At 46.0% G+C, this 45718-nt stretch carries 52 protein-coding genes and 2 pseudogenes; 14 read left to right on the forward strand and 40 right to left on the reverse strand.

Going from position 1 to position 45718, the window contains the following annotated elements; genetic code table 11:
* Positions 1 to 105: 105 nt before the first annotated feature.
* The 15 genes from IT393_00105 to sugE all read right to left on the reverse strand — a co-directional run bounded on the left by IT393_00105 (position 106) and on the right by sugE (position 13580).
* The gene (locus IT393_00105) at positions 106 to 432 is read right to left on the reverse strand and encodes a hypothetical protein (protein MCC7201060.1); all 327 of its coding nucleotides are present in this window, start codon (positions 430 to 432) and stop codon (positions 106 to 108) included.
* A 254-nt stretch (positions 433 to 686) separates the two neighbouring features.
* Entirely contained in the window at positions 687 to 995 is a 309-nt protein-coding gene (locus IT393_00110; GenBank protein MCC7201061.1) for a hypothetical protein, read from the reverse strand.
* A gap of 214 nt (positions 996 to 1209) precedes the next feature.
* Positions 1210 to 2733, reverse strand: a complete 1524-nt coding sequence (locus tag IT393_00115) for an IS1182 family transposase (protein ID MCC7201062.1) — start codon at positions 2731 to 2733, stop codon at positions 1210 to 1212.
* Positions 2734 to 2847: 114 nt separating this feature from the next.
* Complete coding sequence (locus IT393_00120) at positions 2848 to 3372, reverse strand: hypothetical protein (GenBank protein MCC7201063.1); 525 nt, start codon at positions 3370 to 3372, stop codon at positions 2848 to 2850.
* Positions 3369 to 3959 carry a DUF2778 domain-containing protein gene (locus IT393_00125; GenBank protein ID MCC7201064.1) on the reverse strand — a complete coding sequence of 197 codons (591 nt, stop codon included), beginning with the start codon at positions 3957 to 3959 and terminating at the stop codon, positions 3369 to 3371. Before IT393_00125 ends, IT393_00120 begins: the two co-directional genes overlap by 4 nt.
* Before the next feature lie 329 nt (positions 3960 to 4288).
* Complete coding sequence (locus IT393_00130) at positions 4289 to 4660, reverse strand: fumarate reductase subunit D (GenBank protein ID MCC7201065.1); 372 nt, start codon at positions 4658 to 4660, stop codon at positions 4289 to 4291.
* Positions 4661 to 4672: 12 nt separating this feature from the next.
* Complete coding sequence (locus IT393_00135) at positions 4673 to 5077, reverse strand: fumarate reductase subunit C (protein MCC7201066.1); 405 nt, start codon at positions 5075 to 5077, stop codon at positions 4673 to 4675.
* A gap of 124 nt (positions 5078 to 5201) precedes the next feature.
* Positions 5202 to 5945 carry a succinate dehydrogenase/fumarate reductase iron-sulfur subunit gene (locus IT393_00140; protein ID MCC7201067.1) on the reverse strand — a complete coding sequence of 248 codons (744 nt, stop codon included), beginning with the start codon at positions 5943 to 5945 and terminating at the stop codon, positions 5202 to 5204.
* Between the two features lie 117 nt (positions 5946 to 6062).
* Positions 6063 to 7772: an FAD-binding protein gene (locus IT393_00145; protein ID MCC7201068.1), complete on the reverse strand. Its 1710-nt coding sequence runs from the start codon at positions 7770 to 7772 to the stop codon at positions 6063 to 6065.
* A complete protein-coding gene (locus IT393_00150; protein MCC7201069.1) occupies positions 7772 to 8170 on the reverse strand; it encodes a YjbQ family protein in 399 nt (132 codons plus the stop codon). Before IT393_00150 ends, IT393_00145 begins: the two co-directional genes overlap by 1 nt.
* A 124-nt stretch (positions 8171 to 8294) precedes the next feature.
* A complete protein-coding gene (gene gcvPB / locus IT393_00155; protein ID MCC7201070.1) occupies positions 8295 to 9746 on the reverse strand; it encodes an aminomethyl-transferring glycine dehydrogenase subunit GcvPB in 1452 nt (483 codons plus the stop codon).
* 105 nt (positions 9747 to 9851) lie between these two features.
* Complete coding sequence (gcvPA, locus tag IT393_00160) at positions 9852 to 11186, reverse strand: aminomethyl-transferring glycine dehydrogenase subunit GcvPA (GenBank protein ID MCC7201071.1); 1335 nt, start codon at positions 11184 to 11186, stop codon at positions 9852 to 9854.
* 46 nt (positions 11187 to 11232) lie between these two features.
* Positions 11233 to 12330 (reverse strand): glycine cleavage system aminomethyltransferase GcvT, encoded by a 1098-nt coding sequence (gene gcvT, locus IT393_00165; protein ID MCC7201072.1) that lies wholly within the window; start codon positions 12328 to 12330, stop codon positions 11233 to 11235.
* Positions 12331 to 12424: 94 nt separating this feature from the next.
* Entirely contained in the window at positions 12425 to 13186 is a 762-nt protein-coding gene (locus IT393_00170; GenBank protein ID MCC7201073.1) for a hypothetical protein, read from the reverse strand.
* Positions 13187 to 13253: 67 nt separating this feature from the next.
* Complete coding sequence (gene sugE, locus IT393_00175) at positions 13254 to 13580, reverse strand: quaternary ammonium compound efflux SMR transporter SugE (protein ID MCC7201074.1); 327 nt, start codon at positions 13578 to 13580, stop codon at positions 13254 to 13256.
* A 429-nt stretch (positions 13581 to 14009) separates the two neighbouring features.
* Here sugE and prmA point away from each other — a divergent pair, with 429 nt between their 5' ends.
* Entirely contained in the window at positions 14010 to 14864 is an 855-nt protein-coding gene (gene prmA, locus IT393_00180; protein MCC7201075.1) for a 50S ribosomal protein L11 methyltransferase, read from the forward strand.
* Positions 14854 to 15378, forward strand: coding sequence for a class I SAM-dependent methyltransferase (locus IT393_00185; GenBank protein MCC7201076.1), 525 nt, complete (start codon positions 14854 to 14856; stop codon positions 15376 to 15378). Before prmA ends, IT393_00185 begins: the two co-directional genes overlap by 11 nt.
* Here IT393_00185 and IT393_00190 read toward each other — a convergent pair.
* From IT393_00190 to IT393_00240, 11 genes and pseudogenes are all read right to left on the reverse strand, one after another.
* A pseudogene (locus IT393_00190) lies at positions 15375 to 15781 on the reverse strand (type II toxin-antitoxin system VapC family toxin). The gene IT393_00185 and the pseudogene IT393_00190 sit on opposite strands and share 4 nt — an antisense overlap.
* Positions 15778 to 16011, reverse strand: a complete 234-nt coding sequence (locus IT393_00195; GenBank protein ID MCC7201077.1) for a type II toxin-antitoxin system Phd/YefM family antitoxin — start codon at positions 16009 to 16011, stop codon at positions 15778 to 15780. The pseudogene IT393_00190 and the gene IT393_00195 overlap by 4 nt, the downstream one beginning before the upstream one ends.
* Positions 16012 to 16043: 32 nt before the next feature.
* On the reverse strand, positions 16044 to 16844 hold the full coding sequence (gene lsrF, locus IT393_00200; GenBank protein MCC7201078.1) for a 3-hydroxy-5-phosphonooxypentane-2,4-dione thiolase: 801 nt from the start codon (positions 16842 to 16844) through the stop codon (positions 16044 to 16046).
* Positions 16845 to 16859: 15 nt separating this feature from the next.
* Positions 16860 to 17888 (reverse strand): zinc-dependent dehydrogenase, encoded by a 1029-nt coding sequence (locus IT393_00205; protein ID MCC7201079.1) that lies wholly within the window; start codon positions 17886 to 17888, stop codon positions 16860 to 16862.
* Positions 17889 to 18115: 227 nt separating this feature from the next.
* Positions 18116 to 18552, reverse strand: a pseudogene (locus IT393_00210) (DUF488 domain-containing protein).
* Positions 18552 to 18983, reverse strand: coding sequence for a DUF488 family protein (locus IT393_00215; GenBank protein MCC7201080.1), 432 nt, complete (start codon positions 18981 to 18983; stop codon positions 18552 to 18554). The pseudogene IT393_00210 and the gene IT393_00215 overlap by 1 nt, the downstream one beginning before the upstream one ends.
* A 12-nt stretch (positions 18984 to 18995) precedes the next feature.
* Complete coding sequence (locus IT393_00220; GenBank protein ID MCC7201081.1) at positions 18996 to 19136, reverse strand: Txe/YoeB family addiction module toxin; 141 nt, start codon at positions 19134 to 19136, stop codon at positions 18996 to 18998.
* A gap of 27 nt (positions 19137 to 19163) precedes the next feature.
* Positions 19164 to 21299, reverse strand: coding sequence for a glycogen debranching protein GlgX (gene glgX / locus IT393_00225; GenBank protein MCC7201082.1), 2136 nt, complete (start codon positions 21297 to 21299; stop codon positions 19164 to 19166).
* A 49-nt stretch (positions 21300 to 21348) separates the two neighbouring features.
* On the reverse strand, positions 21349 to 21777 hold the full coding sequence (locus IT393_00230) for an OsmC family protein (protein ID MCC7201083.1): 429 nt from the start codon (positions 21775 to 21777) through the stop codon (positions 21349 to 21351).
* A 534-nt stretch (positions 21778 to 22311) separates the two neighbouring features.
* The gene (locus tag IT393_00235; protein ID MCC7201084.1) at positions 22312 to 22686 is read right to left on the reverse strand and encodes a DUF5615 family PIN-like protein; all 375 of its coding nucleotides are present in this window, start codon (positions 22684 to 22686) and stop codon (positions 22312 to 22314) included.
* Positions 22683 to 22931, reverse strand: a complete 249-nt coding sequence (locus tag IT393_00240) for a DUF433 domain-containing protein (GenBank protein MCC7201085.1) — start codon at positions 22929 to 22931, stop codon at positions 22683 to 22685. The genes IT393_00235 and IT393_00240 overlap by 4 nt, the downstream gene beginning before the upstream one ends.
* 296 nt (positions 22932 to 23227) lie before the next feature.
* Between IT393_00240 and IT393_00245 the strand changes: the two genes are divergently transcribed.
* The 8 genes from IT393_00245 to IT393_00280 all read left to right on the forward strand — a co-directional run bounded on the left by IT393_00245 (position 23228) and on the right by IT393_00280 (position 29809).
* On the forward strand, positions 23228 to 23404 hold the full coding sequence (locus IT393_00245) for a hypothetical protein (GenBank protein MCC7201086.1): 177 nt from the start codon (positions 23228 to 23230) through the stop codon (positions 23402 to 23404).
* A gap of 136 nt (positions 23405 to 23540) precedes the next feature.
* Positions 23541 to 24161: an NUDIX hydrolase gene (locus tag IT393_00250; GenBank protein ID MCC7201087.1), complete on the forward strand. Its 621-nt coding sequence runs from the start codon at positions 23541 to 23543 to the stop codon at positions 24159 to 24161.
* Between the two features lie 99 nt (positions 24162 to 24260).
* The gene (locus tag IT393_00255) at positions 24261 to 24590 is read left to right on the forward strand and encodes a transcriptional regulator (GenBank protein ID MCC7201088.1); all 330 of its coding nucleotides are present in this window, start codon (positions 24261 to 24263) and stop codon (positions 24588 to 24590) included.
* Positions 24591 to 24645: 55 nt separating this feature from the next.
* Positions 24646 to 27447 (forward strand): isoleucine--tRNA ligase, encoded by a 2802-nt coding sequence (ileS, locus tag IT393_00260; protein ID MCC7201089.1) that lies wholly within the window; start codon positions 24646 to 24648, stop codon positions 27445 to 27447.
* A complete protein-coding gene (lspA, locus tag IT393_00265) occupies positions 27444 to 27935 on the forward strand; it encodes a signal peptidase II (GenBank protein ID MCC7201090.1) in 492 nt (163 codons plus the stop codon). The genes ileS and lspA overlap by 4 nt, the downstream gene beginning before the upstream one ends.
* A 14-nt stretch (positions 27936 to 27949) precedes the next feature.
* Positions 27950 to 28540 (forward strand): tetratricopeptide repeat protein, encoded by a 591-nt coding sequence (locus tag IT393_00270; GenBank protein MCC7201091.1) that lies wholly within the window; start codon positions 27950 to 27952, stop codon positions 28538 to 28540.
* Between the two features lie 5 nt (positions 28541 to 28545).
* A complete protein-coding gene (locus IT393_00275) occupies positions 28546 to 29484 on the forward strand; it encodes an RluA family pseudouridine synthase (protein MCC7201092.1) in 939 nt (312 codons plus the stop codon).
* 76 nt (positions 29485 to 29560) lie between these two features.
* Positions 29561 to 29809, forward strand: a complete 249-nt coding sequence (locus IT393_00280) for a YfhL family 4Fe-4S dicluster ferredoxin (protein MCC7201093.1) — start codon at positions 29561 to 29563, stop codon at positions 29807 to 29809.
* Positions 29810 to 29852: 43 nt separating this feature from the next.
* On the opposite strand, the gene IT393_00285 is transcribed toward IT393_00280, so the two are convergent.
* Both IT393_00285 and IT393_00290 read right to left on the reverse strand, forming a co-directional pair.
* Positions 29853 to 31112: an HD-GYP domain-containing protein gene (locus IT393_00285; GenBank protein ID MCC7201094.1), complete on the reverse strand. Its 1260-nt coding sequence runs from the start codon at positions 31110 to 31112 to the stop codon at positions 29853 to 29855.
* Between the two features lie 81 nt (positions 31113 to 31193).
* Positions 31194 to 31814 carry a hypothetical protein gene (locus IT393_00290; GenBank protein MCC7201095.1) on the reverse strand — a complete coding sequence of 207 codons (621 nt, stop codon included), beginning with the start codon at positions 31812 to 31814 and terminating at the stop codon, positions 31194 to 31196.
* 85 nt (positions 31815 to 31899) lie between these two features.
* Here IT393_00290 and hemL point away from each other — a divergent pair, with 85 nt between their 5' ends.
* A complete protein-coding gene (hemL, locus tag IT393_00295) occupies positions 31900 to 33183 on the forward strand; it encodes a glutamate-1-semialdehyde 2,1-aminomutase (GenBank protein ID MCC7201096.1) in 1284 nt (427 codons plus the stop codon).
* A gap of 405 nt (positions 33184 to 33588) precedes the next feature.
* Here hemL and IT393_00300 read toward each other — a convergent pair whose 3' ends face one another.
* The 12 genes from IT393_00300 to IT393_00355 form a co-directional block, all read right to left on the reverse strand.
* The gene (locus tag IT393_00300; protein ID MCC7201097.1) at positions 33589 to 34086 is read right to left on the reverse strand and encodes a YajQ family cyclic di-GMP-binding protein; all 498 of its coding nucleotides are present in this window, start codon (positions 34084 to 34086) and stop codon (positions 33589 to 33591) included.
* A gap of 15 nt (positions 34087 to 34101) precedes the next feature.
* Entirely contained in the window at positions 34102 to 34764 is a 663-nt protein-coding gene (locus IT393_00305; GenBank protein ID MCC7201098.1) for an outer membrane lipoprotein carrier protein LolA, read from the reverse strand.
* Positions 34765 to 34789: 25 nt separating this feature from the next.
* Positions 34790 to 37000 (reverse strand): DNA translocase FtsK, encoded by a 2211-nt coding sequence (locus IT393_00310; GenBank protein ID MCC7201099.1) that lies wholly within the window; start codon positions 36998 to 37000, stop codon positions 34790 to 34792.
* Positions 37001 to 37005: 5 nt separating this feature from the next.
* Positions 37006 to 38667, reverse strand: a complete 1662-nt coding sequence (locus IT393_00315; GenBank protein MCC7201100.1) for a ribonuclease J — start codon at positions 38665 to 38667, stop codon at positions 37006 to 37008.
* 153 nt (positions 38668 to 38820) lie between these two features.
* The gene (locus IT393_00320; protein MCC7201101.1) at positions 38821 to 39363 is read right to left on the reverse strand and encodes a hypothetical protein; all 543 of its coding nucleotides are present in this window, start codon (positions 39361 to 39363) and stop codon (positions 38821 to 38823) included.
* A 19-nt stretch (positions 39364 to 39382) separates the two neighbouring features.
* The gene (locus IT393_00325) at positions 39383 to 39997 is read right to left on the reverse strand and encodes a methyl-accepting chemotaxis protein (GenBank protein ID MCC7201102.1); all 615 of its coding nucleotides are present in this window, start codon (positions 39995 to 39997) and stop codon (positions 39383 to 39385) included.
* Positions 39994 to 40560: a SurA N-terminal domain-containing protein gene (locus IT393_00330; GenBank protein MCC7201103.1), complete on the reverse strand. Its 567-nt coding sequence runs from the start codon at positions 40558 to 40560 to the stop codon at positions 39994 to 39996. The genes IT393_00325 and IT393_00330 overlap by 4 nt, the downstream gene beginning before the upstream one ends.
* Positions 40561 to 40573: 13 nt before the next feature.
* Positions 40574 to 41107 carry an OmpH family outer membrane protein gene (locus IT393_00335; protein MCC7201104.1) on the reverse strand — a complete coding sequence of 178 codons (534 nt, stop codon included), beginning with the start codon at positions 41105 to 41107 and terminating at the stop codon, positions 40574 to 40576.
* A gap of 40 nt (positions 41108 to 41147) precedes the next feature.
* Positions 41148 to 42014 carry a ribosomal RNA small subunit methyltransferase A gene (rsmA, locus tag IT393_00340; GenBank protein ID MCC7201105.1) on the reverse strand — a complete coding sequence of 289 codons (867 nt, stop codon included), beginning with the start codon at positions 42012 to 42014 and terminating at the stop codon, positions 41148 to 41150.
* A complete protein-coding gene (gene pdxA, locus IT393_00345; protein MCC7201106.1) occupies positions 42007 to 43014 on the reverse strand; it encodes a 4-hydroxythreonine-4-phosphate dehydrogenase PdxA in 1008 nt (335 codons plus the stop codon). Before pdxA ends, rsmA begins: the two co-directional genes overlap by 8 nt.
* A 230-nt stretch (positions 43015 to 43244) precedes the next feature.
* Positions 43245 to 44129: a cation transporter gene (locus IT393_00350; protein ID MCC7201107.1), complete on the reverse strand. Its 885-nt coding sequence runs from the start codon at positions 44127 to 44129 to the stop codon at positions 43245 to 43247.
* Between the two features lie 130 nt (positions 44130 to 44259).
* Positions 44260 to 44634 (reverse strand): hypothetical protein, encoded by a 375-nt coding sequence (locus IT393_00355; protein ID MCC7201108.1) that lies wholly within the window; start codon positions 44632 to 44634, stop codon positions 44260 to 44262.
* 141 nt (positions 44635 to 44775) lie between these two features.
* Between IT393_00355 and IT393_00360 the strand changes: the two genes are divergently transcribed.
* From IT393_00360 to IT393_00370, 3 genes are read left to right on the forward strand one after another with little or no spacing between them, the layout of a single operon-like run.
* Complete coding sequence (locus IT393_00360) at positions 44776 to 45006, forward strand: DUF433 domain-containing protein (GenBank protein MCC7201109.1); 231 nt, start codon at positions 44776 to 44778, stop codon at positions 45004 to 45006.
* Positions 45003 to 45383, forward strand: coding sequence for a DUF5615 family PIN-like protein (locus IT393_00365; GenBank protein MCC7201110.1), 381 nt, complete (start codon positions 45003 to 45005; stop codon positions 45381 to 45383). The genes IT393_00360 and IT393_00365 overlap by 4 nt, the downstream gene beginning before the upstream one ends.
* A 54-nt stretch (positions 45384 to 45437) precedes the next feature.
* Positions 45438 to 45623 carry an addiction module protein gene (locus IT393_00370; GenBank protein MCC7201111.1) on the forward strand — a complete coding sequence of 62 codons (186 nt, stop codon included), beginning with the start codon at positions 45438 to 45440 and terminating at the stop codon, positions 45621 to 45623.
* The last annotated feature ends 95 nt before the right edge of the window (positions 45624 to 45718 follow it).

The raw sequence follows: 45718 nt of genomic DNA on the forward strand, positions 1-45718 counted from the left end.
ATATATTTGCAGAGACAAACAGTCTTAAAGGCATCACAGCGAAACTTCTTTCTATTACCATCAGATAATAGTGAGCACGATCAAAGATAATAGTTTGAAAAGTCGTTACTCAGACAGGCTCCTAGTATTAAAACCTGGTCGAACATTAAAATCAATATTAAAATACTCCCAAATGGTATCTGTATGTCCTACATTAAAACCTTTGTACTTATCATGGTATATGCCATAATCGTAGATAGCATAATCGAAATCTGGTCCCCACACTATCTCCTCAGGCAGATAAGTAACAGAAGTTGCATCTACCTTTACGGCTATTAATAAGAGTAGTGTAACTGAGAAGATTAATAGGCTCAAAGTCTTTTTATGCATTGTAATCCCCCGGTTGTTAGGTTCCGTTATAAACATCATAAGCAGCAAAAATGGTGCCAGCACTGAATTCGATTTATAACTATTTGATATTACAAGATATTTGATAGCTGTTTGTCAGGCTGGCACCAACGCTGTTAAATTTATTGTCACTTTTTTAAGTGTTTTAAGGTAGAGCGCTGGCTAATTGACGTGTAATAAAAGAATTACCCCTAAAATATCAGAGAGTTACGTGAACAAAGTGACTGTCAAATATTTTGACATATCAAAGTAATACAGGTATTCTTCCCCTTATGTATGAAATAAGGGACAGCGACTATTTATTTCCCTACACAAGGCCTACCTCTGGGATTTGCTTTTAATGTCCGCCCCAGTAAGCCTTCGAGCTTTGTCACAAAGGCTTCATTTCCGCAAGGTCTGCCGGCTTTGGTACTCTCCCTAATTTTATCTATCAATTTCTTATCATCGTTACCCATAAGATAAGTTGCCCAGTCCATTATTTCCCGGTCCAAAAAACAATCATTTGATAAAACCGGATCGTGTCCTTTGTAAACACGCTTTTTTGCACTTGACCATTTATACTCATGAGATGCTTTTACTATACCCGCCCTCACTGGATTATTTTCCACGTGATACCGTCTGAAAACCCTGCTTTTTAAAAAAGTCCTGTTCTGTCAAAGAGCAAAAACTGAAAAATTCTTTTAGACGCCCTTTTTCCACGGTGATTCAAGACTTGCTTTTCTTTTTTATCCCTATTCTGCCCTTTTTACGCTCATCATGCCGGCGTCAGTGCAGGTTTCGGCTTTATCTTCTCAAACATGATCTTGATCCACCTCTTGATGTTCACCGCCGCTGCCGTGAAGTAGCATTGCAGGCCCATTTTTTCAAGCCTCTGTATAGTGCCCTTCGTAATCCGTGATATCGTATCAGTTCCGAGAGCTTTCCTTCTATCGGCGGCCTTAATCTCATATCTTCTTTGAACTGCCGGGTTTGGTTATATACCTCAGCCTCACGCAATTCTGTGTTCACTTTGCTGATACTGACCGTTCGCCTGCCTTCAGCGGCATTCGTGCATTTGCTTTGCACAGGACACTTGTTGCACTTGCTCATTGGGAAATGGAATATCGTTAGTTCCTTTTTGTATTCACGGGAGCTTTCCCTTGTCGTTACTCCCTGAGGACAGGTGACAGTCTGTCTTTTTTCATCATATTTGAACATGCTCTTCGGATAGACAGCCCGCGCCCACGGACTGCGTATCACGCAGAGCGGAGCGACCATCTCGCTACCGTGCTCTTTTATCTGCTTTCGGATCAACCCCTCCCCGTATGCCGTATCTCCGATTACTTTTATCGGAATAAGACCAGACTTCTTCTGCTCTGTGACAGCCTCAACCGCAGTCCTCCCGTCATGCCGATTGCCTGGCATGGCAACTATATTTGTAATGAAACGGCTCTCCACGGTTTCGGTGACATTTGCCTTATAGCCGATGAACTTCTTTGTCGCGGACTTGCGGCCGCACCTTGCGTCGAGATCGATTGGAGAGACCATCATGTCTTTGGGCTTTTCTTTATGAGGCTTCTCCTTCGGATCGCCATCCTCCCCTTTTTCGATGTTCTCCTGGAGGATGCGCCGGAGCATCTTCTTCTTTCTTCTTATATCCATGTCCCCGATGGCCCTCGTGTGCCGGAGGACGGTACGGGCATCACCTACGACCTCGACCAGTTTCCGCCTCTTCTTCTCAGGGTCCGGCCGACCCGGGCCTTCGCTGTTGACCGATTCCCTCGTGTATTCCTGCACGTCGATCTCGGTAGCGATCCTCTGATAAGCCTCCTTGTATCTGCCTTTTAAAGGCTTCAATATCTCGAAGATGCTCTTCTTTACAAGCTGCACCATCGTCGGCACAGCGATATTCGCAATAACGTGAGTGGCATCTATCCTCTGGATTTCGTTTTTCTCTATGAGCCTCTGCGCTACAAGATGAGATAGCAGCCGGTCGAATATCTCTTTCTCCCTTCCGTTCTCAAGGAGCCGCTTCCTGAAATCTCCCAGAGAGGAGTGATCAAACGGCCTCTCGTCAAGCCTTAAGCCGAGGGCGTATTTAATCTCGATATCGTACATGCAGGCCCGCTCCATCTCCCGGTCTGAGAGGTTCTTGTGGAACTGGAGGATGGTGGCCATTGCAAGCAGAGACGGGGATATCGGAGGCCGGCCGTTATCATTGCAGTACATTTCCTTGAAGTGATCATCTTTTATGAGAGGCCGAACAATCTCGCGGAATTTCCTGTAGAAACTATCAGGAGGAATCAGTTGTTCGCAGATATAATCCGTGTCGAAAAAGCTGCCTTGCCTGCCTCGAGATTTGAGCATTGACGGATTTTCCTCCTTTCACATTAATCCAAGCCTGATCAATTATAGTGCAATAGTAAAAGGAATGAAAGGACTAAGCGATCCGGAATTGGAAAATGTGCAAGATTTATTCTTCTATTTTTCGTCAGTGCTACTTTTGAACGAATATTCCGTTTCCTCCCATACTTCATCAGGAAATATATCAAGTGTAATTCTTCTGCGTTGAATGTTCTCATTATTAAATTCCAGAACCGCTTTGTATGGAGTGCTGGTTCCTCCTCTCCCTGCAATAATGAGCCTGAAACCTCGGTCCGTTTTTTCGAAAGAAGCTTGATAAGGATTCCCCAAATCACTGTAGGCAGACAGGGGAACGAACATCTTTTCGTTTCCAATTTGTATATTGATTGCGGCTATCACATTTTTGGGCATGATCACTTCACTCCGGCTTTCGAAGTCGCCACCCCACATAAATGCATGCGCGTATGGATATTGCGGCGTGAGTTTTACTGTTCGCATATCTATTTTAACAGCCGTGCCATCCCTTAATTGGCCACCCAATTGAACAACACCTTGAATGAACTCTGCACCGTTTACAAAAGTAGGCATAACGATTGCCAAAGTGGTGATGATCACATTGCTAAAAAATAAATGTTTCGTCATGGTACAACCCTCAATTCATTATCTCCACTACTGTTTATTTGATTTCTATTATTTCGAGGGGCGACGATGCACCCCTTTGAGGCACTTTGGTTATCTCGGCTGTTATCGCCATGAATCCGGAAGGCGTCCCTACTATAAGTAGTTGTTCCAGGTCTTGGATATAAATTAAGCGTGGCAGGTCCGAGAACTGGATGATTATATGCTGGACCAATATCATAAATACCTTGTGGTATCGGGCCAACGTAAGGAACGTTCTGCATCGCAGGGTTATTCAAGCCAGATCCATTGCCCGAATAAATACCATTGCTGCCAAGAGTGGTTCTATTTCCCGTTTGGTTATCTACATATGTTAACTGATGGATAGATTGAGAATACTCCCAATATAGTCCAAGAGGATCGATTCGATTTATGGGATTATTGCCGGTGTAAAGGTATAGATTGGTCTCCGTGAGGGGTTTTCCGACACTATCCACGTATCTGACGGATGCATAAACATGCTTCTCATCAAGGATACACGAAAAGAACCGGCCCTGCCATAAGTGTCCCTTTAGTTTTTTCTTTTTATTAAAATATTGAGAGTATCTCATGTGAAGTGTATTAAATGTCTTTGCAAATGAATTAAGCTCCATCGGTACAGCGACAAAATGTACATGATTTGCCATAAGACAATATGCCCATATCTTGAGAGAATATTTTCTTGAATAGTCATTTAACCATTCAAGGTAACGCAGATAATCTCCTTCCTCCTCAAAGACTTTCTGCTGATAATTACCTCTCTGAGTAATATGATGCGGATATTCTACTGCTACAGGACGTGGTATTCTTGGCATGTCACAACTCCTATACACAAATCTCAATAATATGAACTATGTGTTTTAACAAAAATATATACTAATTAAATAGTCGCTGTCCCTATTTAAGGACGCTGTCTGAGAATGATGATGAGGGCTGCTATGCTGAGGGCTGTTGCGCCTCCGTAGCATAAAAGGGGGAGGATGGCCTCGAGCCAGTGTATCCGCAGGTCTTCGAGAGTCATGCGGATTCTGTGCGCTGCGTGATACAGGGGGAAGCAAATAATTGCGAGGAAGTAGATCTTTACTATCGGGTGGCTTATGAGTGCAGCTACCCTGTCATAACCAAGCAGATCCTGCGGGAATACACCGGCAGGTATCAGGATTCCCTGGATGATGATGTGTGCAGGGAGGAGGAATGCGGCTATTGCGCCGCCGAGACCAAACAGCGACCACCAGAGCGGTTCAAGTGATTTGATTGCGTTGTTTAAGCCCATCGCCTTTTCCTCTCAGTATAATGCCAAAAAATATAAAATCACGATAGATACTACAGCCCATACTATATAATTTGCCACAGTAACCATACCCGGAGTCAGTGGCCTGGCGCCGAAGATACGTCCTGAGATCCTGAACCATGTGACCATGTGCAGAAGTACAAATGCCCCGATTACGACGTGAATCAGTATCATCCACCATGATTGGAATACAGAAAGCACTGCATTGTACTTCTCCGGCCCTTCTGATATTGCACAGAATTGGATAATCAGGAATATCGAGTATAGCGCAACAAAGACGCTGCTCAGCTCTCGCATCATGAAGATGAAGTAGGAACCCTTCTTCATCCACCATGTGCATGGGATGGGACGTCTGTATGTCCTGGTCGGCTCTGATATTGGATTTGTCTGTACCTTCATAATATGTCCATGTTCCTGAGCACTCGTCATTCCCGCGTAAGCGGGAATCCAGGACTATAGCCTGGTTCTGGATTCCTGCCGGAGTTTACCCCGTACTTGATACTGGGCAGGAATGACATTATCCTTACTTCTTTCCCTGTAACCTTGAAAAAAACCAGCCTACTGCTGAGTTTACCTTTGTCCTCTGGATCGCTGCCGAGGGATCAACGTGCTTTGGACACACCTCTGTGCAATCGCCTACCACCGGACACTTCCATACACCACTCTCTGCTGCCACGACCTTCCTTCTCTCGAGAATACCCTGATCCCTTGAGTCATTATTGTAGCGGTATGTCAGGGCAATTACGGCCGGACCAATAAAGTCAGGATGGAGCCCGTATGCCGGACAGGCAGCATAACAGAGGGTGCAATTGATGCAAAGGCTCTGCTGATAGTACTTATCCATCTCAGACGGCGTCTGGAGATACTCTTTGGATGTATCCTCGTCATCCTTTTCATTCTCTCTGATAATCCATGGCTTCACAGACTTCAATTTTTCCATGAAGTCTGTAAGGTCCACAACAAGGTCTCTTACAATGGGGAAGTTTGCAAGCGGCTCAAGTGTAATCTCATTCGGATAGAACTCACTCAGATACGTTGAGCATGTGAGCCTCGGCGTCCCGTTTACCATCATCCCGCAGCTCCCGCAGATTGCCATACGGCATGACCAGCGGTATGAAAGAGAACCATCAACCTCTGCCTTGATGTGGTTCAGGGCATCGAGGATGCTCCAGTCTTTCTGATACGGGATGGTAAAGCTCTGCTGCCTGTATTCAGTGTCCTTGTCAGGATCGTAGCGATAGATTGTCAGTTTAATTTGTTCTGCCATAATTAATTTTCACTGTCATTCCTGCCCGGTATCAAGTACGGGGCAAACTCCAGCAGGAATCCAGATACTTATCATTATATGGATTCCCGCTTTCGCGGGAATGACATCAAAATGCGACTAATATTTCCGCTCTTCCGGCGTCCACTTTGTAATTGTAACCGGTAATTTCTCCATCCTTGGGCCCTGCGGTGTCTGATATGCGAGCGAGTGATGGAGGAAATTATTGTCATCACGGTCTGGATAATCCTCCCTCGCATGTCCTCCACGGGACTCTTTTCTGTTGAGCGCCCCGAGCGCAACGACTTCTGCAACATCCAGCATATTATCAAGCTCCATGGCATTAACCAGTTCTGTATTAAATACCCTGCTCTGCTGTGTGAGACGTATATTATTAAAACGCTCTTTTAACTTACGGACAGCCTGCACCGCATCTTTGAGTTCCTCTTCTTTTCTGTATATACCAACCTTTTCATCCATTGTCTTACGCAAGTCAGACAATATGGCGCCTATACGCTCTTTTCCGCTATTTTTCTTTATATATCGCTTCTCAATCCTTTCCAACTCCTGCTTTGCCAGAGACTTTAATTTATCTGATGTGGAAGGCCTTGCCTTAGCAACATAATCTGCCGCCGACCTCCCTGCCCTTGCGCCAAAGACCATGATCTCAGCTAAGGAATTTGAACCAAGCCTGTTGCCGCCGTGGATGCTGACACAGCCCCCTTCGCCTGCAGCATAAAGACCGTCAATCTGGGTCTTGCCGTCCTTGTCTGTATGAACGCCGCCCATTGTGTAATGCATGGTGGGCCTGATTGCAATAGGCGCATGCACAGGGTCCATACCGGCAAAGTCTATGCAAAGCTCCCGCACCATAGGAAGTTTTTCCTCTATCTTGGCCTCACCAAGGTGTCTTAAATCAAGGTGTATGTAAGAACCATACGGCCCGTCAAATCCGCGGCCTGCCCTGATCTCCTGTATTATTGAACGGGAGACGATATCACGCGGGGCAAGCTCCATCTTCGTAGGCGCATATTTCTCCATGAACCGCTCGCCTTTGTTATTGAACAGATAACCGCCCTCGCCGCGTGCAGCCTCGGTAATCAGGATTCCTGTCTTGATCAGACCTGACGGATGGAACTGTATAAACTCCATGTCCTTTAGCGGGGTCCCGGCGCGGTATGCCATGGCCGCACCATCACCAGTCTTGATCCCGGCATTGCTCGAGAAGTAAAAGATCCTTCCAACACCGCCTGTACAAAGGATGATCGCCTTTGCAGTCAGGATGTGAAATTCTCCCTGCCTTATGTCATATGCCAGCAGTCCGCCAACCCTCCCGTCATCAACAAGTAAGGCAGAGGCAAACCACTCGTCGTATCTTTTTATTACATCATATTTAAGAGAGGTCTGAAACAGTGCGTGAAGGAGATGGAAGCCTGTCTTATCCGCAGCATGAAGTGTGCGCTTCCTGCTCATCCCGCCAAACCAGCGGACTGCGATACGGCCGTTATCCTCGCGGTTCCACGGACATCCCCAGCGCTCTACCTGGATAACCTCTTTTGTCGCATCACGTACAAATGCCTCAACAGCATCCTGGTCTGCAAGGTAGTCACTCCCCTTGATAGTGTCATATGCGTGAAGATCATAGGTGTCATCCTCTTTCAGTACCGCCGCACAACCGCCTTCTGCTGCAACGGTGTGGCTGCGCATGGGATAGACCTTGGAAACAACCGCTGTTTTTAAGGATGGATTAGACTTGGCAATTTCTATTGCGGCGCGCAGACCTGCGCCTCCGCCGCCAACTATCAGTATGTCATGTGTAAAGACTTCCATTATCCTTCTATGACCTTTACCTGTGCCTTGCGCTCTCTTGGCCCATCGAACTCACAGAAGAATATTGATTGCCATGTGCCAAGGGCCGGCTCGCCCTTATCAATCATTATATGTACCGAAGAGCCAACTATACTTGTCTTTATGTGAGCTGCAGAGTTGCCTTCAGCATGCATATAACCGCTCTCCAGCGGTATTAAATCATCAAGCTTATCAATAAAGTCCCTCATAACGTCCGGATCCGCCCCTTCATTTATTGTTATTCCAGCAGTAGTATGAGGAACGAATATGGTGCATATGCCTTCTCTTACGCCAAGGTCATTAATCACTCTTCTAACCTCATTGGTTATGTCAATTAGTTCTATCTGCTTTTTTGATTTTATCGCAAGAATTTTAATCATATATTTCTGACTGACAATTTGTCAAGAAATTTTTACAGACACATTTTGGGCCTTGATAAAAATAGGGATAAAAATAGGGACAGCGACTATTTAATTAAATAGTCGCTGTCCCTATTTTTATCCGCTACTTTTGCTTTATCCAGCGCAGGTTCGGCTTTTTTACTGCCATGGCCTCATCAAGACGCCTGACTATCTTCGTATGCGGGGCGCCCTTTACCAACTCAGGATTGTCTTCAGCCTCTTTCGCAATAGATATCATTGCATCACAAAATGAGTCGAGTGTCTCCCTCGGCTCAGTCTCAGTAGGCTCAATCATAATCGCCTCTTCAACGATAAGGGGGAAGTTTACAGTAGGAGGATGGAATCCGTAATCCTGAAGCCGCTTGGCCACGTCCCATGAGTGGACGCCCTTAGCCTTTTGATATTTTGCTGAAAAGACGCACTCGTGCATGCATGGGACATTGTTGGGTATATAGTAATAATCCTTCAGTCGCTTCTTGATATAGTTGGCATTAAGAACCGCATTTTCGCTGACCTCTTTCAGCCCTTTGGCGCCCATTCTTTTAATATAGGCATATGCCCTGACAAGTACTCCGAAGTTTCCATAGAAAGAGTGAACAGTCCCAACACTCTGCGGCCGGTTATAGTCCAGGTAATATCTGTCGCCATCCTTTTCCACTGTCGGTACAGGTATGAAGGGTGTCAGTTTCTCTGAAACACCGATCGGACCGGCGCCAGGGCCTCCGCCGCCATGTGGAGTAGAAAAGGTCTTGTGAAGGTTGAAGTGTACGACATCAAATCCCATATCACCCGGCCTAACAATTCCAAGCAAGGCATTAAGGTTAGCGCCATCCATATACATAAGGGCGCCGGCGTCATGGACCAGCCCTGATATTTCCGCAATATCCTTTTCAAAAAGGCCCAGAGTATTCGGATTCGTCAGCATCACTGCTGCAGTCTCTGTATCAAGGACCTTCTTCAACTCTTCGACATCAACAAGCCCTTCCTTACTCGATTTTATTACAACCGCCTCATAACCGACAAGGGCCGCACTCGCAGGGTTTGTCCCGTGGGCAGAATCAGGGATTATGACCTTGTGCCTTGGATTCCCGTGGGCCTCATGATAAGCCCTTATAACGAGCAGACCAGTTAGCTCACCATGAGCGCCGGCTACAGGTTGTAGAGAGACACTGTCAACACCGCCTATCTCTTTGAGCAATCCCTCCAACTCATACATCATCCTAAGAGCCCCCTGAGACAACTCCTCAGGCTGAAGCGGATGTGCATTAATAAGACCCGGTGTCTTCGCCGCCTCTTCATTCACCTTGGGATTATATTTCATTGTGCAGGAGCCGAGCGGGTAGAAGCCAAGGTCAACACCGTAGTTTAACCTTGAGAGATTTGTGAAATGACGAATCAACTCAATTTCACTCACTTCAGGCAAGCCAACCGGCGTATCCTTAATCAATTCTTTTGGAAGCAGACTCTGCAGTTCTGATTCACGCACATCCAGCGCAGGCAGGGAATATGCCCTGCGGCCCGGTGCGCCTTTTTTAAATATGAGTTGTTCTGACATCTTTCGTTTCCACCGTAAAATCACGATTCAAATCCCCCCTATCCCCCCTTTACTAAAGGGGGGAACTAAATTTCCCCCTTTGAAAAAGGGGGAGTAAGGGGGATTTTATTTTGCCAATACAGCAACTAATCTGTCTATCTCTTCGCGTGTCCGTTTCTCTGTTACCGCAAACAGGATGTGATTCTCCAGTTCAGGATAATAAACCCCCAGATCAAGCCCGCCCAGTATCTTTTCCGAAATTAATTTCTCCTGAATCTCCTTTGGCGATACAGGGGTCTTTACAACGAACTCCTTAAACACGTGTGATGTAAATGGCATTGAATATCCTTTAAGCCCGCCAATTCGCTGCCTTGCATATGCTGTCTTCTGAACACAAAGGTTCGCTGCATCCCTGAGACCCTGCTTTCCCATGGCCGCCATATAGACGGTCGCGGTAAGTGCAACAAGGGCCTCATTGGTGCAGATATTGGAAGTCGCCCTCTCCCTCTTTATATGCTGCTCCCTCGTCTGGAAGGTCAGGCAATAGCCGGTCTTGCCTTCTGAGTCTACTGTACCACCGACTATCCTCCCCGGCATCTTACGGACGTGCTCCATTCTGGTTGCAAAGAAACCGAGATAAGGTCCGCCAAAATTAAGAGGTATGCCAAGCGGCTGTCCCTCGCCGACCACTATGTCCGCACCAAGTTCGCCGGGGGATTTAAGCAAGCCAAGTGCTATAGGATCTGCCACAATAACGGCAAGCGCACCATGCCTGTGCGCAATTTCTATAATAGCCCTTATATCTTCGACACTGCCAAAGAAGTTCGGATATTGTATAACCACGACTGCCGTCTTATCTGAAATTGACTGTGAAAGCCTCTCAGGATCAGTGACCCCGTTATTCCACCCTATTGTCTTTACAGGCAGCTTGATCCCGAACAGATATGTGTCCAGCACCTTTCGATACCGGGGATTTACTGCAGATGAAACAACAATCTCATCCCTTTTGGTAATACGCGTAGCCATAAGCGCTGCCTCAGCCATTGCAGTGGCGCCGTCATACATGGATGCGTTGGACACCTCCATCCCTGTGAGCTCGCATATCATCGTCTGGTATTCATATATTGTCTGGAGTACACCCTGACTCATCTCAGCCTGATAAGGAGTATACGCAGTGTAGAACTCTGAACGTGAAACAATATGAGGGACTACACTTGGTATGAAGTGGTCATAGGCACCGCCTCCCAGAAAAGATGCATATTCCCCTGTGTGGGCATTCATCCCTCCGAGTACACCCACATAATTCAGCAATTCAAGCTCAGAAAGGGCGGAAGGTATGTTCAGATCCCTTTTGAGCCTTAAGTCATCAGGAATATAATTGAACAGTTCGGCGATTGAAGATACCCCGATAGTGTTGAGCATCTCCTTCTGATCATTTGCTGTATTTGGAATATATTCCATTAGTCCGATAAAACCACTGCAGGTTGTTCGACAAGCTCACTGCCGGCTATTTTCCCTTCACCTTTCTGTAAAATGGCAGCTCTGCTACTACAGAAACGGCAGCCTTGCCTCGTATATCTATAAGTATCTCTGTCCCTGGAGCCGAGTATTGAGGAAGGACAAACCCCATACCTATACCTTTCTTGAGTGTTGGGGAGAAATTGCCGCTGGTAACAACGCCAAGGGTCTTCCCATTGGAGTAAATCCTGCAGCCATGCCTTGGGACACCCTTCTGAAGGAGTTCAAAGCCGACAAGCTTCCTCTCCAAACCTTTATCACGCTTCCTTAGGATAGCCTCCCGGCCTGTGAAGTCTCCCTTGTCAAAGTCAACGGCCCTGTCAAGACTGGCCTCCAGAGGCGTCGTAGTATCATCCATATCATTACCATATAGTGGATAACCCATCTCAAGCCTCAGAGTGTCACGGCATCCAAGCCCTGCAGGTTTAATTCCGGATTCCTCACCCTTCTTCAATATGGCATCCCATATACCAGGTGCAATCATAGCAGGGAGAAATATCTCATAGCCCCTCTCCCCTGTAAATCCTGTCCTTGCTATGTATGCATCCATGCCTCCAAGTCGCCCTTCCACAAAATTCTTCAACCTGACAGGCGCCAGATCCACATCAGTCAGATCCTGCAGTATTTCTAATGATTTTGGGCCCTGAATTGCTATCTGTGCAATACTGTCACCCAAATCCACTATTGTTACATTTTGAACATTTTTTGCGTTTGCATTAATCCAGTTAAGACACTTATCCCTGTTAGCGGCATTGACACATACGATGAATGATGCCCTTTTGAGTTTATAAATTATCAGGTCATCTATTACGCCGCCATCATTGTTGCAAAACAGCGTATAACATGCCTGTCCTGCACGCAGGGTATCAATATCTGCTGTAGAAAGCCGCTGAAGGAAACCCTTTGCCCCCTGGCCGTCAACCTGGATCCGGCCCATGTGCGAGACATCAAACAGGCCGGCTGTCGTTCTGACAGCCTTGTGTTCCTCAAGCACCCCGGAGTATGAAACCGGCATCTCCCAACCCGCAAACTCAACAAACTGGGCATTCAGCGCCTTATGTGCTTCATATAATACAGTCCGTTTCATTAAATGGCATCCCCCTCAGGAGTTTTTTACTATAAACCAAGGGGGGATAAAATTCAAGTATATTGATTTTAGAGGTGATGCATAAAAGTTTGCGTTAAGAGCTCTTAAATCGTAAAAACGATTTTATAATCTGGTAAGCCGATACCGCCATCTGGGTGCAAAAGGAGACTGTCATCACACCGCCTGAGACGATAACTATATAGACGCCGTTCTGATACGTCCGCGCCAGATTCCATGACAGGATGTCACAGAACATGGCGACCAGCGGCGCGGTAATCACTATCCACTTGATCCATTTCAGCTCTCTCACCTCAATCCTGGCAAAGCAGGTAATAAACCCGGAGATAAAAAACAGGAACGTCATCCCGTTGAAATGGATATGGGAGACCCTGACTAATGTCTTTAATCCCATTCCCCTGTCAACCTTTGTGAGCGCCGCAACATCCTGATAGCCGGATAATTTGCGGAACGAATCCGGGCCGTGGCAGATAAGGCAGTTTCTTTCCATTATAGGCCTGATCCTGGCATCGTATGTGACCTCATCACTGCCGGAACGGATCCAGTCAATGATCGTTTTCTTCTCCGCGTCCGTGGCGAAGACGCTCATAGTCGTCTTTAACTTAGATTCCAAAACGCTGGAGTCCCTTTTACCATAATACCTCTCACGTATACTCTCTGCAGACAGGCCGAATATGCCTCCCTTGCCGGAATGGCTCTCCCAGATCTGCGCCAGATTAAAAACATAGGCGATACTCAAACAGACAACAGTCACCAGAAACAATAGCCTGAAGCTGACCGGCAGCCTGTCAAACTTCAGGAGATTACTGACTTCTTTCATCTGCTGTTTTCTGTCCACGCATTTCCTCCACGATAATGGTTGATGTTGTGCGACGCCTCAAAATAATCTTTTCCAATATACAATATCATTGTCCTGAAGTTGACGCAATCTTAAGCCCCACCACACCTGCGACGATGAGCGTAATGCAAATAATGCGCAACAACCCACGCGGCTCACCGAGGAACAGCATTCCGATAATAGCCGTGCCTGCAGCGCCGATCCCCGTCCACACGGCATAGCTTGTGCCAACAGGTATCTGTTTAAGCGCTGCCGACAGCAGGCAGAAACTGGCAATCATGGCGCATATGGTCGCCACGCTTGGCCAGAGTCTGGAAAAGCCTTCCGTGTATTTAAGACCAATGGCCCATCCGATTTCGAAAAGGCCGGCAATTACTATATATATCCAGGCCATGATTTCAATAGTGTAAGGGATAACGCTCAGCGACCGCACCGTATAATACGCCATCAGGACAGAAAATACAATTCCGGTAACTTGTTTTATGTTGACCTTATCAGAGATAGAACCTACAATTGAGTATTACGTAAGTGTTTTTTCAAGGGAAACGTCATGAGTCTCAGGCTCACCAGGGTTCATGAAAACGTCATTACCACTCCCCGCTTAAATCATGCGGGGACAGTTTTCGTGGAAAAGACGGGTATACGGGGATTTTCGGACGAACCATCATGAGCCTCAGGCTCACCAGGGTTCATGAAAACGTCATTCCCGCGTAAGCGGGAATCCAGACCGAGGCCTGGTTCTGGATTCCAACTCCCCGCTTAAATCCTGCGGGGACAGGTTCCGTGGGAATGACGGGTATACGTGGATTTTCGGATGAACATAATGAACTGGTTGCAAATATCTTTTACTATTGAAGTTGAGGACTTAAAACGGGCGGAGGATGCATTGTCGAGCGCAGGGGCCCTTGCAGTTACGCTTATGAGTCCGGGACACACAGAAGGGCTGCCCCCAGAGGGCCGTATAACAGGACTTTTTCCTTCGCAGACAGATATTTGTTCTACAAGCGCATTCCTGAGTTCCGAGCTCAGGATTGACCCCCTGCCCGACTTCCAGGCAGAATACCTTGAAGACCGCGACTGGACACGGGCATGGATAGACAACTTCCGTCCCATGCAGTTTGGCAAAAACATCTGGGTCTGCCCCCATGGCTTCGAGTTTCCAAATCCCTCTGCTGTAAACATTGTAATAGACCCAGGGCAGGCATTCGGGACCGGCACTCATCCTACCACTGCCCTTTGTCTCGAATGGATAGACAGGAACAATCTGCAGGATTTGGAGGTAGTTGACTATGGGTGCGGCTCCGGAATCCTCGCCATTGCCGCAGGAAAGGTTGGAGCGAGGCATGTGTGGGCAACTGATAATGACCCAGATGCACTAAGGATAGCTGATGAGAACATCCGGAAGAACTGCGTGGAGTCTTGCGTGACAGTGCTGCCTCCTGAGGCCATGAAGCCCTGCAAGGCGGATGTCATCATAGCAAATATCCTCCTCAAACCCCTCATATCACTTGCACCCAAATTTGCAGATATTTTACCTCCGGGAGGCACAGTCGTGCTCTCGGGCCTGCTTGAAGAACAGGTTGACGACATCGTCAAGACATACAGCAAATGGTTCGACTTGAAGCGCCCTGTTATAAAGAATAACTGGGCACTGGTAGAGGGGATACGTGTCTCATAACCCTGATCCTGCACAGCTACTCGTTGAGTTTCTACCCCTTCTGCAAAAAGGCAGGGCCCTCGATGTGGCAATGGGAAAGGGCCGGAATGCACTCTTTCTTGCATCACATGGCTTCAAAGTGACCGGACTTGAAAAGGATAAGGAATCAATTGATGTGTGCAGGGCAAGTGCCAGGGATACCGGGCTCAATATTGAAATCCGGGAGACAGACCTGGAAGATATGGCATCATACAAAATAGAGAACTCTTCATATGACCTCGTCATCTGCTTCTGCTACATGCAACGGAACCTTATCCCTTTGATGAAAGAGGCGCTGAAGCCTGGCGGCATCATCATATACGAAACGTTCCTGATAGATGAACACCTGACAACCGGCCATCCAAAACGTCGCGAATTCTGCTTTGAGCACAATGAACTTCTACACAACTTCCGGGATTTCCGCATCATGTACTACAGGGAGGGACAGGACGCCAATGGGACATACAAGGCAAGCCTTGTGGCACAGAAGAATTAGTGTCGCCTTCTCTTCTTATCCCATAAAACCATGACATCATAATCAGCAATCAAGCGGTCATTGGTGATTATAGACATCTTTTCTATCCATGCCTGTGCCACGAGCATGCGGTCAAAAGGGTCTCTGTTATGATCCGGCAGGCTGTAGGTATGGAGTGCATGAACTAATTGTATCGGAAGGCCGGCTATATTATTGGCAACCATCTGGTCCGGAATAAACTTTTCAGGCTTATCAGGAAGTTTCAACCTGCGCAGTTTTGTCTTAATCGCTATTTCCCAGCAACTGGCAGAACTTGAAATACCTCATTCGATTCGTCTGCTATAATTTCACGTACAGGGGGGATTAACCTTTCATCATCCATAACCCACCACAAAAAAATGTGGGTATCCAGCAAAGCCTTCACTTATCAAATTCCTTCAAAAGTCCTTCAGGCAGTGGTTTCAGGAAGTTCCGGGACATTACAACCTTGCCCTTTGCACTCCCTGGCTTTCTTTTGGCTGACAGAGCGAAAACAGGACTTATACGGGCAATGGGTTTACCCGCTTTGGCAATCAATATATCCTCGCCGCTCTCGACGCGCTTCAAAATTGCAGACAGGTGTGTTTTTGCATCATGTATGTTTATCATATGCATAGGATGAACCTCCTGACATGTAGTTAGTCAAGTTATGCTGTTTTCGTATCTTTCCTAGCGTTATTGAATACCTCAACTGCCCCTTCCACTGTGCCATTCTCATGAATAATGTGGCGTAATGCCCTTATCATCGGCACCGGGTGCGGGCTCTGCCAGATGTTTCTGCCGAGATTTATGCCGATGGCGCCTCGTTGCATGCCGTCGTGCACAAACTCAAACACCTCTTTCTCTGTGTCCACCTTCGGCCCCCCGGCGATAACTACAGGAACAGGACATCCGTTTACTACCTTATCAAAATCCTCGCACCAGTAGGTCTTAACGACCTTTGCGCCGAGTTCTGCGGCAATCCTGCAGCAGAGGCCGAGGTAGCGGGCATCGCGCTTTTCAAGCTCCCTTCCGACTGCCGTCACTGCCATTACAGGGATGCCGTACTCCTCCGCATCATTCACAAGCTGTCCGAGATTTAGCAGTGTCTGGCGCTCGTACTCGCTCCCGATAAATACCGACATACCTACTGCCGCAGCATTGAGGCGCACGGCCTCTTTTATAGAAGTGGTTATGCCCTCATTCGCCAGGTCCTTTCCTACCATGCTCGTACCGCCTGACACCCTTAATATAACCGGGATGGAATTGCCAGGCTCCACACATGAGCGCAGCACGCCCCTTGTCACAAACAGGGCGTCGCTGTATGGGAGAAGCGGCTTAATGGTCTCACCCGGTTTTTCCAGCTTCGATGTCGGCCCCTGAAAATATCCATGATCAATCGGCATAAACATGCATTTGCCATCCGGTTTTATAATCTGCGCCAAACGGTTCTTCATCCCCCAGTCCATCGTAAATCCTCCTTTTTATTTCTGCGGTTCTATAATTACCTTGATTGAATCTTTGCCATCCATGACATGCGCAAAACCCTTTACCGTATCTCCAAGGGCGAATCTGTGTGTTATCATGTCACGGACGTTAACGCGTTTGCTCCTTATCAGTTCAAGCGCAGTGATATGATCGGCACGGTCTCCGGCATATGAACTCATTAAGGACACCTCATTCCTGAACAGGAAGTCATTAAACGATATTGGTATTGTAACACCCTTATCAGTAGCTGCAAAGAATAATACCCTGCCGCCGCGTTCTGCTGACTGAAGCCCCTGTTCTATTGCAGACTTTGCACCAGTGCAAATAATTACGACATCCGCAAGCCTGCCGTCATTGATATCCCTGAGATATTCAGGGGAAAAATCCCTTGCATCTACTGCATGATTAGCACCAAAGCCTCTTGCAGATTCAAGTCTGAACTCTGATATGTCTGTTGCAATGATCCTCCCTGCACCAAGCGCCCTTGCAAGGTTGATATGGAGTATTCCCGATATACCACTGCCTACTACCAGAATACTATTTCCGGGATGTATACCCAGAAGCCTCTGACCACGCAGGACACAGGCAAGCGGCTCAACAAAGCTCCCCTCTTCAAAAGAGACCTCGTCCGGAAGGAGATATATCCCGCGGTCAACATTAATGGCCGGCAAAAGGACATATTCGGAAAAGCCACCGGGATAAAACTTTGTTTTGCGAAGCGTCTCACAAACGGTTGTATGACCATTCAGACAGTAATGACAGGTATTGCATGGCACATGGTGGGACGCGGCAATCCTGGCGCCAGCCTTGTATTGTGTAACCCCATCGCCAACCGCAGCGATCTCACCTGCAACCTCATGACCAAGTACAAGCGGCGCCTTATGAATCCGGTACCACTCCATGATGTCACTGCCGCAGACCCCGCTCGACATGATCTTCATCAGCACTTCACCTGGACCTACCTGCGGCACAGGAACTTCTTCAACCCGGATATCCCGGTTGTTGTAATACATTGCCACGCGCATAGATGGAAAACATTATCATATGCCGGTCAAAAAATCCATCCCCTGAGGTAACAGTAAATGAAGAACCCTGCAGCAAGCTGCAGGATATCCAGGCAACTTCAACGTCATTCCTGCGAAAGCAGGAATCCAGAACTACACATGATTCTGGATTCCCACTTTCGTGGGAATGACGGGAGGAAACACTGTAGCAAGCTACGATGAGATAGAAGTTATCAGAAGCGTGAGATTTACAAAATATGTTCTATCTCTATATCCCCCCAAATAGACTTGAGGCGCTCGGCGACAAGGCGACGGTGACAATGATGAGGCTTATCTTCACTGCATAAAAGGCACGCATTATCAAATAATTCCCGGGAAAGTTTATTCTCAACCGCCCTTTTTATCATCAGTTCAACAAACTTCTTTTCGTATATCGCCCAGTCACCTTTATTTTTTTGTACTCATCCAGGATATCCTGTGTAGGAGCAAGATCAGGCACATGGGTATATTCTATGGCACAGATGGTTTTCAGAAAATAGCTCAAATCATCCTTTTTAGCAAATCCCGCTAATTGAGAAACAATGTTAAGACGTATATCTATTACGCGTTTCACACCCGCATTACATAATTTCTTAAAGAAATTCTCCGCAGATTTTCTTGTAAACCCTATGGTAAATAATTGCATTAACCTCTGCCTGCGCCTGCTTTATGTCCAATATCTCCTGTATTCTTGTTATCTTTCTCATAAGAACTTCTCATATATACAATCTTTTCACCCTGAAAATCATATGCCTGCTCAATAAGATCTTTATCGCTTCTGAATAAATCATGTTGGGGAAGCTTTGACATCTCCAAAAGTCTATGTTCAAAGTCAACATTATTTTCTATCTTGCCATCTCCAAGAATATATTTGATTTCGATGTCTTTAGAGCGCAGATTTCTACAGATTATAATTGTCCTATGGCACACAATAGGATCCTTTTCTGCACACATCATGGCAACAAGGTAATTCTTAAGACCCTCAACGAGCCGGTTAATCCCTTGATAAAACTTGGGTTCCTGGGCAAGACAACTATTTGGTGTCTCCTTATTTATTACTACATTTAAGTCACACAATAATAGTCCAATTTAGTAGTGATACCTGCACGATAGTATCCGGATCTTTTCATCCAATACCTGATAGACAAGGCGGTGTTCCTCATCTATGCGCCTTGACCAGCAACCGGATAGCTGATGCTTGAGTTTTTCAGGTTTTCCTATGCCCTGAATAGGAAAGACATGAAATAACCAGCAGCCTTACCTCCCCACCAGGACTACTGTGCTCCTCGGATTAATGGGGTAATAACCGGATGGATTGAACAGTATCTCTTTGCCGACATCAGCAAAGTCTTCACCGCTCTCAAGGCTCGTGTCAATCACCCTGTACCATTTCATTCCCTCCTCAATCTCCGGGATTTTAATATCCTGCGTATTGAAATCAGCATTCAGGATAATGAAGAGCTGATAGTTTCCCAGTCGCGATTTTACCTCACCACCGTCAAGCCTGTAGCATAATGTACGGAGATCAGGGTCATCCCATGACGGTTTACCGCCATCTTTTCCAAACCACGTAATATCGGGGATGTTATTGGCATTGAGGTCCCTGCCGAGCAAAAACTTCCGCCTCTGAAGGATGGTATATTTTTTTGTAAAGGCAACGGCCTTTTTAAAAAATTCAAGTATGCCGGCATTCTTCTTTGTCTCCTCCCAGTCAAACCAGCTTATCTCATTATCCTGACAGTATGCATTATTATTCCCGTGTTGTGTCCTCATGAACTCATCCCCGCCGAGTACCATTGGCACGCCGGATGAGAAGAGCAGGCAACAGATATAATTCTTTACAAGCTGCTTCCTGAGCCTGATAATGCCTTCATCGGCACTCTCCCCCTCAGCACCGCAATTCCATGAATTGTTGTCGTTAGATCCGTCGTTATTATTCTCAAGGTTCTCCTCATTATGTTTGAAATTATAGGTCACAAGGTCATTCAGGGTGAAACCGTCATGGCATGTAATAAAATTTACACTGTTGTACGGAGACCTCCCGTCATCTCCATAAAGGTCTGCCGAACCTGTTAATCTGTAACCCAGTTCCCTTACCTGACCCGCATCCCCCTTCCCAAACTTTCTCATCGTATCCCTGAACCTGCCGTTCCATTCAGACCAGTCAACAGGGAAGTTTCCAACCTGATATGTCCCCAAATCCCATGGCTCTGCTATCAGCTTTATCCTGTTCAGAACCGGGTCCTGGGATATGGCATCAAAGAATGAGGCCGAACTCTGAAACATGCCCCCCTCCCTTCCCAGGACCGAGGCAAGGTCAAACCTGAAACCATCCACATGCATCACCTCAACCCAGTAACGCAGTGAGTCCATCACTAACCGTATCACGTGGGTGTTTGAAAGGTTAAGGCTGTTGCCGCAGCCCGTGTAATTCATGTAATAACGATAGGGGTCTGAAGGGCCGCCGGTAAGGCAGTAATACGTGGGGTTATCAATCCCTTTGAAGCATACTGTGGGGCCGAACTCATTCCCCTCGCTTGTATGGTTATAAACCACATCCATGATTACTTCAATCCCTGCTGCATGAAGTTCCCGCACCATGGTCTTGAACTCATTAACCTGACAGCCGGGGAAACTTCCTGTACTGTAGGATGACTCAGGCGCAAAAAAGCCTATTGTGTTATATCCCCAGTAGTTGGTCAGCCCCTTGTTTGTAAGAAAATCATCAATATAAAATTCCTGCAACGGCAAAAACTCTACTGCATTTATCCCGAGTTCCTTTAGATAAGGTATCTTCTCAATAAAACCCATATAAGTGCCAGGCTCTTTTACACCGGATGATTTATGCGCAGTAAAACCCTTAAGATGAACCTCATAAATGATCATCCTTTCAAAAGGGATATCAAGCCGCATATCGCCTTTCCAGTCAAATCTGTCATCTGTTACAATAGACTTCGGGACAATGCCGGTGTTGTCACGGCTGTCAAGGGATAAGTCTCTTTCATTCGAATCAGGGTTGTATGCCAGGAGGAGGTTATCTTTATTGATGAACTTGCCGGTTAATGCTTTAGAGTACGGGTCTATCAGGAGTTTATTCTCATTGAACCTCATCCCATGGCGCGGGTCAAAGTAGCCCCTGATCTTGTATCCATAAAGCTGACCTGGCTTGATACCATGAACAAATGCATGCCAGATGTACCTTGTCCTGTTCTCAAGCCTGATTATATCCGTAGGGTCCCCAGCCGGGGTATCAAAGAGGAGTAGAAAAACCTCAGATGCATGCTGTGAGTATATAGCAAAATTTACACCGCCTATTGCAGGGGTAGCGCCGAGTGGGTAGTACCTCCCTGCAGAGACCTTTTTATCAGTCCTGTGCACAAGTTCGTATGCCATAATAAGCCCTTCTGTTAACCTGCTTATTAATATAGAATCTTCGAACCCGCTATGCAGTAAGTCTTGCCTGCAGCTTAATCTCAGTACCAGTCAGTGCCCTGGATACAGGACAGGATTTTTTGGTGGTCTCGGCCTTTTCAATGAAGGCCTGCTCACTTATCCCCGGGACATCAGCCTCTGTATCAAGAGTTATCAAGGTAATCCTAAAACCCTCTTCGAGCTTTTCAATTTTGACTGACGCATTTGTATTAATTCGCCTCGGTGTAAAGCCGGCTTGTGCAAGGCCGTTAGCCAGCGCCATTGAGAAACACCCTGCCAGGGCTGCCCCGATTAATTCCTCCGGGTTTGTCCCTGTCCCTTCTTCGAACCTGGATGAAAAGGAGTATGCACCTTCAAAGGCACCGCTCCCGAGTTTCATCCGGCCCTTGCCATCTTTGAGATTTCCTTCCCACACAGCAGCTGCTTTACGTATAGGCATTGTAAACACCTCCTTATTTAATGTGACTGTCCTAAAATACAAGATCAAGATACCAACAAATGGGCTTTAAAGTCAATTTGATTTCATAATTGTGAAACCTTTCAAATCCTGTCATTTCAGTTACATAAAGAATTTGCCATTTTTCAAAGAGTTATATAACTTTTTAAGTTGTGAGGGATTTTCAAGTTACATAAGACTTAAATTTCTTATCAATTGATAAGCTTCTCTGTTTACTCAAATAGCTTTATTTTTTCTGCGCAACCTGCAACATTTGCCCATTTGTTTTTTCGGTGATGCCAATCTTTTCGCGAATCGCCCTGTTAACTAAATTGGTTAAATCTCTTGCAGCCGTTCGTAACATCTCAATGGTATTTTCAATCTGCTTGCGTATTATATTATGTCTCTCCTTCAGCAACTATGAGTTCGGGGTAGGTTGTGCCTGGTAATGAATATTGCCTTCATCCTCACTATCAAGTTCTTTGCCCATGCAGTATTTATGTCGTAATTGATGATGAAGTCCAGCTCAGTGTAATTCTAATCCTGTCCTGATTCTGTCTGATGTACACGGATACGGCCGATTTCAATAATCCACAGGTCCTTTTCTACTGGCATTCTGGAAAGTGCGTTAAGAAACTGCCGCACCAATTGTTCCAGCAAAGCAAGTGTCGGATTTCTCGGGACACGAATGACAACAATGCCGCTTGTTTCAGATGGTGAAAAACGAGTGATATCTGCAAAATCAAGATCCAACGTTACAAAGCAACGTTTTTCAGCACAACATACTTCATAGAGATGTCTGTCTTCACATCCCTGCAATGCCTCGTCCCGGACTGTCTGAACATCGTGACCTTCTGTACGGAATATTTCCTGAGTCCGGCTTCCAAAGTTCTCATCAAGTTTGAATTTCATCTTTTAGTCTCGACCGGTATTTCAACATATCGTTCCCTGGACATTTCCGCGCCATATGCAATGGCAGCCCTGATATCTTCTTCTGTCAGGTGGGGATATTCTGCGAGGACTTCCTCAACAGTCATACCGTTTGCCAGGAAATCCAGGATCAGGGATACCCAGATGCGCGTGCCCCGAATGCATGGCTTGCCGAAGCAGACCTTTGGATCAACAGAAATACGTTGTAATAGTGGATTCATGTTTATCTTACCTCCCCTTAATTCGTTTTATTATTCATCTTCGCCATCAAGTTCCTTGCCCATACGGTATCTTATGTCGTAATTGATGATGAAGTCCAGCTCCTCGTTTGTGAAGCCGTAATGCCTTGCCAGCACCTTGCCAATTTCGTCTTTGATTTCATTTCTACACCCATCTGATTAAATCCAATAGGAACTTTTGTAATGTACCATTTCCCAAAATGCCAGCAATCTGAAATTGCAGAATAAAACCAGTATAATAGAGATGAGTTAAGAAAAGCCTCCATACACTCCATTAAAATTTTATCATAGATATTGCTAAATACAAGAAACCTCCACAGTGCAGAAGGTTAACATGTTTTGTTTATGACCCAGAAGGCAGGCTAACTAATCCGCGTGGAATAGAAAATGACTTAAGCAACTGTGATAGCGATATTGACGCAGGATGGACTGCACCCCTGAAACTGGACAAAATATGTTAGGGTATCAGACAGGTTTACTTTAATCCCTGAATATATGAAAAAGGGGAGTCAAGGTTGACTTAAATTACCAAAATCAGTAGATTAGCAAGTAGTCATAAGGGTTATCAGGAAATTACAAGGATTTGCCTCTGTTTACATGATGATCAAGAATGTATTCACTGGAAGGGTTTTGCAGTTGAATCTTGAAAGAGCCTCGCTGCCTGATGGGCGGAGTGTTGATCTGGAGATCATCAGACACCCAGGCGGGGCCTGTGCACTGCCTGTCCATGATGACGGCAATATCATATTGATCCGTCAGTACCGGCATGCAGCCGGTGGCATTATATGGGAGTTACCGGCCGGCAGGATTAATGAGAACGAGGAGCCTGAGTCCTGCGCCAGGCGTGAATTGAAGGAGGAGACAGGCTTTGAGGCCGGGAAGATGGAGAAGATAGGGGAGTTCTTTAGCACCCCCGGTTTTTGTACGGAGTTATTGCATATTTATCTGGCCACTCAATTAACGCCCTGTAAACACGATCCTGAAGAGGATGAGTATATCGAGATAGTGAAACTTCCTTTTGCAAACGCTTTGGATATGGTATTAAGCGGTAAGATCAGGGATAGCAAGACCATGATCGCCTTGCTTCTTGCAAAGGAAAGATTTCCGGTGAAAGGGTTGAAGAAGGAAGATGAGACCATGTATCCAAAGATCATTATCAGAAACGAGAAGGCGGATGGCCCACAAAACGGTGCAGGCGACGATTTACAGCGCGCCTGACCCAACACAAAGCCCGACACCATCACCTTCGGCTTCGGCGTTACTGTCCTCAGACAGGAAGTAAGGTCAAGTACAGGAAGCGAGTGGAGATACAGGCGATTGCAGAAACCTAAAGAACCTCTTGTCCCCTCAGAACGGCATGAGACTATCCGTAAGCAGATGATAGCAATCCTTGAAGGCCGGACCCTTTCAGCCCGGGAAATATCCGGTATTGTCAAGATAGGAGAAAAAGAGGTTTATGAACATCTTGAGCATATACAGAGGGCAAGTCGCACAAACAATTACCAGCTTATAGTAACCCCTGCAGAATGCAAGAAATGCGATTTTGTATTCAGAAAAAGGGACAGGCTAAAGAAACCGGGGAAATGCCCTGTATGTCACAGTGAAGCAATAACAGGACCACTGTTTTCAATACGATCCAATCCTTGACACCCCTGCGCAGCAGGTGTTATGATTGCGCTGAAAATCAGGCGCTGCACACTCTATGGAAAAAGACTACAAAGACACGCTCAACCTGCCTCAGACCGACTTTCCCATGAAGGCTAACCTCACTAAGATGGAAGAGGTGATGCTTGAGAGATGGAAGACAGAAAATACTTACGGAAAACTAAGAGTACAGCGCAGGGGTAAAAAGAAATACATACTTCATGACGGGCCGCCGTATGCCAACGGTAACATCCATATCGGACACGCCCTGAATAAAATCCTGAAAGACATAATCATCAGATCAAAGACCATGGAGGGGTTTGATTCTCCATACATACCTGGGTGGGACTGCCACGGCCTTCCTATAGAACATCAGGTGGATAAGCAGCTTGGCCCTAAGAAAAAAGAGATGAGCCGGCATGACATAAGAAAACTGTGCCGTGAGTATGCAGAAAAGTATGTGAATATTCAGCGTGAGGAGTTCAGGCGGCTTGGTATATTTGGGGAGTGGGATTCTCCATATCTGACGCTGGCCCACTCATATGAGGCCACGATTATACGGGAGTTCGGAAGGTTTGTGGAAAACGGCGGCGTGTACAAAAGAAAGAAACCTGTGCTCTGGTGCATGTCATGTGAGACAGCGCTTGCAGAGGCAGAGGTCGAATATGCCGATGACACTTCGCCTTCGGTATATGTGAAATTTCCGCACAAGTCTGGCATTGATGAACGCATCCCCGCGCTTAAAGGAAGAGGCGTCTCAGTCGTTATATGGACGACCACACCATGGACGCTCCCTGCAAATCTGGCGGTGTGCCTCCATGCTAACTTTACCTATGTTGCCGCAGATATTAACGGTGACGTACTCATCATGGCCAGGGATTTACTTCCATCATTCCTCGAAAAAACAGGTAATCCTGCAGCATCAGTTCTAACTGAATTTAAGGGGTCTGTGCTTGAAGGCGTCATATTGTCTCACCCCTTTATCTCCAGAGATTCTATCATTGTTCATGGAGATTACGTTACACTCGATCAGGGCACCGGATGTGTTCACACAGCACCTGGTCATGGTGAAGAGGACTATGAAACAGGGCTCAAATACGGCCTTGACATTTATTCGCCTGTTGACAGCAGGGGGAGATTTGCCGCTGATGTCCCATACTTTGCAGGCATGCAGGTCTTTGAGGCAAATAAATTCATAGTAGAAAAGATGCAGGAGCTTGGCGTGCTTCTGAAAGAAGAGAAGATATCCCACTCCTATCCGCATTGCTGGCGCTGTAAGAAGCCGGTTATATTCCGCGCCACTGAGCAGTGGTTCATATCCATGGAAACGGGTGACCTGAGGAAGAAGGCGCTGGAGGCCATTGAATCTGTCTCGTGGATCCCGAGATGGGGGAGGGACAGGATTCACGGGATGATTTCTGTCAGACCTGACTGGTGCATATCAAGACAGAGGACATGGGGTGTCCCGATCATCGCCTTTACATGCAAGAAATGCGGTCATTTACTGCTTGACAAAAAAGTGGTTGATCATGTGGCAGGGCTTGCTGAAGGACACGGAGCAGATATATGGTTCTCTGCTGATACGGAAAAACTCCTGCCTGGTGAAATATCCTGCACAAAGTGCAGCGGCAGGGAATGGGAACGCGAGATGGACATACTTGATGTGTGGTTTGATTCAGGCGTCAGCCACGCCGCTGTCCTCGAGAAAAATCCTGGGCTTTCCTGGCCGGCAGATATGTATCTCGAAGGGAGTGACCAGCACAGGGGGTGGTTCCACAGTTCATTGCTCGAAGCAATAGGCACACGCAACAAGGCCCCGTACAGGTCTGTCCTGACTCACGGGTTTGTCGTTGACGGAAGCGGAAGAAAGATGTCCAAGTCTGCAGGCAATGTGATCGCACCGCAGGAGGTCATAAATCAATACGGGGCTGAGATACTAAGGCTGTGGGTTGCTGCAGAGGATTACAGGGACGATATAAGGATATCAAAAGATATACTTGTCCAGCTTACTGAGGCCTACAGAAGGATCAGGAATACCTGCAGGTTCCTCCTCGGAAATCTAACTGACTTTAATCCTCACCTCAATCAGATATCAGTTGATGAACTGCAGGAGATAGACAGGTGGGCGCTTCACAGATTGCAAAAACTTACCGGACGTGTGAAAAAGGCATACGCAGATTTTGAATTTCACGCGGTCTTTCATGCACTGCATAACTTCTGTCTGGTTGACATGAGCGCTATCTATCTCGATATTCTAAAGGACCGGCTGTACACATTTCATAAGGACTCGAAAGGACGACGCGCCGCCCAGTTTACGATCTATCAAATTCTGACTGCAATTGTAAAGCTCATGGCGCCTGTACTCTCTTTTACAGCCGATGAAGTATGGGGATATGTCACAAAAATAAATAGTGATGAATTAACAGAGAGCGTTCACCTGAGTTTTTTCCCTGAAATCAATCAGTCATATGTCAATGAGGATCTGGATGAAAAGTGGGTCAGACTGCTGAAGGTCAGGGGTGAAGTGGCCAAAGCGCTCGAGATTGCACGCAAGGACAGGCTCATAGGGCACTCTTTAGAGGCGCATGTTGACATATTTTCAGATGAGGAGCTGCACTCATTTCTGGAGGGCAATTCAAGTGGGCTTGTATCATTCTTTATTGTCTCTTCTGTAACAACTCATAACAACCCGCCGCCTCCGGATATATTTCAGAGCAGTGAGATCAATGGGCTGTCAGTAAAGGTATCAAGGGCGCAAGGCATAAAATGCAGCCGCTGCTGGAATTACAGTGATTCAGTCGGGCAGGACACAGGACATCCGTCAGTTTGCAGCCGCTGTGCAGAAGCATTAAGCTCATGAATAAATACTTGCTATTGACAGTAGTGGCCGGCGGGGTTACTATAGTAGATCAGTTATCCAAGTATGCAGTACAACATATGCTGACACTTCACAATCCTATTGAGGTAATACCTGGATTCTTTAATATCACTTATATCTTCAATCCAGGGGCGGCATTTGGTCTTTTCGGAAACATTAGTGAAACAGCACGGATGATAATACTAATCGGAATCTCTTTAATTGCCTGCGCCCTCTTTTTCTATATGTACATAAAGATCAGAGAAAGGGATAACATCATTCTTATACCTGTTGCCATGATACTTGGAGGGGCAGCCGGAAATCTTATAGACCGTGCAAGGTTTCAGATGGTCGTAGACTTCCTCGATTTCCACTGGGGACGATATCATTGGCCTGCGTTTAATATTGCAGACTCTGCCATAACAATTGGCACTGTAATTCTCGTTGCGGCAATTCTATTTACCGAAAAAGGACGCATCCTGAATGTTTGAAGGAGTATTTCAGAGTGAATAAGGCATGGGAAAGATTATTAAGTAAGGCAATTATGACGCTCGAGGAAGGTAACTGGCTAAGGGCCGTTCAGTATCTTAAGAGATCGTGTGAGTTATACCCGGATCAGGTAGACGCTCATTGTGAACTTGCGGATATATACCTGCAACTGGGTCATGTTGATGCTGCCCATGAGGTAGTGCAGCAGGCACTGGCTGCTGATCCGCTGGATGCATCCTGCAACTTTCTTCTTGGCAATATCTACCTTGCACAGGGAAGGGTACGGGATGCGCTAAAGATTTATCTGTATCTCGAAAAGATGACCGATGAACCTTCCCCTGAGCTCCTCTTTAACATTGCCTCTGCCTTTGACAAAAAAGGGGATAAAAAAAAGGCATTAAATTACGCAATATATGCAACTGAAGAAGACCCGTCTTATATAGAGGCTTATGAGTTAACCGGCAGGCTCTTTTTTGAGATGGGTGAATTAACTGAGGCAAAAAACGCCTATCAGGAAATCCTTACCATTGAAAGAAATAATGCAAATGCCCGCCAGATGCTCTATGTCATCTTTACCAGGGAGAACCGGATCTCAGAAAAAAAATAGAAATTATGCCTATAGTGAAGATACTAAGGGTATCTCCTTACAGCGACGCCAAAAGGATTGACCAGTACGTAACAAATCTCCTGCCACTTTCACGGACCACTGTTCAGAAGCTGCTTAAATTAAAACTGATTACGGTTAATAGCGAACCGGTTAAGGCAAATTACAAGATCCGTCCTGACGATGAGATAAAGATAGAAATCCCAGGGCCAACACCCCTCCCTTTGGAACCAGAGGCTATCCCGATTAATATAGTTTATGAGGATGAGCATCTCCTGATAGTAAATAAGCCTTCGGGAATGGTTGTGCATCCTTCACCGGGTCATTACAGCGGCACCCTTGTACATGCCCTTCTTCATCACTGTAAGGACTTAAAGGGGATAGGAGGCCGTGAGAGGCCTGGCATTGTGCACAGGTTGGATAAAGACACATCCGGTGTCCTTGTTATTGCCAAGAGTGACCTTGTGCACCGTCACTTATCAAAACAGTTTAAGGATCGTACGGTCAACAAGGTGTACATCGCCCTCGTTCAGGGTGTGATGAAAAAAAACAGGGGTGAGATTGACCTGCCCATTGGCAGGGATACAAAGGACAGAAAGAAGTTCTCATCCCGTACGATAAAACCCAAACACGCAAAAACACTCTACAGGGTAATAAAACGTTTTAAGAATGCAAGCCTTCTGGAATTAAGGCCAGAGACAGGCAGGACCCACCAGTTGAGGGTACATCTCGCACATCTCAATCACCCTGTTGCAGGTGACAGTTTTTATGGAGGAAGGGGCTATTCAAAACTCGGGAACATTATGATAGACCGGCTTATGCTGCATGCGATGAGACTTGGCTTTACACATCCGGTCACAGGGAAATACATGGAGTTTGAACCACCCCTGCCTGATAATATGAAGATAATTTTGGAACGGTTCAGTGGACAATTGTCTGCAAAATAATTTATTGACAAAAGAATTTTATAAATGTTAGTATTCTCTTTAAGAATCACTTATTTTTAAGAAAGGAGTAAGATGTATGGCGCTGCTTATTAATGAAGAATGTATTGCCTGTGCTGCCTGTTTACCGGAGTGTCCTAATGAGGCAATAAGTGAAGGGGATATTTATATAATAGACCCTGATAAATGTACCGAATGTGTGGGACATTATGATGAACCACAGTGTGTTGCAGTATGCCCGGTGGATAATTGCATTGTACCGGATCCAAACCGTAAGGAATCAAAAGACGAACTTCAGGCAAAATACGAACGCTTAACCGCAAAATAACTTTTATATTTTTGAAAAAGGCGGGGCATACGCATCCCGCCTTTCATTTTACCGCATCAGACACTGGAATATCAGTAAACTGGTTTACATCAATTCCATAGGCAGCAGGATCTAGTTCTTTCACGATCGAATAGGCAAATTCCCCCTTATCATTTTTCTCTACTGCCAAATCAATTTCAACAGGTTTTTGTACCTTCTTATCCCTATCCAGTATTATAAAAACCCGGGGCCGCAATAAACTCACATGATTTACAGACATGACTATTCCGCACTGTCCGGTATTTAATTCCACCAATGAGTTAAACGGGTATATGCCAATACACTGCACAAACCGTTCTACCAGGGCCTTGTCAAAAAGTGTATCTCCCCATTCATACAATCTCCTGACTGTTGCATGACAGGTTGCAGCCTTATGATACACCCTTTCATATGTCAGCGCATCGTATACATCTGATATACTTGCAATCTGTCCCTCACGGCTTATATGGCTGCCGGATAGACCGTGAGGATAGCCTGATCCATTAAACCGTTCATGGTGCTGCATTGCAACCAGCATGGCCTCTTCCGGTATGTTATCATACTTTCGCAATATCTCACCACCCAATGACACATGACGCTTCATTATCCCGTATTCGGCCTCCGTATACTTTCCAGGTTTGTTCAGGATGCTTTCAGGAATCATCGTCTTTCCTATATCATGTAATATTCCGCCAAATCCTATATTCTCCAATTGCGTCTTTGACATCCCGATGTGACGCGCAAACGACACTGCAAGAATGCTGATATTTACACAATGCATGAATGTATAATCATCATAATCCTTAAGGTTGGTCAGACACAACAATGCATCCCTGTTCCTGATTACACTGTCAACGATATCTCCAACCTGCTCCTTCACGGCCTTGACCTCAATTGCCTTTCCCATCCTTACATCATTAAATACACTCTTTACGACATTTGTAACATTACTTTTGATTTCCCTTGCCCTCGGCAATTCTTCCTCAACCTTCAGAGGATCAGTATTCTCAGGCAATACAGAAGGTCTCAGCGGTTCCCTTGGGGGTGCGGAAGAGAGATGCGACTTTTCATTTGTATCCAGGACCGGTTTATCCTCAATATCTTCCCCTTTATCCGTATTTATCGTTACATACTGAATCCCGGAACTGACCATCTTGTCAATCTGAACCTGGTTCTTTATTAATTTTTTATGAAAGAAAAACGGGGTGTCTATCCATGGACGGTCAAGCCCTTCAACAAACATGCCTGTCTTGAGTTTCTGTATAGGGATCTTCTTCGATGACATACACTTTTAACCCAAATAAAAAAAGGATTTTTATAACGTGAACACGCTACTATTTCGGACAAACCGGTGAATAGATTAAGGTTACAATCTGCAGGTTATTTTGACAAGCCGTTCATGCCTTCTGTCACTATTTCGCCGGTCAGGGCTCCCGGCAGGGGCATTTCCTCCCCTCCTGTCTGTACCGGAACGTCTTTCAACAATACATGACTTAAGTTCCCGGACTTTGTGAAGAAATTCTTCGTCATATGAATAGGCTTCAATCCCTGAAACAAGATTTCCCATATTCCTGCGGGTCTCAAGATGCATCTCAGTGAGAATATCGAAATACGGTTCCTGCGGCAATTTGATAATTTCATTGAAGATACCCTGTATTTCAAGTACCTCTAAATAAAAGGCGATCTTTAAGGCACGATTAATGTCAAGACCGTCTTTAATCTCCTGCCTGTATCTTTGAATAATCATCAGTATTTCATCATAATTAACATCCCTGCCTACAATTGCTGAAGAGGTATGGGGTATGGTGGGCATAATAGAAATGCATCTGTTCAATAAATCAGTCTGATTTTCTTCACCCTGCAGCATCTCCTCCCACAAAGTCCTGTATCCGACATTGTCGTAGAAATGCTCGAGAAGACCTTGATACAGATCTTCCATACCCTTAACGATTTGTTGTATAGAACCAAATACTTTTTCAATAGTCATGTTTAGACTTGAACCCTATCTGACTTTAATGATATAAATTTTAGCATCATTATTCGTTTTTCCACAAGAAAAAACTGGAGGTCTGATGAAGAGAGACAAATCATTAGCGTTGTTTGAGAGAGCACAAAAACTAATGCCAGGCGGAGTCAATAGTCCGGTCAGGGCATTCAGGGCCGTAGGGGGACAGCCAATATTTATTGACAGGGCATCGGGCTGTCTCTTATATGATGCAGATGGTAATGAGTATATTGACTATGTCCTGTCATGGGGTCCTATGATTGCAGGCCACACACACCCTGAGGTCACGAGGGCCTTAACAGAGGCAATTACAAAGGGTACCAGTTTCGGGGCGCCGACAGCCCTTGAGATAGAATTGACGGGAATGGTCAGGGATGCGTATCCATCTATGGAATTAATCAGACTGGTTAATTCCGGCACTGAGGCAACCATGAGCGCCATCAGGCTTGCAAGGGGATATACGAAGAGGGACAAGATTATCAAATTTGAAGGTTGCTACCACGGACATGCAGACAGCCTCCTCGTAAAGGCCGGTTCAGGCGCTGCAACACTTGGTGTCCCCGACAGCCTCGGTGTGCCTGTTGATTTTGCCAAAAACACCATAACTATTCCATTTAACAATACTGACGCACTGGAAGATGTAATGGAAAACTGCGGAGATGACGTTGCATGCATAATTGTGGAACCCGTCCCTGGTAATATGGGCGTAGTACCTCCGGAGAAGGGGTATCTTATGTTCCTGAGGGATATTTCCCAGCAGTTCGGTGTCCTTCTGATATTTGATGAAGTCATGAGCGGATTCAGAGTCGCTTACGGCGGAGCTCAGGAACTATATGGCATCACCCCGGACCTTACATGCCTTGGAAAGGTAATAGGGGGCGGTCTTCCTGTAGGGGCATATGGCGGCAAAAAAGAAATAATGGAAAAGATAGCGCCCCTCGGTCCTGTATACCAGGCGGGAACACTCTCAGGAAACCCACTCGCGATGACAGCAGGTATTGAAACTTTAAAGATACTCTCTAAGCCCGGGACATATGAAAGATTGAACAGGCTTTCAGAACAGTTGTCAGAGGGTCTCAAAGAAGCGGCCACTGGTGCGGGTGTGCCGGCATTTCATACGAGGGTGGGAAGCATGCTATGCACCTTCTTCACCAAAGGCCCTGTCACAGACTATGAAACTGCAAGGGGTTCGGACACCGCTGCCTTTGGTAAGTATTTTAACTCCATGCTGGAATCAGGGATTTACCTGGCGCCGTCTCAGTTCGAGGCTATATTTCTTTCAACGGCACATACAGAAGAACATATTGAGAAGACGATTAAGGCAGCTGATGCAGCATTCAGAAGGATATAGATTTCACTCGAAAATACTCCTAAGTACCCGTCATTCCCACGGAACCTGTCCCAGCATGATTTTTCACCCGTCATTCCCACGCAAGTGGGAATCCAGAACCAGACCCCAGTCTGGATTCCCGCTTACGCGGGAATGACGTTTTTCATGACCCCTTGCGAGCCCAGAGCTGTGAGCTTGTCGAACAGTCGAAGGGCTCATGACGGTTCACCTGAAAATGCTTCTATTCACCCGTCATTCCCACGGAACCTGTCCCAGCATGATTTTTCACCCGTCATTCCCACACAAGTGGGAATCCAGAACCAGGCCCCGGCCTGGATTCCCGCTTACGCGGGAATAACGTTTTTCATGACCCCTGGCGAGCCCGGAGCGGTGAGCTTGTCGAACAGTCGAAGGGCTCATGACAGCTCACCTGTAGTTTATGAACTGCATATCTATCCCAAAGTCACTCTCACGAAGGAGTTTGATTACAGACTGAAGGTCATCCCTGTTTTTTCCTGATACCCTGAGCTGATCCCCCTGTATCTGTGACTGAACCTTAAGCTTGGTCTCCTTTATAGCCTTGACGATCTCTTTTGCCTTATCCGACGGGATACCCTGCTGCAGCTTAATACTCTGCCTGGCTGTGCCGCCGAGGGCAGACTCAATCTTCCCGTATGTTAATGCCTTCAGCGAAATCCCCCTTTTTACCAGTTTAGCCTGCAGTATATCAATAAGGCTCTTTAATTTATACTCATCATCAGAACTTACTACTATCTCATTATCCTTTTCTTCAAGTTTAACGTCGCTCTTGCTCCCTTTAAAATCGAATCTCTGACCGACCTCCTTCAACGCCTGGTCTATAGCATTCTTTACCTCCTGCATATCTATTTTTGAAACAATGTCAAATGAATTATCCGATGCCATCTAAACCCTCCTCTGTCAGTACTCCAGCACCTCAGTGCCAGCCGGTATCTTAAACTCAAACAGGCTGCCTTTAATCCCGCTGTTAATCTTTATCCCTGAAAAATTAAAGGAAACCTTATTGCCGCTGATCTCGTATAGGATTAGTTTGTTAATATACGATGTTTCCTTATCTATCTCTGCAACAACCTCTTTAACCATCATTTTTTTCCTGGGAATAAGTTTGAGCCTGGCAAGGCCGCCTGAGATATTTTGAACTGTTATAATAAAATCCTCGTCCCATTTTTCTATATTGGACAACAGTCCCATGGCTGGTTCAGCATCAGGGTGGGCTGAGACCTTCTGTATAATGGCCTGTTTCTGCTCATGGAAATAGAGAATAATCTTGTCGCCGTTTATAACGATATTCTGCTTAACTGGTTTTGTATAATCCCATCTGACCTGTCCTGGCTTTTTCAGATATAACTTCCCCCTGAAGTTCCTGGCATCAAAACCCTTTATGTAGCTTTGCTGCACAAAATCAGAGGTAAGATCACTCACACCCTTGTAGGTTAATTGAACTCTGCTCAGGACATCAGCAGAATTTTCCTCCCCGAAAAGGACACCTGGAATAAAGACCATTACAAAAACCAGTACTATTCCACATACTGTATTCCGTATCCTGAAACTGCCATCCGGCACTCAGCACCCCCATATTACCAATTACTCATTGCTTATTGGTACTCTCGCGCTTGAGCACCTCTCTTGGCTTGCCTCCAATGGACGGCCCAACAAAACCATCCACCTCCATCATCTCAACAAGCCGCGCGGCACGGTTGAAGCCTATGCGCAAACGGCGCTGTATGAGCGATATTGAAGCCTGTCCCGACATCAGGACAATATCAAGGGCCTGCTGGTAGAACTCATCGTCTCTGTCTCCTTCGGAAACAGCCTCCTCTGAAACAGCTTCCTCAGGTTTGTAGCTATACTCAGGACTTGCCTGTGCCTTTGCATAATCAACCAGATTCTTTACCTCTGCCTCATATATAAACGCGCCATGCACCCTCATCAGCTTTGAAGTCCCGGGCTGAAGAAAGAGCATATCTCCCTTGTCCAGCAGGTCCTCCGCCCCAATGCCGTCAAGTATGGTCCTTGAATCCACCTTTGATGAGACCTTGAATGATATGCGTGCAGGGAAATTTGCCTTTATGACGCCTGTAATAACGTCCACTGACGGCCGTTGAGTCGCCAGTATCAGATGTATACCTGCCGCCCTTGCCATCTGGGCAAGTCTTGCAATAGAGTCTTCCACTTCACGCTGCGCCGTCATCATAAGGTCAGCAAGTTCGTCAACTATTACAACTATATATGGAAGAGTTTCCTCTTTATCAGGGAGCTTGTTATACCCGTCAATGTTTCTTACTCCCTTCTCTGCAAGGACGCGGTACCTCCTCTGCATCTCCTCAACAAGTCTCTGCAAAATCCATGACGCCTCCTTTGGCTGAGTAATTACAGGCGTGATGAGATGAGGTATACCCTCATAGATGGACAACTCCAGTATCTTTGGATCTATCATTACTATCTTTAGTTCAGATGGGGTGGCACTGTAGATAAGGCTGGATATCATACTGTTTAAGGCAACACTCTTGCCTGAGCCTGTTGCACCTGCGACCAGCAGATGCGGCATCCTTGTCATGTCAGCTACAACCGGATTGCCGGAGATATCCTTTCCGAGCGCCAGAGGCAGCCTCGACTTTAATGCCCGGAACTGCTCAGATGCAATTATCTCCTTAAGGAACACATCTTCCCTTAAATGGTTAGGCACCTCTATCCCCACTGTAGATTTGCCAGGGAGCGGTGCTACAATGCGCACACTCCCGGATTTGAGTGCAAGCGCAAGGTCATCAGATAGGTTCACGATCCTTGACAACTTGACACCCGGCGCGGGTTCGAATTCATACATTGTTATCACCGGCCCCGGATTAACCTCTACGACCTGACCATCTATTCCGAAATCAAGAAGTTTTTTCTCAAGGATATTGGAATTCATAAGGAGGTCTTCTTTATTAATTTTAAGATCTGACTGAGGCGGGTCACTAAGTATTGACAACGGCGGCAGTTTATATGATCCATCAGGGGACGTGTTCGAGAACTCAAGATTTTCCTGCATAAGCACTGTCTCGCTGTCTCCGGCGCTATGACGATTGCGGTTTCTCTGCTGAATTACAGGCTCAGGACGAAAAAGGTCCAGCTCCGGTTCCTCTGGATATTGCTCTTCTTCAGGGAGACCTTTATCTGAGGATAATACAGGTTTGCCCTCCAGAACCACCTTTTTTTTCCTGTCCCTGACTGATAATCTTCCCTTAAGCAATTGTAAAAAAAATCCCGCCCTTCTCAATATAGCTGACGACATATCCGCAGGAGAAATTCCTATCGCTATTACTGCTGATATCACCACAAGTGTAAAGGCTATTACATGGGCACCGAATTTGGCACAACAACCTGTGAGTAGCGAGGCGATCAAATCACCTATAAGTCCTCCTGCAGGGATGCTCCCCTTGATAGAGAGAGAGAACCTGCCAAGGTTAAGGTGGAGGAACGTTGGAAGTGACAGGAACAGAAGGCAAAAACCTATGACCCTTTCAATATGAGAAGCCTCTTCCCTCTTAAACTTCTTCCATCCTGCGAGAAAAAGGACAAATGGGACAAGGTATGCTGCACCGCCTGCAAGAGTAAAAAGGATATCAGAAAGGTATGAACCCAGCAGGCCGGCAAGATTTTTTACGTTATTACTGGTAGAAATAGAGTTAAATGAAGGATCATCAGGGCTGAATGATATAAGGCTTGCAAAAATAATGAGACCCGCTGCAAAAAAGACAAGCCCCCAGATTTCACTAATCCATTTCTTTTGTTCCCGTTTTGCCTTTTTCTCAGCCATTGCCCCTACACCTCAATAATTATTGGTATAATCATCGGCCGCCTCTCCATCTTTTTCTTTATGTACCTCTTCAGCGCAGCGGTCACCCTGTCCTTTACTACTATCCACTCCTGCTTTGACTCCTGCTCCATTTCACCAAGGAGCGTGATAACGACCTGCCGCAGTTCCTCAATTACTTCAGGATAATCCCCTTCATGGATAAATCCACGGGTGATAATGTCCGGACCTGTAATAACTTTTGCAGAACTCTTTTCGATCCCTGTCATTACAATGATAATCCCATCCATCCCAAGGTGTTTACGATCCCTGAGGACTATGCCGCCAACCTCGCCAATCCCCTTTCCATCCACAAACACCCGTCCTGATTCCACCTTCCCTGCTATTGATGCGCCATCCTTTGAGAAATGCGCCACATCCCCATCCTCAAGTATGAGTATATTCTCCCTGGGAATTCCAAGCCCCTCTGCCAGTCTTGCGTGATACACAAGGTGCCTGTACTCGCCATGTACAGGTATAAAATATTTTGGTTTCACCAGATTAAGCATCATCTTCTGCTCCTCCCTGCAGGCATGACCGGACACATGGATATCCGAGACCTGTTCATACAGGACATTGGCGCCGCGCCTGAAGAGGTGATTGATCACTCTGCCGATTGCCCTCTCATTTCCAGGGATGAACCTGGAGGATAGCAACACCATATCACCTTCTTTTATCTTTATATGCTTATGATCATCCATCGCCATCCTGGAGAGTGAAGACATCGGCTCTCCCTGACTCCCTGTTGTCACAATCACAACCTTATCATCCGGCAGTTCATTCAGATCATCCATAGATGCCTTGACATCAGGGGGATAGTGCAGGTATCCAAGCTCCTCTGCTATCCTCGTGTTGTTTATCACACTCCTGCCGTTCAGAATTACCCTTCTGTCGTATTTCGCCGCTGCGTCAATAACCTGCTGTATCCTGTGAATGTTTGACGCAAACGTGGCCACGATAATCCTTTTCCTGGCAGAAGCAAATATCTCATTAAATGCAACGCCGACCTCACGCTCCGACAGACAATAACCTTCTCTCTCAGAGTTTGTGCTGTCTGAAAGGAGTACGAGTGTTCCCATATTTCCGTAATCAGCAAAACGATGGACATCCAGCAGCTGACCATCAACAGGTGTCTGATCAAATTTGAAGTCCCCTGTATGTACTATACGGCCGGCAGGCGTTGTAATTCCGAAGCCTACCCCGTCCACTATGCTGTGGGTTATCCTGATGCCTTCAACTGAAAAACTTCCCGCATCAATAACCTCTCCAGGCCTGATAGGGATCAATTTGCTTTTCTCATCAAGATCATGTTCCTTCAGCTTTTCCGAGATAAGACCAATGGTGAGAGGTGTGCCATATACAGGGATATTCATCTCTCTAAGCAGGTATGGGATGGCGCCTATGTGATCTTCATGTCCATGGGTAATAAAAATGCCGCGGACATTTTCACGGTTTTCAGTCAGATAAGAAAAATCAGGGATGACGACATCAACACCAAGCATCTCCTCTTCAGGAAACATTAGCCCGGCATCTACAGCTATTATGTCATCTCCATAACGGAAGACGGTCATATTGAGACCGATTTCACCAAGACCGCCAAGAGGTATAATCAGGAGGGCCGCATCATCCATATGCGGTTAATTTAACACTTTCCCATGCTAAATTCAATGTCACATTAACAGAGTTGTCAGGAATGCCAGGAATCACCTGGCAAAGGACACGAAAATTGAAGTAAATACGGCAAATTACATCGCAATACCTGTGCCATATGCAGCGTTAACTCCCTATTCCTCCCACAGGTGCTTATCTACATATTGAGCCAATATCTCCTGCATCTTCTCAGGAGGTGGTTCCGGAAAGTAGAAATTTATTACAGCGTGAGCTATTTCATGCGCCAGTATTCCTGCACTTATATTTTCCGTTGAAATATAAATCGTCCGGCTTTTGTGTGAATAAAAGGCGATTGGGATCCTCCCAAAAGCACCGAGGGTGGCCATGCGGGTGTAGGCGCTGTCAATCTCTTTTTGATTTTGATAGACATTGATATTAAAATGCAGGTCAAATGGATGCATATCGAGCAATCCGCTTACCCTGTCCACAATAGAATCTACCTTATTCCCTGTTTCTGAGGGATTCTTCCTGGCAGTGTCATCAAAGAGTGAAATACCCTTTCTTATACCTTTTGTGAACCTATCAATGTCTTTTTCATTGGTATAACAGAGTGTTGCATATTTTGTATTAAGGCTTTTGGACCAGCCATCACAGGCAAGTACGGAACGTGGGAATATAAAAACAAATATGGTGACAAGGCAGGATAGCGTAACCATGGAAAAGAACAGACAGGGATTACCGGTTTTCCGAGGTCTTGAAATAGGTTACAACCTCCTCTAAAGCCTGAACATTTTCTGATACTTCTCTCAACAGGTTTTCCAGGTCTTTATTGTCTGCCGGTCCGGAGGATGGTGCTGAGGCCTTAATTTCCCGCAAAAGTCCGGACAACTCATGAGTCCTCAATTTTATTTCACCAATCCTGTTATTCATAGTGGTTGTTAACCCCGTAATACTTGCGGATAACTCTGATAATTGATCATTATCCCTAAGATTAAAACTCTGAGTCAGGTCACCGCCTTCCATCTCATTCAGGACCTTTTCAAACCGGTACAACGGACCAGCTATCCTGTGTGACATATAAACAAGTACTGCTATGCCAATAATAGCTGTAACAATAATGATGATGAGGTTTGACACTAACAGTGTCGGGAGGAAGAATTCTGACGTCCTTGCAATCCTGAAGTCAGAGCCTATGAAACCCGTAGTTAGCGTGCCCCTCGAGAGGTAGGTGAAAAGGCCAACTGCAAGTAAGGATTCAATTACAATAATTATCAGGAACTTGATGGTGAAACCAACCTGAAAATCCCTGTTAATCAGATAGTTGCGCCGCCTGAATATTGGTCTGTTCATTTGTAACTCTCAGATAACTTTTTCATATCAATATTAATCGTTGCTGTCTTTCTAATCTCCTTCAACCATTCATCCATGGCCGTTTGTCTTTTCTGCTCAAGCAGCGCCAGCCTTATCTCATCATAAATGTCTTTCAATGGATATCCGGGAACAGGTTTAATCTCTTTATAGCGGGCAAGGATATCATCTTCTGTAACAATAAGTCTCCCGCTCCATTCCCTGCCCTTTGCATCTATCAGCTCCCTGATAAGCGTCTGTTCCCAGAACCGCTTAATAGTTTCAAGGAATCTTTCGTCTTCTGCAAGCCCCATCTTCATCGCTTCCTGAATCATGAGTTGTTTGTCAATAAACATATTGAGATGTTCTTCCACAGAGACAGCGGTCAATTTAAAGTCAGGATTTCTGTTCGCATAAATTGCAAGCTCCCTTTGAAACTCATGCAATGAAACCGGGGCGCCGTTTACAATAGCAACAGCGTCTTTATCCTGTTTCTGTTTTGCCGCCCCGCATGATGTAAAAACAGGAATTATCAGGATAGAAAGGACAATCAGAAGTACCCGCATCCTCTTCACGTCCTTATTTCTTTGCCTTCTGCTTGTCATAATTTTCAATAACCCTGCCGGTCAGGTCTATTGTATTAGGCATGTAGAGTACACTGGCGTCCTTTTCAAGGATAAGTGTGTACTTTCCCTCGTCTCCGAGTTTTGATATGACCTCACGAATTTCACCGATCATTTTAACCGTAATCGCCTTGTCCATTTCTCTCAGCGTAGACTCCGTCTCATCCCTGAGCCGTCTCAGATCCCTCGCATCTTTCTGAAAATTATCTTCCTTCTCCTTTTTCGCCGAATCTGATATTCCACCTTTATCTATTTCTGAACGAAGTTTCTTCAACATTTCTTCTTTCTCAGTAAGGGCCTTCTTTTTCGCTGTCATTTCACCTTCAAACAAACCCCTGGCCTCTTTTCCACCCGTTGATTGAATAATTACCTTCTGAAGATCCACAACACCTATCTTTACTGCATCAACCTTGTCTGCAGCATTCAGCGGATTCGAAAGTATCATAGCTGCTATCAACACTGATGCAAAAACCAGAACAACCTTCTTCATAAATATCCCCCTTTGGTTACTTTGAAATATTTCGACTGTTTTAAAATTTCATCCTCTTATGCTCTGACATCATAAAATCCATAAGCGTATCGGCAATCTTTGCCCATTCCTCCATACTGACATCCTCAGGGCGCCTGTTCTGGTCTATCTCTGCGGCATTAAGGACATTCTTTATAATTTCCTTGCTGTGGCCTGACAAAGAGAGCGAATTGAGCAATGTCTTTCTTCTGTAATAAAAGGCTGATTTAATAAGCCCCCAGAACAACCCTTCGTTTCTTACATCTACTGCTACCCTTTCCCTTGGTACAATTTTCAAAACTGACGAGTCAACCTTTGGTTCAGGATAAAACATCTTCCGTGACACATTAAATGCTATCTCAGGAAGTGCATAAAACTGAACGGCTATGGATAATATCCCGTAGTCTTTACTGCCCGGCGATGCAACAACACGTTCGGCAACCTCTTTCTGGAGCATAATCGTCATTGAATCAACCATATCTCGCAGTTCTATAAGGCGGAAGAGGATAGGAGTGGACATATAGTAGGGGAGATTTGCCACCACCTTGAATCTTGTACCGATCTGATGATAGTGAAATTGGAGCGCATCCGCCTCTACTATCGTAAGGTTTGGATAAGAGGCAGCACGTTCATTAAGATTTCCGATCATCGAGCTGTCTATCTCTATGGCAATGACCTCGGACGCCAAATCTGCCATCCTGAATGTCAGAGCGCCCCTGCCAGGCCCAATCTCAACAACCACATCTTCCCTGTGAATGTCCGCAGTCTCTATTATTTTTGATATGATTTCAGGATCCTGAAGAAAGTGCTGTCCAAGATGCTTCTTCGGACGCCCCGGCCGTTCCTGCTTTTTATTTAGATTGTTGCCGCTGTCGCCATCTTTATGCATGAGTAAATCCCACCATTTCTACGGCCATCTTTAACGCCTCAATCAGACTCCCCGGATCCGCACAGTCTTTGCCGGCTATGTCATATGCCGTTCCGTGGTCTACAGAAGTCCTGATAAAGGGCAGGCCAACTGTTACATTGACAGCCTTCCCAAAGGCAAGAAGTTTTAACGGTATCAGCCCCTGGTCATGATACATGGCTACGACTATATCGTAGTAGCGCTCTTTTGCCTTATGGAACAGGGTATCTGCTGGGAGCGGGTCGCTCACATCCAGCCCTTCCCCGCGCGCCTCAATAATCGCAGGCATGATCACATCCCATTCCTCCGTGCCAAAAAGTCTCCCTTCCCCTGCATGCGGATTAAGCGCCGCTACTGCAATCCTCGGGGCCTTTGTCTGGAAATATCCCATAGCCTTATGGGCAAGACGGATGGTTCTAAGCACTTTGTCTTTTTTTATGTGCCTGAATACCTCTTTTAATGCCATGTGTGTCGTAACGAGTATAACACGCAAGCCCCCGCCAACCATCATCAGACCAAAATCTTTTGTACCGGCCAGTTCAGCAAAGAGTTCAGTATGTCCGGGGTATTGAAAACCTGCCGCATTGATGATCTCCTTATTTATCGGGGCCGTGGTAATCGCATCTATATTTTTTGAGAGCGCAAGCTCTGCGGCCTTTTTTATGTACGCGACAGCAGCAGAACCACAGGTCTTGCCAGGCACACCATACTTTAGTTCCTTTACGTCAACATTGTTCAGATCAACAACTTCAACCTTACCGCTGCCTGCCGGAGGCGATGCAATCTTTTCAACCTTCTTTATCTCTCCCCTGAGCCTGCACTTCTTTAAGATATTCCTTATGACCTCTGCATCCCCTATCACAACAGGACGGCATATCTTGCTGATGTCATACTCGAGGATAGCCTTTACAATAATCTCCGGTCCTATGCCGGCCGGGTCTCCCATTGTTATTCCTATTACAGGCCTCTTTGCAGTACTCATGCGCACCACCCCCTTCACCTGAAAATCCCCGTTATTAACCACAAAGACACAAAGGGCACAAAGAATTATATTTTATATACACCATCCAAAAATGCTCCTATGTACCCGTCATTCCCACGGAACCTGTCCCCGCAGGATTTAAGCGGGGAGTGGGAATCCAGAATCAGGCCCCGTTCTGGATTCCCGCTTACGCGGGAATGACGTTAACTACACAGTAAATGACTTTGTGTTTAACTTTCATTTGCACTGCCTACCATCCTGCCTTCCGGCTCGAGATGCACCACAACTTCCGTTACCTCAGCAAACTCTTTTTTGATCCTTCCTTCAACCTTATGTGCCAGCTCATGTGCTTCTGATATGCCCATATCAGGTGCCACATGAAGCCTCAAATCAACGAATACATCTGTCTGGGTACCACGCGACCTTACATCATGGCATTCTGTCACACCATCAACGCCAAGGGCAACATCTCTTATGTGCTCCGGATTTATCCTGGAGTAATCACTCAATACCTTTGCAGACTCGAACAGTATTTGGTAGCCCGTCCTGCCGATCAGTATGGCAATGATGAAGGCCGCTATAGGGTCTATAACAGGCAGGCCGGCATACACAGCAGCAAGACTGATCAAAACAGCCGCAGAGGCAAAGATATCACTCCTTGTGTGCATAGCATCCGCTATTAGTATATCACTTTTCAGCTCCCTGCCCCTTGATCGCTCCCATGTCATTACAAAAATATTGATACCTGTTGTAGCCAGGATAACGAGGAAGCTGAAGCCTGTGACATGGGGTACTGCTGAATCCGTAAACCTTAACCAGGCATCCCGTAATACATGATAGCACGTAAGGAACAGGAGGATAGATATGCCAAGTGACGCCAGCGTCTCGTACTTCTTGTGTCCATAGGGGTGGTCCTTGTCAGGGGGGTTGTAGGCAAGCCATATACCCACAAGTCCGACAACGTTTGACGTCCCGTCAAAGAACGAATGATAGCCGTCCGCAACCATACTAAGGGATTCCGACATCTGACCATAAACCAGTTTGGCAAGGGCTGCTATCATGTTGAGGAGGAGCGTGTAAGTGAGGACTTTTCTTACAGAAACATAAGAATTCATCGGTGTTATTATAGTCTACAGAAGGGGGAAAGGCAACAGATATCCCCCCTGCAAGATAATGTATCATAGCTTGTCTCAGGGATGGGATGGGGTACGCTATCGAGCTGTCTGATAAGGACATCTCTTGTTATTATTCAAAATCCAATTTCTTGAGAATCAATTTTAACTGATTGTTATCTGAAATTGTGTCAATGTAAAATAGTCCTGGCGAGCAATCAATGCTTTGAGATGTAGTCATCTTAATGTTCATTGCTGATTTTATTACTTCAGTCATAAAGGCAGTATTGTCAGATTGGTCTTTAACATTCCCGAGTTGCCAGCCGTTATTGATGGTAATATCAGCTCCAGTTTTTCCAAGACCAGATTTAATAGATATAAGATATGGTTTTCTTAAATCCGGAAGAGTAAAAGCATGATAGATCTTGCGCTTTTCCAGATCCTCGCAGTCCCTATTCTCTATGCAAAGCGCAAAGACCTGTTCTTTGTTACTTCGTGCCATTTTCACAATCCAGAAGGCATTAAAGAGATGGCGCTATTTTAAGGAGGTCTTTACCCTCATGTCAACATTTTCCATGGCAATGAACTGTTGGTTTGCCTGGAGGAGTATGATACAATAGGCTGATTTTGAGAATAAGGGGGTAAGGAGATGTTCGATCGAATTACATTTGATCCACGTATCATGGGTGGACGGGCCTGTATCCGGGGGATGAGGATCACGGTTTCTCTGGTTGTCAACCTGGTGGCCAACTGGATGACAACGGAAGAGATACTGAAGGAGTATCCGGATCTGGAGCCGGCAGATATCCGGCAGGCGCTCCAATATGCGGCCTCACTGGCCAGTGAGGAAGTGCATTCTCTGACAGGAAACTGGCCTTGAAATTCCTGGCGGATATGGGTGTCTCCATGAGCACTGTGTTGGCACTCCGTGAGCATGGACACGAGGCGGTTCATCTCCGCGAGGAGAACCTGGGGCGTCTTCCTGATGGCGCCATCATGGAAAAGGCCAGGCGTGAGGGACGGATCGTCTTGACATTTGATCTGGACTTCGGAGATATACTGGCTGCCAGCGCTCAGACTCTCCCCAGCGTTATTATCTTTCGGTTGCACAACCAGATCCCCTCATCGGTAACACCAAAATTATTGAAGGTTATATCGAAGCGCAGCAATGAACTGGCAGAAGGCGCCATCATCATTGTAGAGGATGCCCGATACAGACTGCGCCGGTTGCCTCTGGAACCATCAAGAGAGGAATAAAAGATGTTGTACCTGACAAGGGGCAGATTACAACTATGAGAAATGAGGCCAACTGTGCGCATTACCGATATTCCTGAAATCAGCAAATTGAGTACGCCGGAAAAGATCCTGCTGGTTGAGGATCTGTGGGACGCAATCGCTTTAGATGAATCGGGTGTGCCTGTCCCTCAGAGCCATAGGGAAGAGTTGGACAGGAGGCTTAAAAAATATGGTCCTTCCGGAATTGTCGTGGGTCGGTAAGTCTTGTATGATAGGTCCCCAAGGAGGGGATACCGATGCGAGATACCGACCTGTACAGACAAGTTCTCGGGTTGCAGGAGCCGTGGTTTGTGGAA

The organism is Nitrospirota bacterium (genome assembly GCA_020851375.1).
Classification (GTDB): domain Bacteria; phylum Nitrospirota; class 9FT-COMBO-42-15; order HDB-SIOI813; family HDB-SIOI813; genus RBG-16-43-11.

Excerpts from the sequence above, each read along its gene's own strand:
- IT393_00115 (MCC7201062.1), bottom strand. The coding sequence starts at position 2,733 with ATGCTCAAATCTCGAGGCAGGCAAGGCAGCTTTTTCGACACGGATTAT.
- IT393_00120 (MCC7201063.1), bottom strand. The coding sequence starts at position 3,372 with ATGACGAAACATTTATTTTTTAGCAATGTGATCATCACCACTTTGGCA.
- IT393_00125 (MCC7201064.1), bottom strand. The coding sequence starts at position 3,959 with ATGAGATACTCTCAATATTTTAATAAAAAGAAAAAACTAAAGGGACAC.
- IT393_00130 (MCC7201065.1), bottom strand. The coding sequence starts at position 4,660 with ATGGGCTTAAACAACGCAATCAAATCACTTGAACCGCTCTGGTGGTCG.
- IT393_00135 (MCC7201066.1), bottom strand. The coding sequence starts at position 5,077 with ATGAAGGTACAGACAAATCCAATATCAGAGCCGACCAGGACATACAGA.
- IT393_00140 (MCC7201067.1), bottom strand. The coding sequence starts at position 5,945 with ATGGCAGAACAAATTAAACTGACAATCTATCGCTACGATCCTGACAAG.
- IT393_00145 (MCC7201068.1), bottom strand. The coding sequence starts at position 7,772 with ATGGAAGTCTTTACACATGACATACTGATAGTTGGCGGCGGAGGCGCA.
- IT393_00150 (MCC7201069.1), bottom strand. The coding sequence starts at position 8,170 with ATGATTAAAATTCTTGCGATAAAATCAAAAAAGCAGATAGAACTAATT.
- gcvPB (MCC7201070.1), bottom strand. The coding sequence starts at position 9,746 with ATGTCAGAACAACTCATATTTAAAAAAGGCGCACCGGGCCGCAGGGCA.
- gcvPA (MCC7201071.1), bottom strand. The coding sequence starts at position 11,186 with ATGGAATATATTCCAAATACAGCAAATGATCAGAAGGAGATGCTCAAC.
- gcvT (MCC7201072.1), bottom strand. The coding sequence starts at position 12,330 with ATGAAACGGACTGTATTATATGAAGCACATAAGGCGCTGAATGCCCAG.
- sugE (MCC7201074.1), bottom strand. The coding sequence starts at position 13,580 with ATGGCCTGGATATATATAGTAATTGCCGGCCTTTTCGAAATCGGATGG.
- prmA (MCC7201075.1), top strand. The coding sequence starts at position 14,010 with ATGAACTGGTTGCAAATATCTTTTACTATTGAAGTTGAGGACTTAAAA.
- IT393_00195 (MCC7201077.1), bottom strand. The coding sequence starts at position 16,011 with ATGCATATGATAAACATACATGATGCAAAAACACACCTGTCTGCAATT.
- lsrF (MCC7201078.1), bottom strand. The coding sequence starts at position 16,844 with ATGGACTGGGGGATGAAGAACCGTTTGGCGCAGATTATAAAACCGGAT.
- IT393_00205 (MCC7201079.1), bottom strand. The coding sequence starts at position 17,888 with ATGCGCGTGGCAATGTATTACAACAACCGGGATATCCGGGTTGAAGAA.
- glgX (MCC7201082.1), bottom strand. The coding sequence starts at position 21,299 with ATGGCATACGAACTTGTGCACAGGACTGATAAAAAGGTCTCTGCAGGG.
- IT393_00230 (MCC7201083.1), bottom strand. The coding sequence starts at position 21,777 with ATGCCTATACGTAAAGCAGCTGCTGTGTGGGAAGGAAATCTCAAAGAT.
- IT393_00235 (MCC7201084.1), bottom strand. The coding sequence starts at position 22,686 with ATGAAATTCAAACTTGATGAGAACTTTGGAAGCCGGACTCAGGAAATA.
- IT393_00250 (MCC7201087.1), top strand. The coding sequence starts at position 23,541 with ATGATGATCAAGAATGTATTCACTGGAAGGGTTTTGCAGTTGAATCTT.
- ileS (MCC7201089.1), top strand. The coding sequence starts at position 24,646 with ATGGAAAAAGACTACAAAGACACGCTCAACCTGCCTCAGACCGACTTT.
- lspA (MCC7201090.1), top strand. The coding sequence starts at position 27,444 with ATGAATAAATACTTGCTATTGACAGTAGTGGCCGGCGGGGTTACTATA.
- IT393_00275 (MCC7201092.1), top strand. The coding sequence starts at position 28,546 with ATGCCTATAGTGAAGATACTAAGGGTATCTCCTTACAGCGACGCCAAA.
- IT393_00280 (MCC7201093.1), top strand. The coding sequence starts at position 29,561 with ATGGCGCTGCTTATTAATGAAGAATGTATTGCCTGTGCTGCCTGTTTA.
- IT393_00285 (MCC7201094.1), bottom strand. The coding sequence starts at position 31,112 with ATGTCATCGAAGAAGATCCCTATACAGAAACTCAAGACAGGCATGTTT.
- IT393_00290 (MCC7201095.1), bottom strand. The coding sequence starts at position 31,814 with ATGACTATTGAAAAAGTATTTGGTTCTATACAACAAATCGTTAAGGGT.
- hemL (MCC7201096.1), top strand. The coding sequence starts at position 31,900 with ATGAAGAGAGACAAATCATTAGCGTTGTTTGAGAGAGCACAAAAACTA.
- IT393_00300 (MCC7201097.1), bottom strand. The coding sequence starts at position 34,086 with ATGGCATCGGATAATTCATTTGACATTGTTTCAAAAATAGATATGCAG.
- IT393_00310 (MCC7201099.1), bottom strand. The coding sequence starts at position 37,000 with ATGGCTGAGAAAAAGGCAAAACGGGAACAAAAGAAATGGATTAGTGAA.
- IT393_00315 (MCC7201100.1), bottom strand. The coding sequence starts at position 38,667 with ATGGATGATGCGGCCCTCCTGATTATACCTCTTGGCGGTCTTGGTGAA.
- IT393_00320 (MCC7201101.1), bottom strand. The coding sequence starts at position 39,363 with ATGGTTACGCTATCCTGCCTTGTCACCATATTTGTTTTTATATTCCCA.
- IT393_00325 (MCC7201102.1), bottom strand. The coding sequence starts at position 39,997 with ATGAACAGACCAATATTCAGGCGGCGCAACTATCTGATTAACAGGGAT.
- IT393_00330 (MCC7201103.1), bottom strand. The coding sequence starts at position 40,560 with ATGCGGGTACTTCTGATTGTCCTTTCTATCCTGATAATTCCTGTTTTT.
- IT393_00335 (MCC7201104.1), bottom strand. The coding sequence starts at position 41,107 with ATGAAGAAGGTTGTTCTGGTTTTTGCATCAGTGTTGATAGCAGCTATG.
- rsmA (MCC7201105.1), bottom strand. The coding sequence starts at position 42,014 with ATGCATAAAGATGGCGACAGCGGCAACAATCTAAATAAAAAGCAGGAA.
- pdxA (MCC7201106.1), bottom strand. The coding sequence starts at position 43,014 with ATGAGTACTGCAAAGAGGCCTGTAATAGGAATAACAATGGGAGACCCG.
- IT393_00350 (MCC7201107.1), bottom strand. The coding sequence starts at position 44,129 with ATGAATTCTTATGTTTCTGTAAGAAAAGTCCTCACTTACACGCTCCTC.
- IT393_00360 (MCC7201109.1), top strand. The coding sequence starts at position 44,776 with ATGTTCGATCGAATTACATTTGATCCACGTATCATGGGTGGACGGGCC.